51 protein-coding genes and 2 pseudogenes are annotated in these 52,451 nt (G+C 50.4%); 15 read left to right on the top strand and 38 right to left on the bottom strand.

The window, feature by feature from the left end; genetic code table 11:
• The 5 genes from ACESNI_RS19380 to ACESNI_RS19360 all read right to left on the bottom strand — a co-directional run.
• Positions 1–1,114 (bottom strand): putative 2-aminoethylphosphonate ABC transporter ATP-binding protein (locus ACESNI_RS19380; protein WP_373090135.1); only part of this gene is annotated, 1,114 nt, incomplete at its 3' end.
• A gap of 89 nt (positions 1,115–1,203) precedes the next feature.
• Positions 1,204–2,223 (bottom strand): putative 2-aminoethylphosphonate ABC transporter substrate-binding protein, encoded by a 1,020-nt coding sequence (locus tag ACESNI_RS19375; RefSeq protein WP_373090133.1) that lies wholly within the window; start codon positions 2,221–2,223, stop codon positions 1,204–1,206.
• A gap of 221 nt (positions 2,224–2,444) precedes the next feature.
• Positions 2,445–3,896 (bottom strand): phosphonoacetaldehyde dehydrogenase, encoded by a 1,452-nt coding sequence (gene phnY, locus ACESNI_RS19370; RefSeq protein WP_373090145.1) that lies wholly within the window; start codon positions 3,894–3,896, stop codon positions 2,445–2,447.
• A 35-nt stretch (positions 3,897–3,931) separates the two neighbouring features.
• Positions 3,932–5,185, bottom strand: coding sequence for a phosphonoacetate hydrolase (gene phnA, locus ACESNI_RS19365; RefSeq protein WP_373090131.1), 1,254 nt, complete (start codon positions 5,183–5,185; stop codon positions 3,932–3,934).
• A 24-nt stretch (positions 5,186–5,209) separates the two neighbouring features.
• Entirely contained in the window at positions 5,210–6,412 is a 1,203-nt protein-coding gene (locus ACESNI_RS19360) for a 2-aminoethylphosphonate--pyruvate transaminase (protein ID WP_373090129.1), read from the bottom strand.
• Between the two features lie 200 nt (positions 6,413–6,612).
• Here ACESNI_RS19360 and ACESNI_RS19355 point away from each other — a divergent pair, with 200 nt between their 5' ends.
• Positions 6,613–7,503: a LysR substrate-binding domain-containing protein gene (locus ACESNI_RS19355; protein WP_373090143.1), complete on the top strand. Its 891-nt coding sequence runs from the start codon at positions 6,613–6,615 to the stop codon at positions 7,501–7,503.
• Positions 7,504–7,521: 18 nt separating this feature from the next.
• Here the strand turns inward: ACESNI_RS19355 and ACESNI_RS19350 are convergent, their stop codons facing one another.
• Positions 7,522–8,115 (bottom strand): HD domain-containing protein, encoded by a 594-nt coding sequence (locus tag ACESNI_RS19350; RefSeq protein ID WP_373090127.1) that lies wholly within the window; start codon positions 8,113–8,115, stop codon positions 7,522–7,524.
• Positions 8,116–8,409: 294 nt separating this feature from the next.
• On the opposite strand from ACESNI_RS19350, the gene ACESNI_RS19345 reads away from it, so the two are divergent.
• Positions 8,410–9,120: a Crp/Fnr family transcriptional regulator gene (locus ACESNI_RS19345; RefSeq protein WP_373090125.1), complete on the top strand. Its 711-nt coding sequence runs from the start codon at positions 8,410–8,412 to the stop codon at positions 9,118–9,120.
• Positions 9,121–9,167: 47 nt separating this feature from the next.
• On the opposite strand, the gene ccoS is transcribed toward ACESNI_RS19345, so the two are convergent.
• From ccoS to ACESNI_RS19230, 23 genes are all read right to left on the bottom strand, one after another.
• Positions 9,168–9,344: a cbb3-type cytochrome oxidase assembly protein CcoS gene (gene ccoS / locus ACESNI_RS19340; protein WP_373090123.1), complete on the bottom strand. Its 177-nt coding sequence runs from the start codon at positions 9,342–9,344 to the stop codon at positions 9,168–9,170.
• A complete protein-coding gene (locus ACESNI_RS19335) occupies positions 9,341–11,647 on the bottom strand; it encodes a cation-translocating P-type ATPase (protein WP_373090121.1) in 2,307 nt (768 codons plus the stop codon). Before ACESNI_RS19335 ends, ccoS begins: the two co-directional genes overlap by 4 nt.
• Positions 11,647–12,429, bottom strand: a complete 783-nt coding sequence (locus ACESNI_RS19330) for a DUF2189 domain-containing protein (RefSeq protein ID WP_373090119.1) — start codon at positions 12,427–12,429, stop codon at positions 11,647–11,649. The genes ACESNI_RS19335 and ACESNI_RS19330 overlap by 1 nt, the downstream gene beginning before the upstream one ends.
• Before the next feature lie 45 nt (positions 12,430–12,474).
• Entirely contained in the window at positions 12,475–12,663 is a 189-nt protein-coding gene (locus ACESNI_RS19325; RefSeq protein WP_373090117.1) for a hypothetical protein, read from the bottom strand.
• A 1-nt stretch (position 12,664) separates the two neighbouring features.
• Positions 12,665–13,576 carry a cytochrome-c oxidase, cbb3-type subunit III gene (gene ccoP, locus ACESNI_RS19320; RefSeq protein ID WP_373090114.1) on the bottom strand — a complete coding sequence of 304 codons (912 nt, stop codon included), beginning with the start codon at positions 13,574–13,576 and terminating at the stop codon, positions 12,665–12,667.
• Positions 13,567–13,737, bottom strand: coding sequence for a cbb3-type cytochrome c oxidase subunit 3 (locus tag ACESNI_RS19315; RefSeq protein ID WP_373090112.1), 171 nt, complete (start codon positions 13,735–13,737; stop codon positions 13,567–13,569). Before ACESNI_RS19315 ends, ccoP begins: the two co-directional genes overlap by 10 nt.
• On the bottom strand, positions 13,734–14,477 hold the full coding sequence (gene ccoO, locus ACESNI_RS19310) for a cytochrome-c oxidase, cbb3-type subunit II (RefSeq protein ID WP_373090110.1): 744 nt from the start codon (positions 14,475–14,477) through the stop codon (positions 13,734–13,736). Before ccoO ends, ACESNI_RS19315 begins: the two co-directional genes overlap by 4 nt.
• A gap of 6 nt (positions 14,478–14,483) precedes the next feature.
• Positions 14,484–16,130 carry a cytochrome-c oxidase, cbb3-type subunit I gene (gene ccoN / locus ACESNI_RS19305; RefSeq protein ID WP_373090107.1) on the bottom strand — a complete coding sequence of 549 codons (1,647 nt, stop codon included), beginning with the start codon at positions 16,128–16,130 and terminating at the stop codon, positions 14,484–14,486.
• 234 nt (positions 16,131–16,364) lie between these two features.
• A complete protein-coding gene (locus tag ACESNI_RS19300) occupies positions 16,365–17,546 on the bottom strand; it encodes an NnrS family protein (protein WP_373090105.1) in 1,182 nt (393 codons plus the stop codon).
• A gap of 252 nt (positions 17,547–17,798) precedes the next feature.
• A complete protein-coding gene (locus ACESNI_RS19295; RefSeq protein WP_373090102.1) occupies positions 17,799–18,137 on the bottom strand; it encodes a DUF6522 family protein in 339 nt (112 codons plus the stop codon).
• Entirely contained in the window at positions 18,138–18,560 is a 423-nt protein-coding gene (locus ACESNI_RS19290) for an Rrf2 family transcriptional regulator (RefSeq protein WP_373090100.1), read from the bottom strand.
• A 39-nt stretch (positions 18,561–18,599) separates the two neighbouring features.
• Positions 18,600–19,304: an iron-sulfur cluster repair di-iron protein gene (ric, locus tag ACESNI_RS19285; RefSeq protein ID WP_373090098.1), complete on the bottom strand. Its 705-nt coding sequence runs from the start codon at positions 19,302–19,304 to the stop codon at positions 18,600–18,602.
• A gap of 382 nt (positions 19,305–19,686) precedes the next feature.
• Positions 19,687–20,433, bottom strand: coding sequence for a sulfite exporter TauE/SafE family protein (locus ACESNI_RS19280; protein WP_373090096.1), 747 nt, complete (start codon positions 20,431–20,433; stop codon positions 19,687–19,689).
• 356 nt (positions 20,434–20,789) lie between these two features.
• Positions 20,790–21,422: a pseudoazurin gene (locus tag ACESNI_RS19275; RefSeq protein ID WP_373090093.1), complete on the bottom strand. Its 633-nt coding sequence runs from the start codon at positions 21,420–21,422 to the stop codon at positions 20,790–20,792.
• A 44-nt stretch (positions 21,423–21,466) separates the two neighbouring features.
• Positions 21,467–21,685, bottom strand: a complete 219-nt coding sequence (locus tag ACESNI_RS19270; protein ID WP_373090091.1) for a DUF1858 domain-containing protein — start codon at positions 21,683–21,685, stop codon at positions 21,467–21,469.
• A 176-nt stretch (positions 21,686–21,861) separates the two neighbouring features.
• Positions 21,862–22,851, bottom strand: coding sequence for an FAD:protein FMN transferase (locus ACESNI_RS19265; protein WP_373090089.1), 990 nt, complete (start codon positions 22,849–22,851; stop codon positions 21,862–21,864).
• A 46-nt stretch (positions 22,852–22,897) separates the two neighbouring features.
• Entirely contained in the window at positions 22,898–23,401 is a 504-nt protein-coding gene (locus ACESNI_RS19260) for a nitrous oxide reductase accessory protein NosL (protein ID WP_373090087.1), read from the bottom strand.
• Complete coding sequence (locus tag ACESNI_RS19255) at positions 23,398–24,192, bottom strand: ABC transporter permease subunit (RefSeq protein WP_373090084.1); 795 nt, start codon at positions 24,190–24,192, stop codon at positions 23,398–23,400. Before ACESNI_RS19255 ends, ACESNI_RS19260 begins: the two co-directional genes overlap by 4 nt.
• A 343-nt stretch (positions 24,193–24,535) precedes the next feature.
• The gene (locus tag ACESNI_RS19250; RefSeq protein ID WP_373090082.1) at positions 24,536–25,327 is read right to left on the bottom strand and encodes a metallophosphoesterase; all 792 of its coding nucleotides are present in this window, start codon (positions 25,325–25,327) and stop codon (positions 24,536–24,538) included.
• Positions 25,328–25,432: 105 nt separating this feature from the next.
• On the bottom strand, positions 25,433–25,768 hold the full coding sequence (locus ACESNI_RS19245) for a GTP cyclohydrolase I (protein ID WP_373090079.1): 336 nt from the start codon (positions 25,766–25,768) through the stop codon (positions 25,433–25,435).
• A gap of 43 nt (positions 25,769–25,811) precedes the next feature.
• Positions 25,812–26,267 (bottom strand): cytochrome c family protein, encoded by a 456-nt coding sequence (locus ACESNI_RS19240; protein WP_373090141.1) that lies wholly within the window; start codon positions 26,265–26,267, stop codon positions 25,812–25,814.
• A gap of 50 nt (positions 26,268–26,317) precedes the next feature.
• Positions 26,318–26,890, bottom strand: coding sequence for a ferritin-like domain-containing protein (locus ACESNI_RS19235; RefSeq protein WP_373090076.1), 573 nt, complete (start codon positions 26,888–26,890; stop codon positions 26,318–26,320).
• Between the two features lie 22 nt (positions 26,891–26,912).
• The gene (locus ACESNI_RS19230) at positions 26,913–27,599 is read right to left on the bottom strand and encodes an RNA polymerase sigma factor (RefSeq protein ID WP_373090074.1); all 687 of its coding nucleotides are present in this window, start codon (positions 27,597–27,599) and stop codon (positions 26,913–26,915) included.
• A 554-nt stretch (positions 27,600–28,153) separates the two neighbouring features.
• Between ACESNI_RS19230 and ACESNI_RS19225 the strand changes: the two genes are divergently transcribed.
• Positions 28,154–29,782 carry an MFS transporter gene (locus ACESNI_RS19225; protein ID WP_373090139.1) on the top strand — a complete coding sequence of 543 codons (1,629 nt, stop codon included), beginning with the start codon at positions 28,154–28,156 and terminating at the stop codon, positions 29,780–29,782.
• Positions 29,783–30,190: 408 nt separating this feature from the next.
• On the opposite strand, the gene ACESNI_RS19220 is transcribed toward ACESNI_RS19225, so the two are convergent.
• Positions 30,191–30,928 carry an enoyl-CoA hydratase/isomerase family protein gene (locus tag ACESNI_RS19220; RefSeq protein ID WP_373090072.1) on the bottom strand — a complete coding sequence of 246 codons (738 nt, stop codon included), beginning with the start codon at positions 30,926–30,928 and terminating at the stop codon, positions 30,191–30,193.
• Positions 30,929–31,364: 436 nt separating this feature from the next.
• Between ACESNI_RS19220 and ACESNI_RS19215 the strand changes: the two genes are divergently transcribed.
• From ACESNI_RS19215 to ACESNI_RS19200, 4 genes are all read left to right on the top strand, one after another.
• A complete protein-coding gene (locus ACESNI_RS19215; RefSeq protein ID WP_373090069.1) occupies positions 31,365–32,564 on the top strand; it encodes a CaiB/BaiF CoA transferase family protein in 1,200 nt (399 codons plus the stop codon).
• Between the two features lie 54 nt (positions 32,565–32,618).
• Positions 32,619–34,724, top strand: a complete 2,106-nt coding sequence (locus ACESNI_RS19210; RefSeq protein ID WP_373090066.1) for an acetate--CoA ligase family protein — start codon at positions 32,619–32,621, stop codon at positions 34,722–34,724.
• Between the two features lie 588 nt (positions 34,725–35,312).
• Positions 35,313–35,747 (top strand): nucleoside diphosphate kinase regulator, encoded by a 435-nt coding sequence (gene rnk, locus ACESNI_RS19205; RefSeq protein ID WP_373090063.1) that lies wholly within the window; start codon positions 35,313–35,315, stop codon positions 35,745–35,747.
• A 176-nt stretch (positions 35,748–35,923) separates the two neighbouring features.
• On the top strand, positions 35,924–36,835 hold the full coding sequence (locus ACESNI_RS19200; RefSeq protein WP_373090061.1) for a TauD/TfdA dioxygenase family protein: 912 nt from the start codon (positions 35,924–35,926) through the stop codon (positions 36,833–36,835).
• Between the two features lie 47 nt (positions 36,836–36,882).
• Here the strand turns inward: ACESNI_RS19200 and ACESNI_RS19195 are convergent, their stop codons facing one another.
• Both ACESNI_RS19195 and ACESNI_RS19190 read right to left on the bottom strand, forming a co-directional pair.
• The gene (locus ACESNI_RS19195) at positions 36,883–37,014 is read right to left on the bottom strand and encodes a DDE-type integrase/transposase/recombinase (protein WP_373090058.1); all 132 of its coding nucleotides are present in this window, start codon (positions 37,012–37,014) and stop codon (positions 36,883–36,885) included.
• The gene (locus ACESNI_RS19190; RefSeq protein WP_373090147.1) at positions 36,998–37,192 is read right to left on the bottom strand and encodes a hypothetical protein; all 195 of its coding nucleotides are present in this window, start codon (positions 37,190–37,192) and stop codon (positions 36,998–37,000) included. Before ACESNI_RS19190 ends, ACESNI_RS19195 begins: the two co-directional genes overlap by 17 nt.
• Positions 37,193–37,628: 436 nt before the next feature.
• On the opposite strand from ACESNI_RS19190, the pseudogene ACESNI_RS19185 reads away from it, so the two are divergent.
• The 4 genes and pseudogenes from ACESNI_RS19185 to ACESNI_RS19170 form a co-directional block, all read left to right on the top strand.
• Positions 37,629–38,792: pseudogene (locus ACESNI_RS19185) on the top strand (class I adenylate-forming enzyme family protein); the annotation flags it as partial.
• Positions 38,790–39,278 carry a class I adenylate-forming enzyme family protein gene (locus tag ACESNI_RS19180; RefSeq protein ID WP_373090137.1) on the top strand — a complete coding sequence of 163 codons (489 nt, stop codon included), beginning with the start codon at positions 38,790–38,792 and terminating at the stop codon, positions 39,276–39,278. The pseudogene ACESNI_RS19185 and the gene ACESNI_RS19180, both read left to right, overlap by 3 nt.
• Before the next feature lie 189 nt (positions 39,279–39,467).
• A complete protein-coding gene (locus tag ACESNI_RS19175; RefSeq protein ID WP_373090055.1) occupies positions 39,468–40,580 on the top strand; it encodes a C4-dicarboxylate TRAP transporter substrate-binding protein in 1,113 nt (370 codons plus the stop codon).
• 269 nt (positions 40,581–40,849) lie between these two features.
• Complete coding sequence (locus ACESNI_RS19170; protein WP_373090053.1) at positions 40,850–42,067, top strand: acyl-CoA dehydrogenase family protein; 1,218 nt, start codon at positions 40,850–40,852, stop codon at positions 42,065–42,067.
• Positions 42,068–42,313: 246 nt separating this feature from the next.
• On the opposite strand, the gene ACESNI_RS19165 is transcribed toward ACESNI_RS19170, so the two are convergent.
• The 3 genes from ACESNI_RS19165 to ACESNI_RS19155 all read right to left on the bottom strand — a co-directional run bounded on the left by ACESNI_RS19165 (position 42,314) and on the right by ACESNI_RS19155 (position 45,230).
• Positions 42,314–43,798: a tripartite tricarboxylate transporter permease gene (locus ACESNI_RS19165; protein ID WP_373090051.1), complete on the bottom strand. Its 1,485-nt coding sequence runs from the start codon at positions 43,796–43,798 to the stop codon at positions 42,314–42,316.
• Positions 43,789–44,223, bottom strand: coding sequence for a tripartite tricarboxylate transporter TctB family protein (locus ACESNI_RS19160; RefSeq protein WP_373090049.1), 435 nt, complete (start codon positions 44,221–44,223; stop codon positions 43,789–43,791). Before ACESNI_RS19160 ends, ACESNI_RS19165 begins: the two co-directional genes overlap by 10 nt.
• An 83-nt stretch (positions 44,224–44,306) precedes the next feature.
• The gene (locus tag ACESNI_RS19155; protein WP_373090047.1) at positions 44,307–45,230 is read right to left on the bottom strand and encodes a Bug family tripartite tricarboxylate transporter substrate binding protein; all 924 of its coding nucleotides are present in this window, start codon (positions 45,228–45,230) and stop codon (positions 44,307–44,309) included.
• 143 nt (positions 45,231–45,373) lie between these two features.
• On the opposite strand from ACESNI_RS19155, the gene hutC reads away from it, so the two are divergent.
• From hutC to ACESNI_RS19140, 3 genes are read left to right on the top strand one after another with little or no spacing between them, the layout of a single operon-like run.
• Positions 45,374–46,108, top strand: a complete 735-nt coding sequence (gene hutC / locus ACESNI_RS19150) for a histidine utilization repressor (protein ID WP_373090045.1) — start codon at positions 45,374–45,376, stop codon at positions 46,106–46,108.
• Positions 46,109–46,131: 23 nt separating this feature from the next.
• The gene (locus tag ACESNI_RS19145; RefSeq protein WP_373090043.1) at positions 46,132–47,136 is read left to right on the top strand and encodes an ornithine cyclodeaminase family protein; all 1,005 of its coding nucleotides are present in this window, start codon (positions 46,132–46,134) and stop codon (positions 47,134–47,136) included.
• 27 nt (positions 47,137–47,163) lie between these two features.
• Complete coding sequence (locus ACESNI_RS19140) at positions 47,164–47,976, top strand: phosphate/phosphite/phosphonate ABC transporter substrate-binding protein (protein WP_373090041.1); 813 nt, start codon at positions 47,164–47,166, stop codon at positions 47,974–47,976.
• A 20-nt stretch (positions 47,977–47,996) separates the two neighbouring features.
• Here the strand turns inward: ACESNI_RS19140 and ACESNI_RS19135 are convergent, their stop codons facing one another.
• From ACESNI_RS19135 to ACESNI_RS19125, 3 genes and pseudogenes are all read right to left on the bottom strand, one after another.
• On the bottom strand, positions 47,997–49,502 hold the full coding sequence (locus ACESNI_RS19135) for an aromatic amino acid lyase (RefSeq protein WP_373090039.1): 1,506 nt from the start codon (positions 49,500–49,502) through the stop codon (positions 47,997–47,999).
• Between the two features lie 192 nt (positions 49,503–49,694).
• Positions 49,695–49,793, bottom strand: a pseudogene (locus tag ACESNI_RS19130) (IS6 family transposase); the annotation flags it as partial.
• 233 nt (positions 49,794–50,026) lie between these two features.
• Entirely contained in the window at positions 50,027–50,323 is a 297-nt protein-coding gene (locus tag ACESNI_RS19125) for a hypothetical protein (RefSeq protein WP_373090037.1), read from the bottom strand.
• A gap of 267 nt (positions 50,324–50,590) precedes the next feature.
• Between ACESNI_RS19125 and ACESNI_RS19120 the strand changes: the two genes are divergently transcribed.
• Positions 50,591–51,748, top strand: a complete 1,158-nt coding sequence (locus ACESNI_RS19120) for a tellurite resistance/C4-dicarboxylate transporter family protein (protein WP_373090035.1) — start codon at positions 50,591–50,593, stop codon at positions 51,746–51,748.
• Positions 51,749–52,451: the final 703 nt, after the last annotated feature.

The following is a 52,451-nucleotide window of genomic DNA, read 5'->3' as shown; positions in this document are numbered from 1 at the left end:
TCAGGTCCATATGCACTGACATCTCCATCCGTCTTACGGCATTAATGGAGAAATCCGCAATCAGCTCGAGATCCCCCAGGGCATCGCTTGTCAACCTTGCACGCCAGAAAGAGCCAAGAAACTCCATTTCGTTGATCTTGCACTCGAACGCATTCTCAGGTTCCACGACTTCATCGAGAGCCCCCTCCGATCTTGCGCCCGGACCGTGAGGGACGATATCTTCCGGGCGGACCGCAGCAATGACGTTTGCTTTCGCCGGAAACTCATGCCCGGTGCAGACAAAGGTTTTAGCTCCGATCTTTACGGTCGATTTATTGTCTACCGTCTTATCGCCTATAAGTCCGGCGACCTGGTTCATTTCGCCGATAAAGTCGGCAACAAAAAGCGTTGCAGGTTTTCGGTAAATGTCGGTTGGCGTACCAATCTGCTCGATCACTCCATGGTTCATGACGACGATCCGATCGGCCATCGACAACGCCTCTTCCTGATCATGGGTCACCATCACCGTTGTGATTCCGAGCTTACGTTGCAATTCCTTGACTTCATGGCGCAAATGCACCCGCACTTTCGCATCCAGCGCCGATAATGGCTCATCCAGCAGCAACAATCCGGGGGACGTGGCGATAGCCCGCGCGAGGGCGATACGTTGTTGCTGACCGCCTGAAAGCTGCGCCGGGTATTTCTTCCCCTGCTCAGGCAGACCGACGAGATCGAGCAGCTCCGCTACACGGGCGGTAATCGCAGCTTTTGCCAAGCCGGTATTTTCAAGCCCGAAGGATATATTCTTTTCAATTGTCAGATTAGGAAACAGTGCGTAGGACTGGAAAACAATACCAAAATCGCGTTCGGCTGGCGGAAGGTTTGAAATATCGCGGCCCGCCTGCTCGACGGTGCCGGAAGTTTGCAGATCAAGTCCCGCAATAGCCCGAAGCAGCGTTGTTTTGCCGCATCCTGACGGCCCGAGAAAACACACAAACTCCCCTTCATTTATACTGAGGGAGATATCCTTCAAAGCAATAAAATCGCCAAAGGCCTTCCATAAACTATCAATCCGAAGATAGGTATCCTGCTGTTGTTCCTCAGCGTTTCTCTCAAGCGCAGCCCCCGTTGGCATTGTAACTCCTATAAAAAATCAGCGCCTATACGGTCATTATAAAAAGAAGGCACCGCAAGTGCGATGCCTTCATTTTTGGACCCCGGTAATCAGCTTTTGGGTTCGGATTTTGAATCGTACCGCTTCTGCCATTCTTCGAGTATGGTCTTGCGATTGTTTGCCGCGAACTCAAAATCGTTGTCGATCATTTTTTCCGTCAGATTTTCTGGAAAATATTTGACCGGCTTGGCAACACCCGGATAGGCAACAACGGCATAGCCCGTGTTGTACATCTGGTTGGCTTCCTTAGTAATTGTCCAGTCAACCAAGGTTTTTGCGTCTTCCAGATTATCCGTACCGGCAACGATAGCGGTTGCTTCCATATCCCAGCCGACACCTTCGGAGGGCACGATAATTTCAAGCGGTGCTCCATCCGCCTTTGATTTTGCGCCGCGGAACGCAAAGGAGACACCAATCGGAATTTCACCTGATGCCGCCAGTTTACAGGGTTTTGAGCCTGAATGGGTGTACCGGGCAATATTTTCATGCAGCGCATCCATATATGCCCAGCCCCCGTCTTCACCGAACATCTGAAGCCAGCTGGAAACATCAAGAAAGCCGGTGCCGGAGGAATTCGGGTTCGGCATGATAACATGACCCTTGTATTCCGGTTTCGTCAGGTCCTTCCAGGAGGTCGGCGCCGTCAGACCAAGCTTTTCACCCTCGACCGTATTAAAGCAAACTGCTGCGACCCAGGCATCCATTCCGGTCCAGGCAGGAGGAGTGCTTTTATCAACAAATTTTTTGTCCAGCGCTTCAACGCCCTTGGGAGCATAAGCCTCCAGCATGCCTTCGGATTTCATCAGCAACAGCGATGTCGCCGCAAGACCCCAGATTACGTCGGCTTGCGGGTTATTTTTCTCGGCCAGCAATTTCGCCGTCACAACACCCGTGGAATCGCGGACCCAGTTAATCTGGATATCCGGATGTGCCTTGTTAAATTCTTCTGCATAGCGCTTGAGGTCTTCAGCTTCAACCGCCGTGTAAACTGTCAGTTCGCCCGCCATCGCATGTGTTGCCAAACACAGGCTCGCGACGGTGGCCATTGCTATCTTTTTTGGTAGTGCCATATTTACTCTCCCTTGTTGAAATTTTCGTCATTTGCAATAAAGGTAACCACATCAAAACAAACGCGGCATTCTTTATCAAACAACAATTCAGTCCTTACCCACGTTAATACTGATGGAATGTTACAAATAGAAGAAATCTATTATTCTTATAAGCACATAATAATTACCTATACGGCGAATACCAGAATAATCGCAAAAAAGCAGAGCTCAGCCACTTAAATTCAGCCAACGGGCCAAGGCAGCGAGTAGGTTTTGACGTTCGTAAAGAATTTCATTGCCTCCAGAACGCCCTCTTTCACGCCATTTCCCGAATCCTTGATGCCGCCGAACGGGGACATTTCGATCCGGTAGCCCGGTTGTTCCCAGATATTGACTGTTCCGACATCAAGCCCATCAATAAAGCGCGTTATGCGCTCAAGCCGGTTGGTGCAAACGCCCGCAGACAGGCCAAATGGCGTCGAATTGGAGATTTTGATCAGCGCCTCATCATCATTAGGAACGCGGACTATCGGAATGATCGGCCCAAAGGTTTCCTCGAACACCAGTTCACTATCATGGGGGACATGATCAATGACGATCGGCGGCAGGAGCGCGCCCTGACGTCCCGGATTATACAGGATCTTGGCCCCCTGCTTTTCGGCGGCATAGACACGGTTTTCAAAAATTTCCGCCGCCTGCTCATGCACGACACAGCCAAGTTGTGTTTCCGGGTCCTGGGGGTCTCCAAACCTTATTTTCTTTGCATTTTCAAGGATATGGGGGACGATCTTATCTGCGATATTCTCCTGGACGAGAATACGCTTGACCGCCGTACAGCGCTGGCCGGAATTTCCCGTGGCCCCGGCCACCGCAATAGCCGCAGCCTTAACCAAGTCCGAATCGCTCAAATCATCGAGCACAATAAACGGATCATTGCCGCCCAGTTCTAGCGCCATCCGCTTGTATCCGGCCTTGCCGGCGATCATCTTACCCACCGCCACGCCACCGGTGAAAGTAATGATATCAATATGTTTATTGATAATCATCTCCTCGCCGATATCCTTCGGCCAGCCAGTGACGATCTGGAACATCTCCGGCGGCAAACCGGCCTCATAGAGAATATCCGCAAGCGTAATCGCCGTCAGCGGCGTCAATTCCGTCGGCTTGCAGACAACGCAGTTGTTAGTGGCAATGGCGGGTGCGATTTTATGCGCAACCATATTGAGCGGGTGATTAAAGGGTGTGATCGCCGAGATAACATTCACGGGTTCGCGTTTTGTGTAGATTTTCCGCTCCTTGCCATGAGGCGTGAGGTCGCAGGAGAAAATCTGCCCGTCATCCAGAATAGCAAGCTGACCGGCAAGCGTGAAAACGTCATAGGCTCGCCCCGTCTCGTAGAGCGCATGCTGCTTGCAAATCCCAAGTTCCAGCGTCAGTACGTCGGCAATCGCCTCGCGTCGCTGCTGAATAAGCGCCGCCGCGCGGAAAAGGATTTGCTGGCGCTCGTATCGCGACAGTTTCGGCTTGTATCGCGCGGCAATCTCAAAAGCTTCCCGTGCATGCTCCGCCGTTCCCGCGGGAACCGTACCAATCACCTCATTGGTATAGGGGTAGCGGACCTCCACGACCTCCTTGGTGGTTACTTTCCTGCCGCCGATCCGCATCGCCTCATTGCGGATGTGGCCTCTGGTCATTACGTCGGTCATAATTCCATTCCCGCCCAATCAGGCTAGATCGCCGCCGCGCGCGCGACATAATAAAAGGCATCAAAATTCCGAAGGTCCGGGGCGCTTGGCAAATCCGGCACCGCGCGGTTCATGATGAAGGGCACTGTCTGCTCACTCAGTCCCCCGTGAGAGCGGAGCGGCACATCGAGAGCCGTAAGGTCATGGCGGTCCTGACTGGTGCCCAGAACCTTGTTTTCGGTCGAAATGACGACAATATCCCCGATCCGATCCGGCGGCAGCTCAAAGCGGGAAGCTGCGCCCTTCTTATCGAGCACCACGTCAATTCCGTCGACTTTCGATAACCGGTCAATGACATCCCCGACGACGGCGTCCTTCGTCAGGTAAATGGTCGCAAAGGAGCCGAGCGCACCATGATGGACGACGTACGGATCGGTGATCGGCAGGATAACCCGGGCAATGCCTTTCCCGAGCTCGCTATCGAGCAGGTCCTGCAGGTAAATAACGTCCGGCGTACCGTCGGCCTTGTGTTTCGGCTTCATGCCGTGATCGCCAGTGATAATAATGGCGGCGCCTAAGGCATCAAGCTCCGTGAGATAGCGGTCAAACATTGCATAGAAGGCGTTGGCGTCCGCCTCCCCCGGAGGCGATTTATGCTGCACGTAATCCGTGGTCGTGAGGTACATGATGTCCGGCTTGAAGGATTTCATCAGTTTCACTCCGGCGTCAAAGACATATTCCGATAATTCTGCTGAATAGACATTCGGCACCGGAATATCCAACGTCTTGGAGGCGTTGTCGATACCATGCTCGGCGAGCGTCGTCGTGTCAGATTTCTCAGTCGAAAAACACATTGCCCGACCATCGTCGAATTTCAGGCCATGTCCGAGCAGCGCGCGGAGCTTGTCCTTGGCGGTAACAATGGCAACCCGGCATCCGGCATCGTAATAGGTCTTAAAAATTGTCGGAACGCGCAGGAACTTGGGGTCATTCATCATGACCTCCTCGCCCGTCTCCGGGTCGAGCAGGAAGTTGCCGCAAATGCCGTGGACCGCAGGCGGCCGGCCAGTTGCGATCGACATGTTGTTGGGGTTTGTGAAACTCGGAATGACGCAATGGGCCATATGGATCGTGCCGGTCTCGCGAATGCGTTTCATAGTTGGCATCACCCCCGCCTCAATCGCGGCATCGATATAGGCAGGTTCACAGCCATCGAGGCAGATCGCGACCGCCGTTGTCTTCGGAAAGGGATAATCCCGGTCATTCACGGTGATACCGGTCGGGGACATCTTGTTCATGGTCTAAACTCCAGTTTCAATAATTTACGCGGCCAAACGGGCGCGTTCTTTAAGGGCGGCTTCCGGAGGACGGGCATCATCCACCTTCATATCATCAAGGGACTCCCGGGCGGCTGTGACGACACGGCGCATCACCTGTTCATCCATACGTCCGATGCAACCGACCCGGAAGCTGTCCACGATGGTCAATTTGCCCGGATAGATAATAAAACCGCGGGATTTCATCAGCTCATAAAATCGCTCGAAGCTGAAATTCGGATGCGCGGGGTTAAAAAACGTGACGATAATCGGTGACAACCAGCGGTCTTTCAGCAATGTCTCGAACCCCAATTCGCGCATGCCGCCAACCATCACGTCGCGGTTTCTGCAATAGCGGGCAAGTCGGCCTGGCGCGCCGCCCTCCGCTTCATGCAGGCGCAAAGCCTCAAGAAAGGCCGCAACCACATGGGTTGGCGGGGTGAAGCGCCATTGCCCTGTTTTCTTGAAGTTCGCCCATTGCTGATAGACGTCAAGACTGAGGGAATGGCTGTTGCCTTTTGCCGCTTCAAGCGCCGATTTCCTGGCAATGATAAAGCCGAACCCCGGCACCCCCTCGATACATTTATTGGCGGAGGATACCATGGCCTCGAATTGTGTTTTATTCACATCCAGTGGCAGGGCGCCGAAGGCACTCATGGAATCGATCAGGAGTTTGCGCCCCGCCTTGGCAACGATCTCCGAGATTTCCTGCACCGGGTTGAGGATGCCGGAACTGGTCTCGCAATGAACCAGGACAACATGGCTGATGGCAGGATCTGACTTCAGCGTGGCATCCACTTCGTCGCCCCGCGGCGGCATGTAATCGCCCTTGTCGATGACGACATGCGCGCGGCCGAGGTACTGCAGGGTGTCGACAATCCGTTTGCCATAGGCGCCGTTCACGAGAACCAATGTCTTGCTGTCCTTTGGCAGGAAGGATCCCAGCATCGCCTCGGCCGAAAAAGTCCCGCTCCCCTGCATCGGAACGCAGTCGAACTCGTCCTTGGCGTCATTGGCAATCCGCAGCAACCGGGCGCAGATTTTCGCAGTCATTTCGCGAAAATCAGCATCCCAGGACCCCCAGTCCCTCAGCATCGCATGCTTGACTTCCGCAGCCGTCGTCAGCGGCCCCGGCGTCAACAAATAAGGCTCGCCCATTTCCGGCGCAGGAAAGCTTGCGGAGGGCATATTCACATGATCAGTCGACATCACCGAATTCCTATCTGTAGTCATAATGCTCACGGTTTCCTGAAAGGTAGGGGCAAGCTTACTATTTGTGAAATCGTTATTTTATATTGTTTGATAATTTAAACCTATGACCCGCGCCCCGCAAATGGTACCTTTATTAAAATCGTCGATTAGTCTGATTGTATAGATTTACTCAATACTCTTCAGGAAAGATGACAAAAATGAGATATGTCCAGCTTCGGGCTTTTCACTATGTCGCCGTTCACGGCGGGTTTTCACGTGCGGCTGACGCCCTCTGCCTGACCCAGCCCGCGATCTCCGATCAGGTCCGCAAGTTAGAGGAAGAGTATGACGTTTTATTGTTTAACCGACGGAAAAAGCAGGTAACCGTCACGGCCTTTGGCAAAAAGCTGCTGGAACTCACCCACCGCATGTTCGATATCGAGCATCAGGCCCATGAACTCCTTTCAGAATCCCGCGCCCTTGGATCCGGAATACTCCGTATCATGGCCGATTCCGCACAGCATCTTCATCCTATTCTCGGGCCCTTCCGCCTGAAATATCCCGGCGTCTTCATTTCCGTCGGAACCGGCAATACCCGGGAGATTGTCGACAAGCTATTCAGCTACGAGGCAGATGTTGGCGTACTCGGTGAAATTCCAACTGCGCGTGACTTTAACATTGTTAAGCTAAGCTCGACCCCGATTATCGCCTTCGCAGCGCGAGGGAATGAAATAACAAAGCTGAAATCCATATCGCTTGAGGACCTCGCGAAACAGTCGCTGGTGTTGCGGGAAAGAGGCTCCAAGACCCGCCAGAAGCTCGAGGAAATCGCGGCCGCAACTGGGATAACCTTTGAGCCCTCGATCGAGGCAGAGGGACGTGAGGCCATCCGGGAAATCGTTGCCAGCGGCGCCGGTATCGGCATCGTTTCAGAGGCTGAATTCGGCCATGACGGGCGCCTTGCCAAAATCCCAATCACCGGATGTGAGCCGCATATGGACGAGGCCCTTATCTGCCTGCGCGAACGCAGTAAGGGAAAACTTATCAGCGCCTTCATGAAAATGGCCGGCGAGTTGACTGAGGCACGGCTTCTGCAAGAATCCGCGTGACGGAAATTATTATCGTGATTAAGAACCCTTGCCGTACTTTTCGACGAGCCGTTCAAGCATTGGCGCATAATGGGCGAAATCTTTCGTTTTTTTGCCCGGGATCTTTGCCTCATCGTCCCACTTCCGGATCTGGACAATAGCGTCGGCATCGGCAATTTCAGCAAATTTAGCGGCGGCCTTTTCCGTCATCGGCCCGCCCTGCAATTTCAGGCTAAGCACCGACGCCTCCGATAAATTATCGAAATACCCTTGGTCGATGGCACAAAGGTAGCGCTTGGCCGAAACATGATGACGCACGCAATCAGTTACGATTTTCGGGAAATACGGCGCCACGATAGCGGCCCCTGCCCGGTCGTGATGACTGTCAATCCCCAGTTCGGCCGCATTATCGGGAAATTCATTGGTGAAATGTCCAATGTCATGCAAGAGCGCCGCAACAATCATCTCCTCGCTCGCCCCCGCCTCTTCGGCAAGCTGTGCGGATTGATACATATGCGCCGAGATCGTCACCGGCTCGCCCAGATAGGCCTCCGCCCCCCGGCGGGCAAAAATATCTGCAATGAAGGCAACAATATTGCTTTTCGTCACATGTGAAAAGTCGGGTTTAGGCATTTAATCCTTCTCCGGGGTCTAAATTTCAAAGCGGGCACACCTCAATATTAAACTCGTCTTTATCAGGATAATACTTCCAAAGCCAGCAGGTTCCTGCAGGACTTCGGGTTCCCCTGGCCACTTTATCCAGCTTCCAGCAGTAACGATGTCGTCCAGCGGAACCATTCATTCCCGCCGCATTTTGACAGTGTCCTTGACTCACATCATATCCATAAATATCGTTTTCCATAAAAGATGGGTACCGCCAACCGGGGAATTTGAATTTGTGTTGCAACAAACTAAAGAGGCTTTTTTGTGCCCTCACTTGATATTTCCCTGATCGCTGATTTACCCCCGTTCATTGGCATGGAGAAGCGTGATCTATCAGATTTTCTATCGAAGGCACGCTCTGCGCGTTACCCCAAGGAGAGCCAGATATTCGGTCAGGCTGAAAAAGCAGAAGCGTTCTTCTTTTTACTGGATGGCTATATCAGAGTAGTTCGGATTACACCCCACGGTGACCAGGTCATTGCCCGCTATATTTCAAGCGGGGAACTGTTTGGAATTGCTCAGGCAATCGGACGCGATACATATCCTGCCAATGCCATTGCGGCAGTGGACTGCGTGACGCTCTCCTGGCCCGGAAGTTTATGGCAGGAAATAGTTACAAAATACCCAACCTTCGCTACCAATGCCAGCAGTGTTATCGGCGGGCGACTGCAGGATGCCCAAGACAGATTGGTCGAACTGGCAACTGAGCGGGTAGAGCAGCGTGTTGCCAACGCAATTTTGAAGTTGGCAAACCAGGCCGGGAAAAGAACCGCCGACGGCATTCTGATAGATTTCCCGATCTCCCGGCAGGATATTTCCGAAATGACAGGCACAACTCTCCATACTGTCTCAAGACTATTGAGTTCATGGGAGCAGGACGGACTGGTAAAGAGTGGCCGGAAGAAAATTACAATAACCGAAGGACATCGTTTATTGCTTATTGCAGAAGGAATGCAAAAAAATAGAGACGGTTAGGCCTCAATCCGTCTTTTTTTCAATCACCTTCGTTAAGTCTGCCAATTTTAGGACTCTGGATTATGCCGATCCGGCAGCGGTTCGTCTTCATCAAAGACGATCCGCTCATTGGCGCCGCGCAAATCATCATACTGCCCATCTTTCAGCGACCATAAGAATGCGGCAAGCCCAACTCCCCCCAAACAAAGAGAGATCGGGATTAGGTAAAGGAGAATATTATTCATAGGACGCCTTCCCTCTTCATTGCGAGGGCGTTACTGTTTTTCACCGATGTAGAACTCACAATATGACCTGACGCCGCCTTCCTGCCCAGCCTCAGGGCATTGGCGACCACTAAAATTGAGGAAGCTGACATCGCGACTGCCGCGACAAGAGGGGTTACAATTCCAAAAAATGCAAATGGTAAGGCAACGACATTATAGACAATCGCAAAGCCGAAATTTTGCTGTATGAGGCTATTGGCCCTATGGGATATATTGAGAATATGGGACACCGCCTCCAAACTCTTATCCAGAAACACAATATCTGCGGCATCGCGGCCGATATCCGCAGCATTCCCCGGAACCATCGAGACGTGCGCTGTTGCCAATGCCGGGACATCGTTAAGGCCGTCCCCCACCATCAGAACCTTGCGCCCGCGCGCAGTCATGGCATTTAAGAAATCAACCTTGTCTTTGGGATGCATATTGGCCTCGAACCGACTAACATTCAACTCTGTCGCAAGTTTTTCAACCGCGCCATAATCATCGCCGGAGAGGATGCAAATTTCCAGGCCGCTCCTCGTCAGCTTACGAATTAATTCCCGGACGCCGGGGCGGATAACTTCTGAAAACCGGAACACATCCAACAGAACGCCGTTTTTTGTGAGGATTGTTTTTGACCCCGCCCCTATTTCATCTAACCCATCTTCCTTACCAAGCGCCCATTCTGTACGGCCCAGCCTGAATATATCGTCGCCGGAAGTTGCCTCCAGTCCAAATCCGGCAATTTCAGTAAAAGCGGTAAAGGCTATCGCATCTTCACCTTGGCTATCGTTAGCCGCGACTATGGCCTGCGCAAAGGGATGACGGGAATATTTCGCCATAGCCGCCGCAACGGAAAGATGCAAAGGTTTGACATCATATTTATTGCTCAGTTCTGGCTTGCCAAGCGTTAACGTTCCCGTTTTATCGAAAACAATGCTGTCTATGTCGCAAAGCTTCTCCAGTACCGAACCATCCTTGATCAGGATCATTTTCTCAAACAAACGTCGTGCCGCGACAATCTGCACCATTGGAACCGCCAGTCCCAGCGCGCACGGACAGGTAATGATCAATACCGCCACGGCGATCGTAAGCGATTGGTGGAAATCCCCCGTCACAAATAGCCAAACCAGAAACCCTAAAAATGCGGCCGTATGAACGAATGGCGCATAAAGGGAAGCTGCCCGGTCCGCGATCCGGCGATATCCTGACCGGCCCATTTCCGCAGCCTCCAGTAGACGCGTCATTTGCGCCAGAAACGACTGGTCTTCAGTTGCTGTTGCCCGAATAACGACCGGTGATGTCAAATTGAGGGTTCCTGCCTGTAACAACGCGCCAACCAGTTTGGGTTGCGGGACGCTCTCCCCCGTCACCAGAGAACAGTCGAAGTCTGACTGGCCTTCATCAACGATGCCATCAACAGGAACCCGCTCACCAACAGCAAGCCCTATTCGCATATTTTTCTGGATTTTCGAAACCGAAACATACTCATGGCTACCGTCGTCATGTAAAACTTGTGCGCTTCGCGCCGCCAGCCGCATCAGGTTTTTAACGGCAACCCGAGCTCTCTCCCGCATCATATGATCGAGGGTTCTCCCAATAAGCAGAAAAAACAGAAGCATGACGGCGGCGTCAAAATAGGCATGTTCCGTTCCCTTGATTGTATCAAAAAAACTCAGGCCAAAAGCCAGCAGAACGCCGATTGATATCGGGACGTCCATGTTGGTTTTTCCATGCTTCAATACCCCCCAGGCCGAGCGGAAGAATACGCGCCCGGAATAGGCAAGGACAGGCAAGGCAATCAAGGCCGATATCCAATGGAACAAATCACGCATGGCCGGTTCTGCACCCGACCATATGGAGACGGAAAGGAGCATTATATTACTGGCACCAAAGCCGGCAACAGCAAGGGCCCGAACCAGCTCTGTCATTGTCCTGTTCTTGGCCCCTGTCTCCGGCGCAACAAGGCTCGCGTTAAATCCAAGGTCCCGCAATGTTTCGAGCAGCGGCAGGGGCCGGTCTGATTTCTTCCATTTGACGATAGCCCGCTTTGTTGAAAGATTTACCCGGGCGCCCTCGACCCCATCAAGCGCACCAAGACCCCGTTCAACTTTCTGAATGCAACCGCCACAATGCATGTCAGGAATGAATATCGTTGTTTGCAGCAACCCTTCAGAAAGGCTTTGACTGGAAAGGATAAGCTCTTCAGCAGAAATACCCCCATCAGCGAATGAAGGCACGGGAACCTCCGGCTGACCGTCCCGTTTTGGCAAAGGTTTGCCCATTATCTAAGCTCTTTATACGCATGCCAGGTTGCATGTCCTAGAAGCGGAAAAATGATGACGAGTCCCAACAGACCCGTTACCAGGCAAAACAGAAACAGGGCGTAGATTATTGCCCCCCAGGTGAGCACGACCGAAAGATTGTTCCAAACAATAGCCATACTGAGCCCCATTGCGGTCAAGGCATCGGTGCGTTCGTTCAACAGCATAGGCACGGAAAAGACACTGATAGAAAATGAAAAAGCAGCAAAAATTCCGCCAACCAGGCTTCCGACTATGAGCAAGGATATACCTTCCGGCGTCATCACTAGCATTTGGGCAATATGGTCAAGTCCGGGAAACGGTACGAGGCCAAAGAAAAGCGCATATATCAATACGGCTGCGCGCATCCACAAGAGCATTAAAAGACATAGCATAACGCCGATAAACAGAATTTGACCGCCGGACTGTGGCTTGACAAACACCATATTGAATAGCGACGTCTTTTTCCCTTCGGCAAGACGCCTGCTCTTCTCGTAAAGTCCAATGGCGAGTGCCGGACCAATGACCATGAAACCCGCGAGCGCCGGAAATAGGATATAGTCGAGTGAAAATGCGAATAACGTTGCGACTACAACCAGCGATACAATGAAAACAGCAACCCCGTAGATCAAACTCGTAGCCGGGTCTTTCATCATATCCTTCCACCCTGCGCGCATCCAGCCAAAGGCAGCTGAAGGGCTCAGGTGCCGGTTTAATATAATTTCAGGCTGTAACGGCGGAACCGTTTTCGGGATCCTAATCATTAAAATGTCTCCTTGCGGACAAATTGGACGATTGGTACGGGCATATCAACAACTCGGTTTGGCGGGTTTGTATGTTTTTTCGACACCATGGGTTTCAGATTTCACATAAACGCAGTCCGGCTCAGACGTCACGGCCACATACACCAGATGCGCATTTGCCGACAGAAAGGCAACTATTCCAACGGAAACCAGAACCCAAACCAGAACAACCTGTTTGTTACGCTCCTTTTTCATTTCAATTCCGAGAAGCTCCACTTTTACTTTTTTCGGCGTCTGATGTGCCAAGATCGAGTAAATATAAAGTCAGGATTTTTTGATCAACCGCGGAGAGCCGGCCCTGCCACGATGGCATTTGACCCATTCGACCCTTCCAGACAGTCGTGAAAATTGCCTGACGTGTCCCGCCGTAAATCCAGTGATCGTCTGTAAGATTAGGAGCCCCCACCTCTATACTTCCCTCAGCGTTCTCGCCGTGACACGAGGCACAGTTCTCCAGAAAAACTGTTTTCCCAGATGCAATCGATGCCTCCCCCACGTCATGTTGTGCGGCGGACTTATTAAGGGACAGCACATAATTAATTACGTCATCGATCTGGTTGCGGGTTAGCATCTGATCGTGCCCGAAAGCCAGCATCTGGCTCATTCTTGTATCGTCATTCGATGCATTTATTCCGACGCGGATAGTTTCAGAAATTGCTTCCGGCGTACCACCCCAAAGCCAGGCCTTGTCTCTCAGTGACGGGAAGCCGGGCCCGCCATTTGCAGTACGGCCATGACAGGCAGCGCAATTATCGAGGAAAAGTGTTTGGCCAGTCTCCCTGACAATTTTCATCAGATTTGGATCATCCTGAATCTGGCCATAATCGAGACTTATAATCTTATCCGTCCAGACAGCCCGGCTATCTATCGCCCGCTCAACATCCTTATCGACCCTAATATGCTGGTTTGTTTCAAGTAGTCCTTTGGTGTAGGTAACACCCAGAGGCCAAGCCGGATACAGTATCCAACAGATAATGGCAAATACAAACGCCAACGAAAGTGTAATCCAGATAACCCGTGGAACCCGTGTATTCAGTTCCTTGATACCGTTCCACTCATGACCGGTGGTCATATGGCCCGTATATTTATCGCGCTCTTCTACTCCCATGGCCGGTCCTCGTCATCGATAATACTATTGGCGGCGCGATCGAAAGGTTTCTTGTTTGACGGCCAAAACGTATAGATCAACACAGCAATCGACAGACCAATCAGATAAAAAAGTCCATATGACTTGGCGATAGCCACTAAAGTTTCATGATCGAAACTCATTCTGACCCTCCCATTTTTTTCAATATCGGGTTCTTGTATGCGGCCTCGGTGAGCCGTCCAAGTATCTGGAGATAGGCTACAAGTGCGTCAAGCTCAGTAACCTCTGCCGGATTACCATCGAAATCGCGAATATGGGTTGCCTCCCCGTACCGCTTCAAAATGCCGTCCGCGTCTTCACTCTCTGGGTTTGCTTGCCCATAAGCATCTTTCACCGCATCTTCCACCATTTCATCAGTGTAGGGCACCCCTAATCGCTGCTGTGCCCGCAAATGCAGATTTAGATCGTTTCCCTCCAGTTCCGTCCGGCCCAGCCAGGCATATGATGGCATAACTGATTCCGGGACGACATCACGGGGATTGTTTAAATGCTCGACATGCCAGTAGTCTGAATATTTTCCTCCAATCCGCGCAAGGTCCGGTCCGGTCCGTTTCGACCCCCAAAGCATTGGATGGTCATACTGAGATTCAACAGCCAGCGAGTACGGTCCATAGCGTTCAACCTCATCACGCAACGTGCGGATCATCTGCGAATGACAGGCGTAACAGCCTTCGCGGATATAAATATTTCGACCGGCAAGTTCGAGTGGCGTGTAAACCCTCATATCCGGCGCATCTTCAACAGTTTCGTCAATTGTGAAGAGCGGAGCAATCTCCACAAGTCCGCCAATTCCGGAAACAATAACTATCGCAACTGCGAACCAGATTGAACGACGTTCCAGTCTGTAATGAAAATTAAACATTACCGATTACTCTCCTGCTTCAATCTGTTGGCCGGGAACGGGCGTCTCTATTGCTTCGTTGCTTCTCGCCATACCTTTGGAACGTATTGTCATCCAGATATTATAGCTGCCGACAACGGCGCCGGTCAGGAAGAAAAGCCCCCCGATCGCGCGGGCGATATAATAGGGATGCATCGCAATCATGGAATCCACGAAGGAATAGGCTAATGTCCCGCTTTCATTATAAGTTCGCCACATAAGTCCTTGAATAATACCGGAATTCCACATCGCGAAGACGTAAATAAGCGTTCCCGCCAAGGCAAGCCAAAAATGAACCTCCACCAGTTTTGGCGAATACATTGCGCCCCGTTTCCAGAGCCAGGGAACGAGCGAATATATTGCACCAAACGTAATAAAGGCGACCCAGCCCATTGTCCCCGCATGAACATGACCAATCGTCCAGTCTGTATAATGAGAGAGAGCATTTACTGGCCTGATTGCCATGAACGACCCTTCAAAAGTTGCCAGGCCGTAAAAAACTGCAGCGACCATCATAAACCGCAGCGTTGCATCATCCCGCACCTTGTGCCATGCCCCGTTAAGCGTCATCAAAGCGTTACCCGCAGCAATCCATGACGGCACAAGAAGCATCACAGAAAAGCTCATCCCCAGCGTCTGCACCCAGGTTGGCAGCGCCGTATAATGGAGATGGTGAGAACCAACCCACATATAGAAAAAAGTAATTCCCCAAAAGCCGACAATTGACATACGGTACGAATAAATAGGCCGTCCGGCGCGCTTTGGTAAGAAATAGTACAGCATCCCAAGAAACCCGGCCGTCAAGAAAAAGGCAACGGCGTTATGACCATACCACCACTGTGTCATGGCATCCTGAACACCGGAAAATGCCGAGTAGCTTTTGAAATGGTTGAACGCAATTGGAATGGCCAGATTATTGACAATATGCAGAACCGCGACAACAAGAATGAAGGCCATAAAGTACCAGTTTGCAACATAGATATGTGGCTCTTTCCGGCGAGCCAGTACGCGCATGTAAAGAACAAAATAGGTTACCCAGACAATAACCAGTAAAATATCCGCATACCATTCCGGTTCCGCATATTCTTTAGACTGTGTTATGCCCATGAAATAGCCGGATACGGCAAGCAGACAAAACAGATTATAGCCAAATAATATAAACCACGGAGTAAGCTGATCCGGCATCCGCGCCCGACTCGTCCGTTGAACAACATGAAAGGATGTTGCAATAAGCGCGTTACCACCAAACCCAAAAATAACACTCGTCGTATGAACGGGTCGTAACCGGCCAAAACTGGACCAAGCCGCGTCGAATGTCATTTCGGGATAGGCGAGAAGCCAGGCAACCCAATCGCTGATAAACATGCCGAATACTGCCCAGATCATGGCCAGAACGATCCCTGCCTTGATTGGGTCGTCATAGTAATGCTTGAGACGTTCCTTTCCCGGTTCCGGATGATAATAACCGGACAGCACTATAAATATCCCCCCAAAACCAGCCGCCAGAACCAGGAAACCATGCAACCTGAACAAATCATCAGCCGCAGAAACAGCCATTGCCAAACCACAGAGCATCAATAATGTTAACATTACTAACGCAAGTTGCCGTTCTTTTACTGTCAGTTGCGAAACCATTTATCTTTTCCTTAAAGAAGTCAGCAATTGTGCCGTATCCATCTCAGTTAAAGCTCATAATGTCAGAAATCACATTGACATAGCGCAAACATATTTGTTCCAGCGCGCTTTCAGAAGTATATCAGTTATGTCCATAATTTTCACTATCTAGCGCTTATAGGCAATATATCGTCGCACAGATTTACCCCTCTTTTTACAGATCGTATTCCAATCTGAGAAAGCCTCTTCGGGCTATCAGCTCCGTTTTCGCGTAAAAAACAAATTTGCAAAGCCAGCGCTGAAACCTATGAACGCCAGCACCCATGTAGTTGCGGCAATTTCGAGCAGTATTTCCGTCCCGGCCGGGTACAGGGCTGCGGCAATTCGGAAAACCGCCGATGTCCATATCATGATGAGGATCAGTTTGGTCTTAAAGTCCGCTTTAAGCGGCTGCCCTGTATGCCCCAAAGTTGCGCGAATCATAACAGAGAACGTCATTGACCCAACTGCGCCGACGCCGAACGCATGCATTCCAGCAACCGGAGAAATATCGCCCGGCCAGAAGCCAGAGAGGGCAACCAGGATAAAACCCGTAGGAATGAAAAGATAACTGATATGCAGAATGGCAACAAGAAAGTCACCGCTCGCCCGATCGCCCGCCCAGCGCGCAAGCCGTACAAGCTGCACAAGGCCGGCGAGCCCCATAAATCCCGCAACAACCGGGCCTTCGATCAGGACTACCCAAATGGCCAGCGCAACAATACCGATAGCGAGAGACACGGCATCGAACCGGTCGAAAGGCGTAGGTAAACGGCCCGGATTCTCGCGAACAAGAAAATTGCGGGTAAAACTTGGAATAACACGCCCGCCGATCAACATAATCAGGATAATCGCCGCAGCCATGGCGAGCCGTCGGCTGTAATCACTCGTTCCAAAAAAATGAGCCTCAAGATGAAATCCGACGTTCGCCGCCAAAAAAACAGATATGGGGAGAAGAACCTTCAGGTTGCGCCAGTTTTTTCCGGAAATGACCTCATTGCCAATGACAAAAACAATGGCCGTCAGGAAGGAAAGGTCAATAGCCATGGTGAGCATCCAGCCGAAATAGACGGAGAATGTCATGGCAATACGCCCAACACTCCAGATCAACACAAGCAATAGCAACGGGCTTCCCTGTATAGGCATGCGCCCTGTCCAGTTTGGAACAGCTGTGAAGAGAAACCCGGAGATAACTGCTGCCAAATATCCGAAAAAGATTTCGTGGATATGCCAATCAATGGGGTTAAATAGGCTCGATAACTCCAGACTTCCGTAGAATACCGGCAACCATGCCATCATCACAAGCCCGGCAAAGAGAGAGCCAAAAAAGAAAAGCGGCCGGAATCCGTAACTCAAAATTGCTGGACCCCGATAATCTCGCAACCTAGGAATTGCCATTGTCTAACCCTCGAAAAAACAACAAAGAACGCGTAATCAAACAAGGCGGATGTTTGCTTGCATTGATACTTTTATCGCGCGTCCATATATGCGTGCCGGGCGGCGTCCGTTAAAACTATAAGCCCGCTAACAAGGCTCCCGGCGATCAACAAAAGGATGCCCTATCAAGCGTTTCGAAGATACTTCCGGCAGTAAGGCTGGAACTATTCTCAGAATCATCACCTTCTATCCTCAAGCCAGTCGCTTAAGTTGTCAGCGGGCAGTCATGTGGGATAGCTTCGAATTTGCTCTGTCACCAAAGTTAATCACCGAACTTTGAATAACCGTGCCCTTTTCATCCACGACCAACCGGTATTGGCAATTATTCGAGAAAAACGTCAGTCGGAATTGACCCTCGTCCTTTTCTATCCCTTGCTCACAGAGAGAGGTTATACTGCCGTTTCGCATGCCTGCCTGAAGGCTAGCAACGTCAATTTTCAGGCCTTTGGCAACGACTCCAGCGTCAATCTCAATGTCTCCATCAAGACTATCTATCCGGACCATTTCCTCCAAAATATCACGTCCTTCCGTCCTTCTAGAATATGCGTTCATTTAGACTTCTCGTGTAGTGGCGCCGGAATAAGCACAATCCGCGATAGATGTAGCATCAAGGGAGTGAAAAAAGGCCTCCCGCGCCTCAAACAACCGCGCTTTCAATCTACAGCTTGGCGTCAACAGGCAATTCCCGCCATCCTGGCGAAAACATTCGACAAGAGCATGCCTCTGCTCAAGGTAACGTATCACCTCGCCCAACGTAACCTTATGGGGCGGGTTTGCGAGGCTAATACCCCCACCTGCCCCATGCTTGGTTTGCAAATATCCGCCGCGAACAAGATCTTGAACAACCTTGGCCAGATGGTGATACGAAATTTGAAACTCTTCCGCTATTTCACGGGTCGTGAGTATTGTTTCTGGCTTGTCCGCCAAACGCATCATCACCCGTAATCCAAAATCGGTAAAAGCAGCAAGTCGCATTGATCGTCCTTACTCTCAGCAAAAAATTAAGTATAAAGTTTATAAACCAGCACCGGAAATACCTTTATACCGCCCGGTTTCAAAGCGCGGGAAAAGGACATTGTTCTCTAAATGTATATGTTCCACCAGATCATTCGTAAGTTTGACGAGACCAATGTATAGGGCTTGCCATGATCGGCACGCTTCTTTTGGCAGGTTAAAATTATCTGTCAGTTCTTTTAGGCGTTCCAAAAATACCCCCTGATCATTGTGATCGTGACGCATCTGGGAAATCGGGGCATCCAGTGTTGTATCAGTCCATCGCATGGCCGGGAACAAAATAAGTTCTTCCTTCTTCATATGAACTTCAAGCTCTCCCTCTATTGCACGCAACAGCAAGGCAACACCGGCTGGAGCATCGGGGTGATCCTTGTGAACAGCCTCTACTTTGCGCGAAAGCATAATCAACTCGGGAATTTCGCGGCGATGCGTTTCGTGATAACGGCTTTGGATATACTCCGTCAACTCACCAGAAGACAACTTTGTAGAAGCCGGCAGATCTTCAACGTCCAATGCGCAAAGAGCTTGTTCGACAAAGGACACGTCAAGACCTTGATCCTTCGCAGCTATATCCAGGGTAACATCCCCATGGCAGCAGAAATTAATATTTAATTTTCTGAATATTGCGGCCGCTCCTGGCCGCATCGCTGCAATTTCGCCAACAGTCTGATTGTACAGCGAAGGCTTGGTAGCATGAATTGTCATTGTGAACCTCCATCATAATCATTTAGTACCGCGCCCCGACAACTAACCACTTTCAGAATTCCATTTAGGGTAACCCGAATACGGGACTCCATCTTAATTGGTATCTATAATACTAGTTATAAATTTTATTTATGGTATTGTAAATACTAAATTAAAAAAATATTACGAACTCACGCACAACAAACGCTCAAAATAATAAGTGTTGAAACAATCAGGCTATATCTACCGGCATCTATAAAGCTTCGGCCATTGCCGTATTAATGAAAATTTCATTGAGTGCTGTAGACGGCCTTAGATAACGGTATCATCGGCTAATCCCTAATAAAGGAACTGGTCTAAACCCAGATTTATAACTAGTAGTGAGGCAAAACAGAAAGTGAGATTAGGCAATTAACCGCCAAAAGAAGATTGCACTCATGGAAAATCCAACAATTGCAATTATAACCCGGATAACGGGCCTGGGAAGAGCTCTGGCGATGGGGGCTCCTGCATATCCACCGACGGTGGAAGCCGCCATCATAATGATTGCCTGATACCACTCAACCAAACCACCAACAGCAAAAATTGCGACAGAAATAGCCGACAACGCAAACGAGAGGCCGCTTTTCAAGCCATTCATTTCCAGAAGGTCTGACATCCCCCAAAATGTAAAAATAGCGAGCAAAACAATCCCAAGACCCCCGTTGAAATAACCACCATAGACGCTAACGAAAAACAGACCCGTTGCACCGAAAGGAGTCACAAAGCGGCTTCGCCGTGCCGCCCAAACTCTAAATCTGTCCCCAAATAGAAAAGCCAGCGTTGCTCCCAAGAGTAAAAAGGGAACAACAGCCGAAAATGCTTTGTTTGATGAAACTGTTAAAAGCAACGATCCCAAAAGACCGCCGGCCAATGTAACCAGGATAAGGCGCACCAAAATTGCCTGGTCAAAATTTTTCAACTCTTTGCGAAAACCAACTGCCCCACCAAGATACCCGGGAAATACTGCAACGGCACTTGTTGCATTCGCGACCACTGGCGGAATGCCGATAAAAACCAGCGCAGGGAAAGTCAAAAATGTCCCGCCCCCAGCAATCGTATTTAATACACCCGCACCAAATGCGGCCAGTAGTATCAATGCCGTTTCCAACTCATGCACCTTCGAAATAGGATGATTTCTGTGACTACCTTGTCAAGTTGGTCGCCTTCCAGACACTGTCATGTATGGACGCCTCCTGAAATGCAAGAGATTTCTGATTTGGCAGTTGGACGGGTTTGCAGTCATCAACCCGGCGTTTTCCTGCGATATATTAACTGCTGGGCGGATGATTTCAGGCGATGCCTTGAAATGGCGGAAAAGGGTTGTAATATTTCATTTAGAAATACCGCGATCTCAGTGGGCCTTCGAAAAAGTAATTTAATCTGACAATGCCGTTCAAAGTTCCTAGGCATAACGGTATCCAACTGCCTGGCTAAAGGGGCGCCATCCAGACATGTCGCCGCTGGTTATTTCATTGCATCATATTCAGCGAAAATATCTGTGAACCTCTCCTGCGCCTTTTCAGGGTTTTTAGCTGCTTTAACGGCGTCTTCATTCTCAGGATTGCCGACCACGATCAGGGCCACCATACCCATCGTATAATGAGGAAGGCATTTAACTCCATACATGCCCTTCTCTGTCACCGTTAAAACAAATTCTTTATTGAACTTGCCTTTAAATTTATCAACACCGTCCGGCAGCATGCTTTTGATAGATTCTACGTTATGCCCCTTGGTCGTCGGGAGAAAGGTCACAGTATCACCCGGTGCAGCTATGACAAGATCGGGCTGAAATACCATTCTTCCCTTGTCGCCCTTGTTTAACATTTGAACATCGATATTTTTCGCATCGACGTTACCGGCGGCGAGTCCGATCGCCATAAGAGTTAAAATTATCAGTAGCTTGCGCATGATATAGCCCTTCAACAAATTATCGTTTTCTATAACAGAGGGATACCATCGACCGAGGAATTTGAATTTGTGCTTCAGCAAACTAAAGAGGCCTTTTTGTGCCCTCGCCTGATATTTCCCTGAGCGCTGACTTGCCGCCGTCCATTGGCATGGAAAAGCGTGATCTATCAGACTTTCTGTCGAAGACACGCTCTGCGCGTTACCCCAGAAAGAGCCGAATATTCGGTCAGCCCTCAATCCGTCTTTTTTTCAATCGCCTTCGCTAGTTCTACCAGAAATTCGCTAACATCAAGCCCATGCTCATGGGCTGCGTCGATCGCATTGTGAAAGGTTGACAGCAAACATCCTACGCAATGCATCCTGAAACGTATAAGAACAGAAATAGTTTGTGGCCATTCCTGCATAATCTCGTTTATCGACATTTCAGGGCTGTATTTCTTTCTTCGGGCCAAATCAGTCTCCCGCAAAAGTACTAAAGTAAAGAAAACGGCCGGCGACATGTTGTGCTTGTGCAAATTACCGTCACTTTACTTCCTCTCATTTTGCTTACGAATAAGCAGCTATAAATGTACATAACCGTGCACGATATGCATGTGCCGCTAGCTCCTGCTAAAAAATGCTAGGCGCCTTAAGTTTCATATATCACACGATCGATAAACGGTAATCTGGAGGCCAATTCCCTGCCCTGATCTGTTGGAAGCATAGAAAGCGCGGTCGACGCCATATCCGCTTGCGTTGCAGAATTTGATATTACAGTCACGGAACGCTCAAACTCCGCGCAGCCGCCTGTTAAAGGGTTCAGAAGATGATTTGCCCTGGAATTAGGCGAAAACGGGCTGCCGTATCCGCCGGACGTCGCGAGTGCCTTGTTCATCAGATCTACTTTTGTCGTAATGGTACTGCCATCTTTTGGCGAGACAATGCCGACGCGCCAGGGCGTCCCGTCTGGCTTACCGCCCAAAGCATGGTTTTCTCCCAAAGAAACCAGCACATTGGTAAATCCGGCCGCTCTCAGAAGTGCCGCAACCCGATCCGTTATGTAGCCCTGTGCAATACCATTGAAGGTCGCCGCCATGCCGGGCTTTTGAAAGGCAATCCGCCTCGGCGTTATATGATTATGCTGTGATCCAACATATTTTAGGGCATCTGTGATTTCTTCATGGGCGGGACCCGCGGGATTGGCATTTCCCTTTGAAAAATGATCGACATATAGTTTCCACAAAGGCTGCACCGTCACATCAAATAACCCGTCTGATTGCTGTGTGAATGACATTGCGAGGGACATTAATTCCAGAAACTCGATATCGGGGTCATCCAGATAACCTTGTGCGTTTAGCCGGGATATCGCAGAATTCGGCTTATATAGGCTGAAAAGCCTTTCAAGGCGGATAATTTCACTCTGGCACCTGTTCAGCTGTTGCTTGGCCCATTCAGGATCGTCATGATAGAGCTGAATAGAAGCTTCCGCCCCGAGCGCAGATCCGGTCCAAGTGATAGGTCGTAGTACGGCTTTGGTTGCGGCGGCGGATCCCGTCAAAACAGCCATGGTGCCGACTACGCCGGCGGAAACGATAAAGCGACGGCGGGAAATTCCTGATTTAGGTATCTGCTTCATCATTTTTACAATTCCTTTTTTAACAATTTACCTGCGGTATCTTGGAGTTTTATTTTTCTGACAGCAGGAAGGTCGATGGTATCTCGTTAAATTTCACCGCCTGCCCACCGTGCTGCTCTGAAAAATTGCGAGCGGCTTCAATCGAACCAAAGGGAATAGTTTCCTGCATTCCCATACCGCCGCGCTTATTGCTCCCCAGGACATAATAAGCCGTCTCGGCGGCAATCCAGATACCGTCTGCTTGCGGCTTTTCCCAACTGTCAGCGCGCGCCATATCATGAACATAAAATGCGACAATGTCCTGCGCTTCGCCGGGTAATCTCGTGTAGGCAATCGCGTCCCGAACCGACGCAAACCAAAGAGGATCAGCGCGCGCCTTTTCAAATATCTGTCCCTTTGGTCCGATATGCTCTGACAGGATCATCCCGCAGTAAACCCCAACTGCGTCATCGGTAATCGCCTGGGGTACAGGAACGCTGTCAGCGTCATTGTCACAGCTTCCAAGCACAGCAAGGGATATCAGGCAAAGGCTAATTTTAGCGATGGCTTTCATGATGATCTCCGTTGAAACAGGACACATGACATCATGAGCGGAGCAACGATCCAGACGACCAGGAGGACGATAAGGGTGGAGGCGGTGACGGCCTGATCCGCCCTTAGTCCTGACATCCCCGACAGCAGGGCTGTCTCGGAATTGGTTGACAGATTATACATGCGATAGGCGTCAGATGGGCTTGCCATCATGATCCATTTGACTGCATCGTCATTGATCAGGCCGGAAACGTCTGATGCGAGAATACCCAGCAGCGCCATATCGAACAGCACAACAAAAACCAGCCAAATTACAATTGCACCGGCCGCTGCCGTTCCGCGGTCTCGTGTCAACACGCTGAGGAGAAGCCCCAAGGAAAGAAAAACACCCCCCAGCAAGATGGAGGAGAAAAGGAGCTTGAAGAAAATGTCCCATGCCTGACCCGCGAGAGGGATATCGCTGGTTGTGGCGATCGCCAGTGTCGCGGCGCCATATCCGACAATAATCGCAAAAGACAGGATGCTGAAATGTCCGAGAAACTTGCCAAGCGCAATCGCCGACTTGGAAATCGGATAGGCAAGCAGCAAGGTAAGGGTCCCCCGCTCCTCTTCGCCGACAATGCTGTCATAAGAAAGCAGTAGCGCAATGAGCGGTATGAAGAAGATGCCAAGTGAGGACAGACTGACCACGGTGACGGCCAGAGGTGTGATATTGGTAGTGCCGACCGGCGCGCTACCGAGAAGGGCAAGAATAAGCGCGAAGGCCGCCGTAACGACGGTTACCTGCGAAGGACCTCGATTTTCGAAGATCATTGCAGATAATATTTTAGGAACAGCATGAATATATTCGAAAACGCACGACGGCTATTTGATCCAGTGCAAGCTCAAGGAAGGAAGTTTCGCTCGTTCATGTATCCGTTTTATTGGTAATATCTGACGAATGCGGTCTCGTAGTCGACGGCCCGTCCGAGGTTATGAGCTTCTCCGTTGATCTTCACAAATATTTTGCCCAAGTGTCATAGCCAGGCGGGTGATATCTTGGAATAGAAAAACGGATTACAATTATTGAAAGAGCAGGGAAATAAATGTTGAAAACAGGTTATATGATCGCCTAAATAATTTAGCTGAAAAATATTTTCAATCTATTACGCCGGATTTACGTTTCGACGACACCCCATTTAAAAGGGCCTAACTCGCCAGGATATCCACCTTGTCGGGATCTAATGCGCGTTGTTCCCAATGATTTTTCTTCCATATGATGAGTATGCCCTGAAATCCAGATGTCCGGCGTTAGAATGCCATTCGTTATATCATCAGCCCAATTGTTGTTGAAATAAGGCGTCAGCGGGCTTTCCGCAAACTCCGGTGCGATCATAGGAACCGGCGGAAAGTGAGAGACGACAACCGTCTGGCCATCAAAAGATTCCGCAAGGCTTTTTTCCAGAAACTGTCGGCTATTCGCATTCCATTTGCGAGTGTCATCGGGGACAAGATCCCTCATTTCGCCGTTCGGTTCAGCCAATTTAACGCGCTTATAATCATAGATTATTTGCTGTGCCAGCTCCATGGCAGGCTCTGGGTTGCCCATCATTTGGAAGTCCGACCACAAAGTGCATCCAAGGAAGCGATGGCCGTTCAAAATCAGTGTTTCATTTTCCAGAAAATGTAAATTCTGTGTTGCTGCTGAAAAATTTTGACAGTCGTTCCAAAACCGATATGCCTCCTCACCGTATAACTCATGGTTCCCGCATACGACAATGACCGGTATCGCCAATTCTTTTATGCATTGCTGAGAATATTCCATAATTTTAGGCCGACCGGAAATCTCGTTCCGCCCTTTATAAATATCGCCAGCAAGTATCAGGATATCTGCCCCCCGAATACTGTCCAGTTCCGGCTCTGCAATACCAAGTTCCAGATGGAGGTCACTTCCATAGGCAATCTTCATGATTTCTCCGAATACGAAATGTCCAGCTAGCGAACGCTTCGTTGATATATCCCCTCTCCGGGTGTCAAGTCGAGGTTGTTTTAAATGTCGTTACTCTACTGCTAATCACGCCATCGCCAATTGCAAAAACTGTTGATGTTCACAGCAACTTTCGAAGCGGATTCCACGTAGCATAACGGGTTCCCTATAGTTTTCTACCTCTTGGAATGTCTTGGCCAAAACTTCCGCTGGATCTTGACGGTAGCCCGAAAACCATTCTGCAAATGCCTTCGTAACGCGGCCGCGTGTTTCAAGCAGCCCTTCTCGCGATGGATCATCCCCAAGCCAGCTGATCAGCGTTCTTACCGCGTCCTCAGCTTCGGGTTTACTAACATTATTGCCAATTGGACTAGTTCTATCTGCTTCGCAGGATTGCGGCTGCCTAAGTTTAATCGTTGACACAGTCAATCCTTTACTATTTCAAAAAGTTAAAAATAATTTCCGGTTATTCGCTATGCGAGCTTGTGCGGGGATGGGCGGAAAGTGATTTCAGATATTGAATTATGGCATGCCGTTCAGCTGCTTTTGGCAATCTAAACCCCATCGATGTGCCCTTTACATAGGCCGTCGGGTTTGCCAGCCATTTTTCCAATGTGTCATCCCGCCAGACGGCATCAAGGTTTCGCAAGGCTTTGCTATATTTATAATCCGGCACCGTTCCAGCTTTACGCCCATAAACGCCGCGATGGCGCGGACCAATACGATTACTATCGAGAGAATGGCATCCTCCGCAACGTCGTTTGTATAGTTTTTCACCTTCGATAATAGCGGATTCGGAGACAGCGTCAGGGGAAGCGCTGTCTCCGTTTGATATCATTTGCGTGCTAACTAAGACTAAAGACGTAGTAGCATCTTTTGCAGCTACACTATTCGATACCAGAATAGCACTGGCACACAACATGATATACAAATTGCATCTCATTTTCGATACTCGCAACACGGAGTTAAAGGCTAACCGAACATCATTGCGTTTTTGGGAATTGGCTCGCCAAGAGCGTTGGCAAGAATAGCCGCATGAAACGCCTCGTCTCCCGCCATTTGCGCGGCAACCTGATGAAAATCAGGACCGAGCGCCGGAATCAGGCCAAGATAAGCGTTGGCCGCACCACGTTCCAGCCCAAGCGCCAGCTGCAGCACATCTGTCTGATTTTTGAGTGTGGAAGCCTTTAGGTCCTTCGCGTATTCGCCTAGGGATTTCTCCTCAGCTGGTGTTCCGCCAAGCGTTTTTACCGCTTTCACCAGTATGTCCCGGTGACCTTTGTGGTGTCCCTGAAACGTTACGCCGATATCAACGACAGCGGGTTGCAGAAGACCACTTGTTGCCGCAATCTGATAGGCAGCAATCCCTTCATGTTCCAGAGCAATTGCGGCATTTAAAATTTGAACATCTTGCGATGCATCTGCGGCAGAAGCCGTCTTTATTTTGCTTCCTATTACAAGCGCGACAGCGGCTGCAGAGAGCGTTTTTCCAGTCGCACTCAGCAATGCGCGGCGAGAAGGCAGAATCAGGGTGTTATCTAACATCAAATTACTCCTTTAAAAGTGGTTAGGGTTGAATTTCCAGGGCAGCCAAAACACGATTGGTCATGGCATCACAGTCCGCACCTGCGAATGCGATCGTGTCTGTAAAGACTGTTTCGAATTTCAGTTCCAGATCTTTACGTAGATCACGGCGGGCCCTGAAAAGCCGCGATTTGACGGTTGCTTCCTTGATTTGCAAGGCCTCGGCAGTCTCGGTAACAGACATGCCCTCGATATCTCTCAGGACGAATACGGACCGAAAGTCGTCTGGCAACCGTGCAATCACAGATTTTAGAAATTCCGAGAATTGTTTGCGAATAAGTTCGGCTTCCGGTGACATGGGCATAGATTCAGGTGAGTATCGGGAGTGATGTTCATCGAGAATGGCAACATCCTGTTGCTGAAGCCCAGCGTGGCGGCGTTTTAGTGATCGATGCCGATCAATTGCCGCGTTGTAAACAATACGCGTAAGCCAGGTCGACAAACTGGATTGTCCACCGTATGTTTCCAACGAGTTGAATGCTTTCAAATAAGCCTCCTGAACAACCTCTTCCGCATCCGCATGATTGCGCAATACACTCCATGCTGTGCGAAACAGACGTTGATTGTTAAGGGTGGTAATTGTCCGGATCGCGAGCGCTTCCCGGCGAACCGCGCGCCGTACAAGTTCGGCATCATCCATCATTTCAAAATTAATACGTCTCTGAGGCATCTTGTTTATTCCTTTTGCTCGGTTAGACGACAAGCTGCCGGAAAGGTTCCCGTTTTCAACAACAATAATAATTGCGTCCCTGGTCCGTCTGATAAAAATCACTCCAGTCGAGGCTGTCAGACAGATGCACTCTCGTCTCTCTATGGCGCGAATATGCTTCTTCATGTCGCGTTAGTGGAATAGATCTGACGTACATCATTACAGCTGGGCGAAAGACTTCAAATGAGGTTTTAAAATGGGGAAATGAGTTCTATGTTGTCATGCTAAGAAACTAGGCGCCGAGAAAATGCTCATCAATGCATATCTGCAAATAATAATAGTTCAACACTTTCTAGCTAAGTTATAAAGAATCCTCACTGTAAGGAAAATATCTTACTCGGTCTTCTCAGAGCAATCCGTTTTAAAATGATATTGGCCAAATTTAGCCAAGTATTTTTATACTTGAGCAATAAACCGAATTTGACAACTCTAAATTATTCTGTGATTCTCAAATGCGCAAATCGCTGATTTTGATGATTGTTGTTGGTAGTTCCATTCTGAAAGTTTTTTGCGAAATGTCGCAACGTATATCCCCCTTTTCACCTTTTCGATACCTGACGTTTCGCTCTCTTTGGATCGCAACCTCGGCATCCAATTTGGGAGGACTGATACAGACGGTTGGCGCCGGGTGGATGATGACCAAAATTTCAGATTCATCTCAAATGGTTGCGTTGGTGCAGGCTTCTTCCACATTACCTATCATGATGTTTTCATTGGTTGCAGGAGCACTCGCAGATAGTATTGATCGTCGTCAAATCATGCTTACAGCTCAAACATTTATGTTGGCCATATCTTCCGGCTTAGCTGTTCTAGCATTTGCGGGCTTTTTAACACCCTGGTTGCTTTTGTTTTTCACATTTTTGATTGGCTGCGGCACAGCCTTGAACAATCCATCGTGGCAAGCATCTATCGGTGATATAGTTCCAAAGGAAGAGCTTCCCAATGCGGTTGCGCTTAACAGTATGGGTTATAATCTCATGCGGAGTGTCGGCCCCGCAATCGGTGGAGCTATTGTGGCATTTGCAGGTGCAGCTGCGGCTTTCGCGATTAATGCAGTCAGTTACTCAGCTTTGCTAATAGCGCTTTCGAAGTGGAAGCCGGACAGCGCTCCCCTAACTTTACCACGCGAACGGATTGGCCGGGCATTATCGGTTGGATTGCGTTATGTTACGATGTCTCCCAACCTAATGAAGGTGATGATGCGCGGGTTCTTATTTGGACTTGGTGCGATTTCCGTGCTTGCTTTATTACCTCTTGTCGCCCGCGATATTGTACAGGGTGGCGCACTGACTTATGGCGTTATGCTGGGATTCTTTGGTCTTGGAGCAATCTGCGGCGCTTTTCTAAATTCGCATCTCCGCGCATATTTCAAGAATGAGGCAATTGTTTGCTTTTCATTCCTGTTTTCTGCTCTTGGCACGGCAATCATTGGCTTGAGTAGTGATATTAGGATCAGTTGTCTTGCTCTTATTATTTCCGGTGCCAGCTGGGTGCTCGTTCTATCTTTGCTTAACGTAACGGTGCAATTATCTGCACCGCGTTGGGTTGCCGGCAGAGCACTTGCTTTTTACCAAACGGTTACATTTGGTGGAATGGCGGCAGGGAGTTGGGTTTGGGGAGCCATAGCTGAATCATATGGTCCCGAGAATGCATTAATCATAGCGGGTGCTGTTCTGGTGTTTGGTTCATTGGTCGGACTCTTGATTTCGTTACCTGAATTCGGTCTTTTAAATCTCGATCCGCATGATCGGCTTTCTGAACCGATAATCCAACTCGATCTTACATCGCGAAGCGGTCCTATAATGATAATGGTGGACTATGAGATCTCACAACAGGATATACCGGATTTTCTTTCTGCTATGGCTGAGTGGCGGCGAATTAGAATACGGGACGGTGTTCAGCAGTGGGTTTTACTTCGTGATCTTGAGAACCCGGACATCTGGATCGAAAGCTATCACGTTCCTACATGGGTAGAATATGTAAGATACAACAAGCGCCGCACCAAAGCAGATAGTGAGATATTTGATCGGGTGATAGCATTCCATCGCGGTCCTAAAAGACCATCCGTGCATAGAATGATTGAACGACAGACAGTGGCATTGCACGATGACACGCCACTCAAACCGCATCCTGAAATTCATTGATCTAAGTTATTAACCTGTCGGCATAACCCAAACCAGTTTCATAGGGATGCGATAGACTTCATAATATACGTGAAATCTTGTATTAAGTGCTTTTCATGAGGGACCGTATGGCGCGGTTACTCGCAAGACATTTGATATGGTCGTGTCCTTCACGAGCATTAGGAAATAACGGTTTGGGCAATTCTACTAACTACGCCCCGCTTCTCCCTAGTGCTCCTGGCAACGCGCGATGATTTTCTCAAGCAGACAAGCTTCCGCTGCCGCGCTATCACAGAGCATAGGATCGGGAACGAAGAGAGCCAAAGCTTCTTCTATCCCATCGATACCGCGTAAGACAGCTTCAACTTCACGCGAGAATACGTTTACTCCCGCACGCCGCCGCTTGTTTACTTCGCGTAAGGCTCGCGGTCAGTGACCGACGAATTTCGGTTTTCGCTTTTCGAAAAATGCGCGTTTACCCTCCTCAACATCCGCACTTCCGGCGATCTGATCAGTCACGATCATGGCCCGCATCATCTCCTCGGCTGGGGATTTAGGCAGCATGTGATTGTTCACCACGTCCTTGAGGTATTGAACAACAAGAGGTGCCATGTCGACGAGCTCGCGAGCCATCTCCATGGCTGTTTCAAGACTCTTTCCAGGCGCAACGCATTCTGTCACCAGACCCATTTCATAGGCACGACGCCCGGTAAAGGTCCGCCCCAGCAACATGATATCCATCGCGGCTTTATGCGGAATACGCGCTGCGATGCCTGCGACCATGCCGCCGGTTACGCCGACCTTGCCTTCGGGATAGCTAAACTTGGTGTCCTCGGTGGCCACACAGATATCTGCGAAAGCTGCCAGGACGAGGCCGCCACCGATGCATATCCCCTCGACCGCAGCGATGATCGGCTTGTTGGTCTCGACACCCACGGTCGGAACGACGCGCCAGAACTCAGGAAACTCCGCTAGGTCAGCACCCGCGCAAAAGGCGCGATCCCCTGCTCCGGTCAGCACCAGCACTCTCTGGTCGGATGCGTCGAACTCCTTCATGGCCTGCTGCAGTTCGCGCGACATTGTCAGATTAATCGCGTTTAGTTTGTCCGGGCGATTGAGCGTAATGATAGTAATTTTCTCATCTTGCTCTACCTTGATCGTTTCCAACTTGAATCTCCTCTTATTTTTCTTGCGCAGTTTTGCGCTTGGGTTTTTGTTTTCGACCAGGTCTTTGCTACGGTGGGTCGTGGATGGAACGGCCCGACCCTGCGAGAGTTCAGAGCTTCTGTCAAGCCATCCTCTTGCCGATTTCAAATCTGAGCCAATATCGGACGATGGCTTCGGCTCGTCCGGACGTCCTTGAATAGTCCTACCGCCCACTACATCAACCCCCGTTCTGCAGCACTTGACGCAACGGCCACCTCAACGCTATCCAGAATGGAGCACGCCCGATCTCGTACAACCGATTTAGAGCTAAACTCAGCTATAGAGCTTTTTTATCAGCCACTTGCGTCGCAACGTTTTCTATTCCTGTGCTTGACAAGTCGACGTCCTACCGTATTTTGGAAATAACAATCCATACTACAATATGCAGGAGGATAGCATGACGGATCGGGCCGATAACGGACCGGATCAGGACGACGTTTCGCGTGGACCGCTGACGGGTGTGCGCGTGCTGGAATTCTGTCAGGTGGCCGCGGGGCCGTTCTGTGGTCTGCTGTTTGCAGACCTTGGTGCCGACGTGATCAAGATCGAAGGAAAGAACGGCGACAGCATGCGCCAATGGCCTCCCTTCAACGAGGGCTACAGCGAGAACTTCGCATCTCTCAATAGATCAAAGCGCTCGATCATGCTGGACCTGAAGCAGGAGGAAGATCGGAACGTCGCAGTCGAACTGGCAAGAACCTCTGACATTCTCATTGAGAACAACCGACCAGGGGTTATGGAACGACTGGGACTGGATTACAAGACGCTGGCCGAGATCAACCCCAGCCTCGTCTACTGTTCGATATCGGCTTTCGGCCAAACCGGACCACGGGCGTCGGAGGGAGGGTTTGACCTCACCATTCAGGCTATCGCTGGCGTCATGGGGGTAACCGGCGAAATCGGGCAACCGCCGGTGAAATGCGGCGTTCCTATCTCGGATTTCACCGCTGGCCTCTATGCCGCCTACTCCGCCCTCGCTAGCGTCTTTGAGGCCCGCCGAACCGGTCGCGGCACACACGTGGACGTCCCCATGATGGGCGTGACCCTTGGCGTCAGCGCCTTGCAGACTAGCCAGTATTTTGGAACGGGGGAAGATCCCCTCCCGCTCGGCTCGGCTCATCCTCGCAATGCGCCCTACCAAGCCTTTGCTGCCAAGGACGGCTATTTCGTCATGGCAGCTGGAAACGAGAAACTCTGGGCCAGTGTTTGCAGTATCGTGAACCGGCCCGATCTCCTAAGTGACCCGCGCTTCATCAAGCAGATCGACCGCGCCGCGAACCAGGTTGAGCTGAAGGATATCCTAGAACAGGAATTCATCGCCGAGCCCGTAGCGGTCTGGCTTGAACGGTTTTCCAAGGCTGGCGTCCCCAACGGTCCCATCAATTCGATTTCCGAAGCATTGAACGATCCGCAGGCTCAGCACCTAGGTTGGGTGGAACCCCTCGACCTGCCGGGAGGCGGCACAACCAAAACCTTCGGGCCCCCGGTCCGGTTTTCGGGCCAGCCTCGACCCGTCCTGAAAAGCCCCCCGGCGCTTGACGAACATGGTGCCGAGATCCGGGCATCCCTTGCGTCAACGAAGGAGCGCACTCTCTGATCAGCAAACCGCGGGATTTCATCACCAGCGTGAATAATTTATTGGGAGTTTAGAATGAATTCGGTGACATCCGACATCCGGGGGGACAGCGATATCAGCGTGCTGTTGAACCCAAAGTCCATCGCAATTGTCGGTGCCTCCGAGGACATCAAAAAGTTTGGTGGACGCATTGTACATTACCTGCTGAAGCACAGATTTCCCGGCGAAATCTATCTGATCAACCCGAAAAGCAGTGAGATATTTGGCCGTAAAACCTACCCCTCCCTCGATGCCGTGTCCGGGTCACCTGAGGTCGTATTGATCGCCGCCTCCAAGCCACACGTGCTGGCGGCTGTTGAGAGTGCGGGCAAGCTGGGTGCCAAGGTGCTTGTAATCGTGTCGAACGGATATGCCGACGCCGGCGATCGCGAGGCCGAAGAGACGCTCGTCACCGTTGCCCATTCCTACGGAATGCGGATCGTCGGTCCGAACGTCATGGGCTATTCCAGCCCTGCAAACGGGCTGGCCATGATGGCCTCGCACGTGATGAATGTCGATAAGCTACAGGATGGCAACGTCGGCATCATTAGCCAGAGCGGCGGGGTATTGAGCGCCCTGATGGACTTTTTCGTCCAGCATGGCTGCGGCATGTCCCATACCTTCCCGACCGGCAACCAGGCCGATCTCGATTTCTGCGACTTTGCTAACATGATGATCGATGATCCTGCGACCCAGGTCATCTGCACCTATGTCGAAGGCATCAAATCTCCAGAACGGTTCAACCAAGTGGCGCGGCGAGTGCAAGCCGCCGGCAAGCCTTGGCTAATGATGAAATCTGGCCGCACTGAAGCCGGCATGGAAGCCGCCTTCTCCCATACTGCTAGCTTGGCAAGTAGCCACGCCGCGTTTGCCAACATCTGCCGCGACAATGGGATCGTCTTGCTCGAAGATTTCGAGGCACTGGTCACCGCTACCCTGCTCATGTCCCGGCATCCCAAGGCTAAAGTTGACAAACTGGCGGTCCTCTCACCCTCCGGTGGAAGCTGCGTCATGACGGCGGACCTGTTCAGCGATTATGACCTGCCACTAGTCGAATTCAGTGCCTCGACCCATAAGAAATTGGCGGGGTATTTTCCGGCGGGCGTCGTCAACCCGATCGACACCGGCATCGCGATCAAGGATCCGATCGTAGGGTCCTGCGGCCCGTCCGCTGAAGTAGTGAGTAAGGACCCGAACGTCGATCTCCTGCTGGGCGTGATCAGCACCTGCCCCGATGTACGGCTCGTTACTCAGCTTATTGCCGACGGGGCGGGCAACAAGCCCTGCCTGCTAGTTATCCAGCCCGCCGCTATGGCCGATTCGGCGCGGGCATACCTACGCGACAACGCTATTCCTTATACCGACAGCCTTCATACTGCGATCCGTGTCATCAAGGCCCTGCGCGATGCGAACCTCGCCACCGGGCGCGACGAGGCCGTACGGCCCGAGGGGTGCAGTCTGCCGTCGTCGCTGCCGCAGGGTGTGATGGACGAGCAGACCACCAAGGCCCTTTTGAAAGCTTACGGCATCCGGACCAACGCCGGCCTTCTCTCCACCAACGCCGACGAGGCGCAGAAGAGTGCCGCCAACCTGATTTGCCCGCTGGTGCTCAAGGTGGCGTCGCCGGACATCGTGCATAAAGCGGATGTCGGGGGCGTGATGCTTAATATTTCCAGCCCCGAAGCGATGGGTGAAGCGGTCCGTAAAATGCAAGCGACCTTGGCTCGCACTGCTCCCAACGCCCGGATTGAGGGCTTCCTGGTCCAGGAACAGGTTTCGGGCCTCGCAGAGGTGATGATCGGAGTCCAGCAGGACGCCCTCTTCGGCCCGATGGTCATGGTCGGTGCAGGCGGCAGCCTTGTCGAACTGCTGGCCGACGTGGCCACGGCGACCGCACCCATTTCGCTGGCAGATGCCGAGAGAATGCTGAACACACTTAAGATCTCGACCATTCTTCACGGAACGCGTGGCCAGCCACCACTGGATATCGGCACCGTAGCTGACGTGATTTGCCGTGTGAGTTGGCTGGCCCACGACCTAAGCGGTCAGCTGCTCGAACTCGATATCAATCCGCTCTTCGTTGCCGAAGACGGCAAAGGTGCCGTTGCCGTGGATGCCCGAGCCCTCATGGTGTCTGACTGAGCGATACAGAAAAAGTGATAACCTGCCATCCGGTTTGCTAATGGTTTGCAGAAAGAGAATGTTCAGACAATCAATTTTGGGATCAGACCAAAATGACCGAACTATTCAAACCACTTTTCGAGCCGAACTTGCGCCGTAGATAGAGACAACCAAATCCGGACATCATCGTCATTGACTATCTGGAGCAGTGAGCTTATCTATCGAATTATGAGAATGCATGCAGATCATTTCCGGTTTCTTATACTGAACCGCCCCTTTCCCCGGGCGGTCTAGGCGCTTTCGCGTCTGCCATACCTCTCGGGGCATCCCCATACAATCAAATTAACTTCGCGAGCGGGCTCTTTCCGGTAGAAGGCATGACGACAGTTTGTCGTCATGTATGTCAGCAAACTACAGGTGGCTATTAACGCGAACCACCGAGCGTGACACGCTGCGCTGAAGATCTTTACGCTTGCACCAGATATCTGGAATTTTCTTAAGGTTCAAAATTTAGGTGCAGAACAAGCGGCAGACCGTCTTCAACTGTCGTCGCGGACGCCCAAACTAATTTTCACGTTCCTTCACACACTTAAAATTGCGGAGACTACCATGACAACCATTTCATCCCCCCTACCGATCTCAACACGCCGCCCAAAAATCGTGATCAGCGAGGCGTCATTAGGCCGACTGGAAGCGCTGGCGGAAAGAACGCTGGCGCGTGATCCTGCTTTGGCCGGCCGTCTTCTGGACGAACTGGGCCGGGCGCGTATCGTTGATGAGCGTAAGATGCCTGTAAATGTTGTGGCGATTGGAAATGCCGTAACCTATCGGGACGAAACAACCGGACAGGAACGAACCGTGACGCTTGTCTTCCCTGCCGATGCGGATATCGCGCTTCAGAAAATATCAATCATGACACCCATTGGCGTCGCCTTGTTAGGTCTGAAAGAAGGTGCCAGCTTTTATTGGGACACACGTGATGGTGAACGCCGGATGTTGACGATTGTCAGCGTTATGTCGGCTACCTCTGTTACGGCGAGCTAACCCTCGCCGTTCTGGCGCGGGGTCATTTTACAATTGTTAAAGTAATATAGAGAAACATTGCAAAAATTTTGACGCGGTAACATCGCAGCCTATACAGCGGTAGTTGACTGTTTGGATTTAACTTATATACAATAGGAATAATATATAAATACGAAAATATGATGTTGGAGGACACTATGTTTCAAGCAATTAACAAGGATGTTAAGGGTGCCTCCACGTCTGTGCATGTTCCCGGCAGCGAGATTAAAGTTGGGTATGAGATTAAGGGTGTGGATATCTCGAAACCCCTTAGTGACTCGGAATTTCAGGAAAATATTTTTCTCCCAATTGTCCAAAATTCCGTCGTAGCAGTTCGTGGCCAAAACCTGACCGTCGAGCAGTTCATTGATTTTGGCCGTCGATTTGGGAAGCTGGAAAAACACGTTATTAGCCCAAATGTGCTAGACGGTCATCCGGAAGTAATGCATTTGTCAAATATCAAGAAAAATAATAAAAATATCGGCCGCCCTAACCCAGGTGCATTTTGGCACACCGATCTCACTTTTACGAATACACCAAACGATTATTCTCTGTTATATTCCATAGAAATTCCTCATGACAAGAACGGCATGCCGCGTGGCGATACCTGCTTCCGCAGCACCATCTCGGCATACGAGACTTTACCCAAAACGCTAAAGCGCAAGCTGACGGGGATATCTGCCAAACATTTTCACTTGTGGATTCGCCGTCGTTATGGCGACGAAGAAGGAATCGAATTGAGTGAGGTTCAGCGCGCCCGTATGATCGATGTGCTACATCCCGTAATCTGTCAGCAACCAGAAACCGGACGCAAATATTTATTTGTCAATAGTGCTCATACGGTCGGCATCCAGGGTATGAGCGAAGAGGAAAGCGATGCTCTGCTGAATGATGTTTATGAACATATCGCCAGCCAGGAAACCTATACCCATAAGTGGAGAGTTGGCGATATCGTCATCTGGGACAACAAGGCAACCCAGCATTACGCGACGAAAGACTATGAATATCCTATGCGCCGACATCTTTGGCGCCTCACAGTAGAAGGGGGTGCGCCCCATGCTGCAGACTGACCTGGACCCTGATGGGATGTTTTCAGACGAATGCGAATTGGTCTCAGTTAAGCATGGTATCTCATTCTTCTTTTAAGAAAAACCGTTACTGCTTTGCGGTCGCATCGCTTTGAAACCAGAACTTCCAGAACTTCTTTTTCGTTGTCAACGGCACACCACAGGTCAATGTGTCTCGCCATTGATCTTCACAAAGACCTCATCAAGATAGGATTTCCAGTTTGAATAATTTTGAGACGGATAGATCCGTTTCTTTCGGATTTCCTTGGCAAACATTGGACCGAATTGGGTTCTCCAGTAGCGAACAGATTCATGACGAATGCCGTCCTCACGCATGGAGGTGGTCGTCGATGTTGTCAAGGAACAAGGGAAATCTGACGTACATCATCGCAGCCACACAGATGGCTTCTGGTGATGTTTCAACATAACGAAATGGGTTCAATCTGGTCAATCTAAGCCAAGGAAATCATCGGCAAGTGAGCAAAGACGGGATAGTTGCGTCTGGACCATATAGATTAGCAAGAAATGGTATTCAGAACGCCGTTAAATCGTCAAAATCAGAAATGCCAGAAGATTAGAGAAAATAATGCTAGGGGAAACAGTACAATTTTGTATAATTGTGCCTATTGTGAAAATTACTGGGAAAATATTGTCTTATATAGAACGAGTCAATATTTCGGCTGTGCAAAGGGTGTATTGAATTGTGCGTGTCCGATGCCGTGGGAATATCCCGAGAATGGCCGTCGACCGTCATACAAAATCGGCAATGGCTTATCGGAAGCTTTAGGAGGAATAAATGGCAGCGGTAAATCCTTTTATTGGGAAAACTTATGGTGAGACGATCTCTGCCATAGTCGACAAGTACCGTGACGGCATCGCCCTGACGTTCGAGGGTCGTGACTATACCTTTGGCGAAGCCAAACAACATATCGATGACGCCTCCAGGCGCTTGGCACAACTTGGCATCCGTTCCGGCGACAACATCGGCATATGGATGCCAAACCGTCCCGAGTATGTGTGGTTATGGCTTGGTGCCGCGCAAATGGGTGCGGTGCCAGTGCTGATTAATACACGGTTACGCAAACTGGAGTTCGAGTATCAGATTAATCAGTCGAAAAGCATCGCCATTTTTGTACCGGGTCCTGGCGGCTATCGTGATTTTCTCAGCGAGTTGGCGGAATCCAGCCCTGCTGTGCGCGACGGTACGTTGCCCGATGCCGTCTTTCCAAATCTCACCAAGGTCGTCTCCGTTGATCCATTAGGCGCAGAATGGTCGGAAGTCGTTGATTGGACGCAACTCGATGGCAAGGTCGAAACACCTCCCTACGCCACGGATCCTGACGCCCCCTCGCTCATTATCTACAGTTCCGGAACGACGTAATTGACCAAAGGCGTGATGCTTTCACATTGCATCTGCCGTAAGGCACACGATATTTCCACCTACCATGATCTTTCGTCGGCGGACAGTATCTATCTTGCAGTCCCGCTGTTTGGGGTCTTCGGGTGCCTGAACGGTGTTCTCGTACACTGGATGCAAGGTGCCCGTGTGATTCTCACCGACCGCTTCGAACCCGGCACTTTTATCGACACTGTTCGTGACGAAGGATGCAAGTTCGCTCAGATGCTCCCGACGATGGTTGATCAGATCGCGGCTCACCCATCCTACAGTAAAGAGGCCTTGAAAACGTTGCGTGGCGGTACACTCATCAGCAATCGGCCGGAGGAGTTGCTGCGAGCGATCGAGATTCTCGATGCACCTGGTTACTCGACGGCCTTTGGCATGACGGAGACCACGGGACCTGTCGCTAGATATCGATGGGACGATCCGCTTGAGGAAAAACTCGCACGTCAAGGCAAACCGCTACCGGGTTGTCAAATACGGATCGTTGACGTCGAGACGGGCGTAGATGTGCCGATCGGCGAGAAAGGTGAAATCATCCTTGGTGGATATGCGATCATGCTAGGCTATTTCGATAAGCCTCAGGAAACATCGGATACCATACTTCCGTCGGGCTGGCTGCGGTCCGGTGATCTGGGGTGCCTGAATCCGGATGGATCCCTAACGTTCTTCAGCAGAATTAAAGATAGTTACAAGCATAAGGGCTTCAACGTTTCCACGCCGGAAGTCGAAGGCAGCATTCGAAAAATAGCCGGAATCAAAGACGTCGCCGTCGTCGGCGTGCCAGACCCCGATCACGGTGAATGTGGCGTCGCCTTCGTCGTAGCTGAAGATGATCAGTCGGTGAGCGAGGAGACAATCCTGGAAAATCTAGTCGGGAATATTTCGTCGTTTAAAGTTCCAGAGGCTGTGATCATCATCAGCGAATTACCTCGGACCGCCGGGACAGGCAAAGTGCAGAGCGGTGAGTTGAAGAAAATTGCCATCGAGCACCTACAAACACGTGTCAAACAGTCTCCCTCTCAAAAGGAGGCGGGGCGGAAATAATAATTATAATAAATGTGGGCGTAGCAGCTTGTGGCGCAATGAACGAGCTGATGCAACCATTTTTGCGTGTGAGAAAATATAAGTCACGACTAACGCTTATGCGGTTTTGGCTCAAAATATAGTGCCAAAGCACCGACCGTTTGTTTTGAAAGTTAAGGAACTATAACTGTCCAATTTTAGGAGAAAACCATGAGACTATCTGCTGTTTTAATGATGATCATAACTGCGGTTGGCCTATGCGCCGGTACAGCATTGGCGGAGACAAAAATTGTATATGCCAACTATCTTGGATTGAAGCATACAACCAACCCTGCTCTGGAAAGATTTTTCGCACGTGTGACCGAAGAGACGAACGGGAACGTTGTTTGGGAACCACATTTCGCCGGATCCTTGTTGGGCGGCAAAGATATTCCCTCAGGCGTCCGTGATGGTATTGCGGACGGTGGATATATGGTGGGCGTTTTCGTACCTTCTGAAATGCCGGTCGACAATTTCCTGACTGACTTCTCAGTCCTGAACGATGATGCTTTGGCGTTGACCGGTGCGATTAACGAGTTGGTGCTGCTTGAATGTAAAGAGTGCGACGATGAGTATCGAGAAGAATTTAAGGTCCAACATTTAGGAACTTATGCTCTGACGGACTATTTGTTCCAATGTACGTCCGAAATTCGCTCTTTGAAGGATTTCAAGAACAAGAAAGTTGCAGCTTATGCGGCGTGGGCCGAAATGGCCAAAGGCATGGACGCGATTCCTGTAAACGTACCGTCAGCCGAGTATTATGAAGCTCTCGATCGTGGTGTTATCGATTGCGCGATTCAATCGATTACCAACCAGCGGACCCGTTCGATGGGCGAGGTTGCGCATAACGTCATTCTGAACTCCCTGGGCGGCTATGTCGGCGGATCGCTAATGAACGTGCGCCTGGACAAATGGAATGAACTGAGCGCAAGCGAGAAAACGGCGGTCTTGAAGAATGTGCCAGAACTCATCTCCGATAGCATATTTAATTATATAAATCTTGATATAGAAGTCCGCGCGGAAATGGAAGCGAAGGGCAATAAGTTCTACGAGGTCGATGAAGATCTTGCCAGCTACATCAAGAACTTCCGGGAAAACTATGTGAAAACTGATGCCCCGGCTAAAGGTAAAGAGCGCGGCGTTGAAAGTGCGGATGAGATCGGCAAGACAATTGTCGAGCTTCGTGCAAAATGGATCGCCCTGCTGGACGAACGCGGCCGCGATCCGAAAACCTTTCAAAAGCTGTTGTGGGAAGAAATTTACAGCAAAGTCCCTACCAGCTGATACGGTTATCAATCTTGAAGCGACCGGCGGCGGCGTTTGACTGCCCCGGTCGCTTCGGCAACTAACGATGATGCTGCCCCAATTTCGCCATTCTTAAGATTTGGGTTAGGCCATTTAGTGATAGTTGCCGGCGAAATAGTGAATAACGATATGATAGTCGTATGAATATTATTTTGCACATACAGAGTATGTAGAAAATTATACCATTAATTTGGTTAATTACACTTCAATTGACCTAAGTCTAAAATAGAACAAATGAAAGTAACGTCATGGGAGACAAGAAATCGAATCTTATAGTATCTAAAGAACAGCTGGATAGCGTTCTGGATACTGTTGTCGAGAAGCTGGCTGCAATGGGGCCGGATATCGATAAAAAAGGTAGCTATCCGTATGAAGGCGTAGAACTGCTTAAAGAGTCCGGTATCATAAATGCGTTCTTGCCCAAAGAATACGGTGGCCTCGGTCTCGGCGTCGACGGTGATTATTGTACATATTTTCACACAATAGAGCGGGTTAGTTCTGGCTGCAGTAACGTTGGGCAGTTGTTGCTCGTCCAGGCAGCGTCAATGAACAGCATTTATGATTTGGGAAGTAAGAAACAGATCAAGTTCTTTTCGGAGGAGATTCGCGAGAAAGGCTCGATGTTTTGTTATTTAGGCAGCGAGCCGGCGGATCGTTTTACAAGCGATAACAAGCGGGCCCGAATGGATTCAAGCGTCACCCGTGTCGATGGAGGTTGGTCAATCAACGCCAAAAAGGCCTTCGCGACCGGCTCCGTCGGCAGCACCTATTCGCTGATATTCTGCATGGAAGATGGGGAGCAAGATCCTTCGAAGATGGTCGTTGTCGGGATACCAACATCTGACCCTTCGGTTACTGTCATCGACAGTTGGGACAACATGGGACAGCGGGCAACGACCAGTGGAATGTTGGAAATTAAAGACGGCTTTATTTCCGATGATTTCACTTTTGGGCCGCCGGGCACATTTTCAAAATCAAATGTTCTTGCACCTATATTCCAGTTGAGTTTTGCTGCTGCGCTGACGGGAATTGCACAGGGCGCCATGAATTTCGTTTTGGATTTCTCCGCCAATCATCAAAAACCGACCGTCGGTTTTGAACGTGTTGCGGATGAGCCAACCATTCAAAATCATGTGGGAGAGATGGCAACGGATATCATGGCGGCACGCGCGCTTGTCAATCGGGCAGCCCGCATGCTTGAAGAAGTCGGCCAAGGCGGTGGCAACATCCCTGAAATGATGGTAGCGGTCTATATGGCAAAAACATTTACGCACAGAATGTCCGTCAATGTGTGCACGAAAATATTCCAGTTGACCGGCGCGCGCTCGACGACGGCAAGATTTGGCGCTGATCGTTTCTGGCGCAATGCCCGTACGTTGTCATTGCATGATAACTTGGATAAGCAACAAGGTACGATCGGCCGATATGTACTTGGCGTCGAAATTCCAAAGATGTCTACGCGTTAACAGATATAAACATGCATAGGAAAAGCACTGGAGATCGTCGATCTTTCCAGTGCTTTTTTATACCGAAAGTTAAAGTGCGCCGAACAATCCGAACTATACAAGCATTACGTCTTATCTCTTTCTCGTCAGTGCTCATCAAACAATTTTTTTCTGACAAAACCCTCTCACGGGTTTGACTACTTTCCTCTGACAATGCCTCAAAGTGGAATAGTGACGCCCACGCCATTAGTACTACATTGTGAACAGTCAGCGCAGGGAACGCCGGGCAGACCATGCCAGAGTAACAACGATAGCGATGAGTAATACGGCACTGATCGGTCGGGTAATAAAAACCGTCGGGTCCATATCGTTGGCAACGAGGCTATTCCGCAGGTTAATCTCAATAATTGGGCCAAGCACAAGCCCGATCACGATCGGCGCCATCGGGAAGCCGAAGCGCGCCAGAATATACCCGGCAATGCCGAGAACCGCGATAATTCCGACTTCAAATGGAATACTGTGAATTGCGAAGCCGCCGGCGACGCAGAGGACACCGATAACGGGGAGCAGTATTCGAGCGGGAATAGTCAAAATCTTCGGCAGGATCCGGCGCGCACCCAGTCCCAGAACTAATGTCATCACAGCAGCGATCAGCAGGATTATCAGGATTTGAGCAAATAGATCGCCATGCTCGATAATAAAAAATGGCCCGGGATCGATGCCCTGGATCAAAAGTGCGCCGATGAGGACGGCAGTTACTGTATCTCCCGGAATGCCCAGTGTCAGCAACGGCACCAACGCGCCACCGGTCACTGCATTATTCGCGGACTCAGCTGCAATAACTCCCCGCACTGCCGCAATTTCCTCGCCTTCTGCTTCTTCTGCCTTACGGCGGCCGGACTGCCCATAGGCAATCCAGGCGGCAATCGTCGGGCCGGTTCCGGGCAGGATGCCAATGAAGGTGCCGATCAACGAACTTTTCAATAGCAGCCAGCTGTGCGAGATCATCAATCCAGGCAGTCGCAAAATCCTGTGTATTTGCTGCTTTGGCAAAAGTGAGGCATCTAGATGGGAAGATGCCTGCAATAGCATTTCAGCAACAGCAAAAAAGGCAATCAACGTTGGAATAAGCGGAACCCCACCCTGCAATTCGGGCATCCCGAAGGTGAAGCGCATGGTTCCGCCAACCTCATCAATACCGATGGTGCCCAGAAACATTCCGATGGCGGCCCCGGTTATCCCCTTGGCCAATGATCCACCGGAGACTGCAGACACACAGATTAGCCCGAATAGCCCAAGCGAAAAATACTCAACGGAAGTGAATTTCAGGGCAAAGTTTGACAGGACCGGCGCAGCGAACATCAAAACTACTATGGAAAAAACACCCCCAATGACGGAAGCGACCACAGCAAGGCTTATGGCCAGATCGGCTTTCCCCATGCGGGCGAGCCGATACCCGTCAAGGGCCGTTGCCGCATTTCCAGGCGCGCCGGGGGTGTTGATCAGAATAGCGGGAATGGATCCGGCGAAATATCCCGCGGAGTAAATACCGAGCAGAAGCGCCATGGCAACTTCGAAACTGGCGCCAAACGTCAGGGGCGTGGCGATTGCAACCCCGGTGGTCGCCGTTAATCCAGGGGCTGCGCCAAAGACAAACCCGATAAGGACGCCAATCAATATCCAGAAGAGGATATTCAGTTGCAGGACTGCGGCGGCCGCATCAATAATCGTACCAAGCGAAATCACGTCCATGTCGGCAACAATACAATAAATCCATACCGGAACAGCAAATAGAGAATGGCCGAAACGGCAATGGGCAGAATCAGCAATTCACTCCATTTCCGGGAGCCAAGAATCCACATGGTGACGACGAGAAAAAGCCATGTTCCAAACCGGAAGTCTACAAAGCGGAATGACAAGGCATAGACAAGGAATGCTACGGCAAGAGTGACACCGCGATAGGCCAGCAATTTACCGATCACCGTGCCGAGCAAGGCATCGCCGGGCTTGAGAGCCAGAGCCAGTCCGCTCAGCATCAGAATCAAGGCGAGCACATAGGGAAAAAATCGCGCTGAAAGTGTCGGCTGACTGGCAAGGATATCAATCTGTGACGTCGCAACCATCAGGCCCAAACCGGCAATCAGGGTGAGGCCGCCTGCCATCCTATCGGCTTTCATGGAGTTGTCTTTCTACCAATTCCAGATGAGGTGGAATTACGCATTGAGAGCGGAGGTCAATGCGTAATTTCCAGATTAGAAGATCAGTTAATCAGCCCGATCTCTTTCAATACCACCGAATGTTTGGTGACATTTTCATCGATGCGCTTCTGGAACGCGGCTCCATCAAGAAAAGCCTCATTCAAGTTGAACTTTTTGTAAAGCGCGCGCGTCTGTGGCGTATTCGCAATTTCGGCAACGGTTGTGCGCAATTTTTCGACAACCTCATCGGGAGCCCCGCTATTTGTCAGGAGTCCGAACCAGACAGCCACATCAAAGTCATACCCCTGTTCCTTGAACGTCGGCACATCGGGCAGAAAGGCCAGCCTGTCCTCTGCGGCGACACCCAGGACATGTAGTTTTCCCGCTTTCGCCAGACTCGTATAGTTAGACGCACCAACGAAGACAAAATCAACTTCTCCCGACATCGCCTTCACAACGGCACCCTTGCCGCCGCGTCCGCCGATATGGGTCAGCTTGATACCCTGGTCCTTGGCAAATATCTCCATGTTGATATGTTGCGTGGAACCGGGACCGGGGGTCGCGTATTTAACGGAGCCGGGATCCTTTTTGGCGGCTTCGACAATGTCTTTCACAGACTTGAAAGGACTGTCTGCTGATACCGCGAGGCCAATCGGGGCCTCAACCAGTTGCGCAATCGGCACAAAGTCGCTTGTCTTATAGCCGGGATCTTTTATCAGCGGTCGTGCCGTCAATGCGCCGGTTGATCCCATCAGCAAGGTATATCCGTCATGGCTGGCCTTGTTTGCTTCTGCAGTCCCCTTGGCCCCGCCAGCCCCGGGGATATTCTTGACAATAACCGGAACACCGAACGATGCCTTAAGTCGGTCCGCTATGACCCGAGCGGTGCCATCCAGGGCATCCCCGGCGCCGAAGGGCACTATGATTTCTACTGGTTTTTCAGGATATTCAGCGGCAAAAACCTGCGCCGAAATTCCTGTTATCAAACAAGCACCAATTGCTAGTCATTGCGCCACTGATTTCAAAATTGACATGATAAAACTCCCCTGTCTGTGTCGTTGACCAAGGTATGTTATTGGACTATACACGTATATACAAGTCAATATTGATCGCCAATTGGACTAAATGAATGTTGCAGGATACTTGGCCGAAGCCGCTATATCAAACCATCAAGAATTATGTTCTTGATCATATCGACTCTGGAAAATGGAAATCCGGCGCCCGCATTCCATCTGAATCCGAGATTGTCAAGATTCTGGGGGCTTCTCGAATGACCGTCAACCGGGCAATTCGGGAATTGTCGGTTGAGGGCCGGGTGACACGTATTCAGGGTGTCGGGACATTCGTCGCCGAACCCAAGCCAAAGGCAACTCTTCTGGAAATACGCAGTATTGGCGAGGAAATTTCACAGCGCGGCGGCATCCATTCCTGCCGGGTTATCCTGCAGCGGTCAGAGCCGGCATCGAAATCTGTGGCGACGGCGCTGAATATGGCGCCAAATTCTCCGGTATTCCACGTCTATATGGTTCATCGCGAAAACGGCCGTCCCATGCAGATTGAAGACCGGTATGTAAATCCGGCTGTGGCACCAGAGTTCCTGGATCTGGATTTTACCCAGATCACGCCAAGTGACCACCTCCTCGACCTCCTGCCCGTCACCGAGATAGAGCATAAAATCAGTTCCCGGCTCGCCGATAAACAGGAGTGCGATCTCCTCCAGATTTCGCCTTCCGAGCCATGTCTGGAGCTTTGCCGGCGGTCATGGTCCGGAAACCGGACGGTCACCCATGTAAGGATGGTTAATCCCGGCTCGAAATATAATGTCGGCGGGCGTTTTCATGTCAGCGACATGACCCATAGCTAACTCTTTAATTGACGGAAATCGATATGCAAAACATCAATATCAAATATATCAACGGCCCCGATGTCGCGAAACTCGCCCTAACCGACGCAGAAATCCTTGCCGCGGTTGAAGAGGCATTACTTGCGCAAGGGAATGGTGGAACCGTCATCGAGCCCCGGGTTCATCTTGTCCCGGAGTCTTCAGAGAAGGGTCACTTCAACGTCCTGCGCGGCTATGTCAAGTCAATGGGCGTTGCCGGCGTAAAGATAGTTGGCGATTTCGTCGATAACTACAAACAGGACCTCCCCTCCGAAGTCGGGATGCTGAACCTGTTTGATCCCGAAACCGGTATCCCGAAGGCGATTATCGATGCCACCGCGATCACGGATATGCGCACCGGCGCGGTTACCGCGATCGGCGCAAAATTTCTAGCCCGCAAAGACAGTAAGATCCTTGGGCATATCGGCGCGCGCGGCACAGCTTACTGGAATGTCCGGTTACTGGATCACCTGTTCAATTTTGATGAAATCCGTGTCCATTCACGTCGACCGGAAAGCCGGGACGCTTTTAAAGAACGTCTTGAAAGGGATCTTGGGAAACCGGTCATCGTGACCGACAACTGGAAGGATTGCCTGGACAGCGCGGATATCATGGTTGAGGCGTCCCGCCTTCCCGAACCGAAACCCCTTTTCCTAACGGAATGGGTCAAAAAAGGCGCTTTCGTTGTCCCTTACGGAACGATGAGTGCAGTCGAGTTCTCGCTCACCGATATCATGGACAAAATCGTCGTTGATGATTGGGGTCAATGCAAACCGGGGCGTCCGTTCGGCTCCCTTCGCCGCCATGTCGATGAAGGCAAAGTAACAGAAGAGACCCTGCATGCTGAAATGGGCGAAATCGTCGCCGGGAAAAAGCCAGGACGAGAAAGTGAAGAGGAAACAAATCTTTTCTGGCATCGCGGTCTCAGCACGACGGACATTGCGCTCGGCTGGGCATTGATGGCCAAGGCAGAAAAAATGGGAATAGGCCAGACGCTGCGTTTCGCCTAAACAAGGTGCCGTTAGAGGACCAATAACATGGCCTTAATTGCCTGTTCGCGAATGTATAACGTTACCCCCGTCGCGCGGCAGGAATGGGCAGCCTTGTTTGCATGGGTCTCTGAAAGTTCTGGCATCAAGCTTGAAATCATTGACCATCCCGCCCCTGCCCCGCTAGAGGCGCTTTGGGTACGGCCGGATATGGGCTGTGTTTTCATGTGCGGCTGGCCGTTCAGCCGAGCGGAATTGCGCCCCACGATAATCGCGGCTCCCTGCCCGCTCGGACAGCGCTACGAAAATAGGCCGATCTACTTCACCGACCTGATTGTACGCCGGGATCGCGGGTATCGCACATTGGAGGATACTTTCGGTGGGCGTATCGCCTGGACGGTTGATGCCTCTCATTCGGGATTCAACGCACCGCGACACCATTTACTTAAGTACCGGACACCCGATCGGCCCCTGCTCTATCGGGAGAGCATCGGGCCTGTGCTGACGCCTTTACGGTCCCTAGCCTCAGTAGTTGAGGGAGATGCGGATATCGCACCGATGGATAGTTACGCGCTCGACTTGATACGTCTTCACCAGCCTGACCTCCTTCGCGACATTACCACGATAGCGTCCACCTCACCCGCACCGTTCCCGCCGCTGGTTGCCAGCAACGATATCGACCCCGCGGCATTGACAAGCCTGCGCCGGGCGTTTCTAGCGGCGGGCACCGATCCTGATATCACCCCTGTGTTGGCCACCCTCAGCATCAGCGGGTTTGCCACCGTCGAGCCGGAACAGTATGAGTTAGCAACGGCTTGGGAACAGGATGCATTGCGCGAAGGTTACTCCTATCCCGGATAATGAGATTATCGTGCCCCAGATTACAGGTTTGAAAATTTACCGTTCATAATCAAATCCGACAAAATTTCCAGCTCATTTGTCATCGATCTGTCGCTTGTTAGTTCAGGGGATATCTTCTCAATTGATCGTATGACAGGGCGAAGGGCAGAAGCCAGATTACTTTCATCGATATTACGCATCCGGATCGCCTGAACGGCGACAATCATTTCAAATGAAATCAGATTTGATAACCGGTGAACGATTTCGGTCAGGGCTTTTCCAGAGATGGCAATGTTGGTTATGGTATCCTCTACCCCGTCGCCGACCTGGGACGGATACACAATGGGCGGCGTCGCCAAATGGCTGATTTCGGCGAAAAGGGCCTCCGCCACTTTTGCAACGGGCGCCAGGCCCGCAACATCCGCTTCTTCAGAGAGAAGGCCGTTCGGTAGATCCGTAAATCGTGAGATCAATAATTTTGAACTGCGGGCATTTATTTGCGCCGCGAGGTGAACCAAAGAATGGTTCAGGCCAACAAGCGCAACCCCCAGATAGGGATTGAGAAAACTCCCGCCGGAGAGGACCTGCCTGCTCTCGGCAAGGACGACCGGGTTATCGGAAGAGCCATTGATTTCCCCTAGGAGTGTATCCTCCATAACCTGAAGGGCGGCAAAGACACTGCCATGAACCTGAGGGATATTGCGCAGGCTCAAGGGATCTTGGAGGCGCCGCGCGGCGCCCGGTTCATTAAGCGCTGAATTCTCGAGACGCCGGAGCAAATCCTCAGCGGCCTCCCGCTGGCCGGGCTGCGGTCTCATCGCAAGCAAAGAGGGCGTAAAGGGGGACAGGTTGCCACGAAACCCCTCAAGAGTAAGCGCTGCGGCGGTCTGTGCACTTTTCCAGATTATATGGGCGTAATAATGTCCCAGTGCTGCCAAGGCCGCAGAAAAGCTGGAATGGCTAACCAGCGCCAAACCGTCCCGCGGGCCCAGTTTCAAGGGCGATATTCCCGCATCCGATAGGTCCTTTGCGAAGTTTGCGCTATTTTCCTTACCCAGAAAGGCGCCTTCCCCAATCAAGGCAAGGCCCATGGAGCCGCCCCATAACAGATCGGCCGCGCCGGTTGAGGCGGTTTCGCCAATGACAGGCACCAAATCCGCGTTCAGACATGCTTCAATATGTCGGGCAACTCTCGGGCTCGCCCCCGATGCTCCAATGAGAAGCGTATTAAGCCTGATGGCCATTGCCGCCCGGACCACGGCGCGAGGCAATGGATTGCCAACAGAATGAGCCCGGCCGCGAATGGTTTTAAGGGCGAATTCTTCAATTTCGTCAGCCGCGAGAACCTGCTTCACTCTTGGCCCCAAACCCGTCGTAACCCCATAGATGGGTTTGCCCGCGGCGGCGAATTCCAGCAAGAGATTATTTGTCTTTGTCATAACGTCAACTGCGGACGTATCAATATCAACGGGGCGGCCAAAGGCAATTTCAGCAAGCACCTCTAATGAAAGACTTCTGCCATCAAGGCGCGCCTTCTCAATTGGCATGAATTTCCTCCAAAAACGTTTAAAAATAAGATGTTATAAATGGCGAAGAAGCCCTTTGGCCGCGACCCCCAGCATTACCTCAACAGAAAATCCAGGACGGAAACGATGTTTTAATCATACCTCCAATGCAAGGTATATCATGTCTGGTTGGCGCTGTCAGATGACCGTACGCTCGTCTCTGTATTGCGCAAAATGGCAGATATCGATGCCGCGTTCGTGGCATAGATCTTCAACATTACGATGCAAGGGGAAATCCGGTGAGATATTGAAATACCAGAAAGAATTTTTCATGAAATGAGTGTAATTACTGAAGCATCCAGGCTCAAGCTATTTTCCCATGACAATCCCACCCTATTCTTTAATTCTGCTTAGATCGAATGGTGACCTTGGAATAATCCACCATTTCTATACCGAAATGGTATTTGCTTAACGCCATTTTAAGCTGCGAATTGCAATTCACTACAATCGCCAAGAAATGACCAGCTGCGATTTGTCTGCGTAGAAATACTTATCAAACACTCTATTTATTGCGATTCTAGGTTACATGTCGTCGACTTGAGCTCTAGAGGAGCTGCAGGACCAACCCATCCGGATGGCCTTTGAATCACTTTTCTACCAAATATTGCTTCGCAGTCATCATCAAAATATACAATGAATTTTTTAAAATCTATTGATTTGAAAGTAGAGATTACCTTCTCATGACTTTTAATAAATTCAATTATTACATCAAAATCTTTCTCATTTTGATATTCTGGTGGTAATGCAGCAAGTGATTTTAATGGGAATAACACAATAAATAATATCACAGCGATTTTTCTCATATTTCCCTCGAAGTAAGATCTAATATTATGCTTGGCACCAGCAACAGGAGTGAGAAAGCGAAGCAGACAAATGAATTTCTCCTGGTTTCTTAGACACCCAGAGGCTTCCATTTTCCTGTTGTTCAACATCGATAGACGATATCATTCCGTGATATTATGATTTCTTTTTGGATTGTAAAGAATTCGATGTAATCAAATACAATGCCTGACGTAGAAAAACATAACGTATAGGTTCCAAATTTAACTCAGTACTAGTGATATCGAGTTATGGCACATATAAATTATCCGATCTTTAAGAGCGCGATCAGAAAGCTCCACCCGTCGTATTTCGCCTTGGTCATGGGAACGGGAATTGTATCTATTGCGTTTAATACCTTAGGGTATTCAATGCTTGCCTACGGCCTGTTCTATCTGAACATAGGATTGTATCTGATACTGTCCGGCATGGCATTTTCTCGGCTACTTTTCTTTCCGCAAGATTTCATAACAGATATCCGTGAACCTCGCCACAGCTGGCCATATCTGACATTCATCGTCGGCAATAATACCATAGGGGCTCAATTTCTGATATTCTGGCATGCAACTGACCTGACCTGGATCTTATGGGGTTTAGGCTTTTTTTTCTGGATAGCTTTTACTTACTTTATTCTATTCAGTCTTGTCATCCGGCGCCAAACGGACATCAAGGATACGATTGACGGAGCAATACTACTGGTGATAGTCAGCACCGCATCCGTTGCCTTACTCGGCGTTCCCCTAACCGATACACTTGTCGCAAATGCCCCCGCCTTCTTCTTTGGTATGTGGAGTTTCTGGGCTGTCTCCCTCGTTCTTTACCTCATTATTATCACCTGTGTTTTTTATCGAAAATTATCCCGCGACTTTGAGCCACAAGATTGGAATGGTTCCTACTGGATTTGCATGGGCGCGGTCGCCATTGTTTCCTTAACCGGAACAGAGCTTGTCCATTATATGGCAGACAAACCAGCATGGGAGCATTTCCGGGATCCAACTGTAATTTTAACCTGTATCGCATGGGCGATTGGGACCTGGTGGATCCCGTATCAGATTATCATGGATATTTGGAGCCTTACCCGCGTTAATCTAGACGTTCCAGCTACCGGCTGGATCCGTCTTTTTCCATGGTCTCGTCTGGCATTCGGCGTGAAAACTCACAGATATAAACCGTCCGATTGGGCGCGTGTCTTCCCTATGGGTATGTATACCGCCTGCACTCTAGGTATAGCTCATATGACAGGGCTAACATTTTTGGAGAAGATTCCTCAAATTTGGAGCTGGCTCGCTTTGCTGATTTGGGGTTTGACTTTTATCGGTCTGCTGCGGTCTGCGTATTCGGGCCTATTGCGCAATGATTTGAGTGATACCCGCTTTGTAATCGACACTAACTTTCCGGACCCTTCCTAACCCCGTTGTAGGTGTGAGATTTCAACGTCTCGCGCAACGGGGCTGTCAGACGCAGGCGACCTAGTTTCCGTATGGCACACGTGCCTCAACTATGTCGCACCAAGGTGTCGCCTCTCGGTAAGAGCAACGTCATTACAGCCCGGTAAATGAAATCAGGTGAGATCTTGAAAGAGCAAAACGGACTTTCCATGAGATGAGCGTATTTTTTCCACATCCGAGCTCAAGTTATTTCAGTCTGACAATGCCCTTCAACACATAGGTACATTTTTTCAAGATTGTCCCGAATAATATTGCGCTTTGAGTCACGCGTCTCTATGGTTTCGTCACTGAATGTGTCGACGGAGATGTTCGCGTTCGCAACTGACATGCCCTATATTCCACTAATAGGCAGGGGCATGGCATCGAATATTATCCGAAAAGAACACACAATGGAGGGAGGGCTGACATCATAGAGCAATATTGCACTTTTATTGCCACCAACAATTTTCCAAATTGTTTCGGTATTTATAGCGGCAATAGATGTCGTGCTCAAGACATTGGTTTGTGCTCAAGCATCTGGCACTGTGAACCGCCCCGGGATTGCCGGAGGCAATTTTGTTTAAGTTACGCTGCCATATCGGTTTCGTCCAGCATGGCGTAATAGTTTTTCTCGGCTTCTACAGGCGGGATGTTGCCGATGGGCTCAAGCAGTCTTTTGTTGTTG

Source organism: Sneathiella sp. (genome assembly GCF_041689005.1).
GTDB lineage: Bacteria > Pseudomonadota > Alphaproteobacteria > Sneathiellales > Sneathiellaceae > Sneathiella.
Note: the sequence above shows the minus strand (reverse complement) of the source record. Positions and strands in the feature narration are given on the sequence as shown.

Bases quoted from the DNA above. Each gene is read 5' to 3' on its own strand.
- ACESNI_RS19375 (WP_373090133.1), bottom strand. From the start codon at position 2,223: ATGGCACTACCAAAAAAGATAGCAATGGCCACCGTCGCGAGCCTGTGT.
- phnY (WP_373090145.1), bottom strand. From the start codon at position 3,896: ATGACCAGAGGCCACATCCGCAATGAGGCGATGCGGATCGGCGGCAGG.
- phnA (WP_373090131.1), bottom strand. From the start codon at position 5,185: ATGAACAAGATGTCCCCGACCGGTATCACCGTGAATGACCGGGATTAT.
- ACESNI_RS19360 (WP_373090129.1), bottom strand. From the start codon at position 6,412: ATGTCGACTGATCATGTGAATATGCCCTCCGCAAGCTTTCCTGCGCCG.
- ACESNI_RS19355 (WP_373090143.1), top strand. From the start codon at position 6,613: ATGAGATATGTCCAGCTTCGGGCTTTTCACTATGTCGCCGTTCACGGC.
- ACESNI_RS19350 (WP_373090127.1), bottom strand. From the start codon at position 8,115: ATGCCTAAACCCGACTTTTCACATGTGACGAAAAGCAATATTGTTGCC.
- ccoS (WP_373090123.1), bottom strand. From the start codon at position 9,344: ATGAATAATATTCTCCTTTACCTAATCCCGATCTCTCTTTGTTTGGGG.
- ACESNI_RS19335 (WP_373090121.1), bottom strand. From the start codon at position 11,647: ATGGGCAAACCTTTGCCAAAACGGGACGGTCAGCCGGAGGTTCCCGTG.
- ACESNI_RS19330 (WP_373090119.1), bottom strand. From the start codon at position 12,429: ATGATTAGGATCCCGAAAACGGTTCCGCCGTTACAGCCTGAAATTATA.
- ACESNI_RS19325 (WP_373090117.1), bottom strand. From the start codon at position 12,663: ATGAAAAAGGAGCGTAACAAACAGGTTGTTCTGGTTTGGGTTCTGGTT.
- ccoP (WP_373090114.1), bottom strand. From the start codon at position 13,576: ATGGGAGTAGAAGAGCGCGATAAATATACGGGCCATATGACCACCGGT.
- ACESNI_RS19315 (WP_373090112.1), bottom strand. From the start codon at position 13,737: ATGAGTTTCGATCATGAAACTTTAGTGGCTATCGCCAAGTCATATGGA.
- ccoO (WP_373090110.1), bottom strand. From the start codon at position 14,477: ATGTTTAATTTTCATTACAGACTGGAACGTCGTTCAATCTGGTTCGCA.
- ccoN (WP_373090107.1), bottom strand. From the start codon at position 16,130: ATGGTTTCGCAACTGACAGTAAAAGAACGGCAACTTGCGTTAGTAATG.
- ACESNI_RS19300 (WP_373090105.1), bottom strand. From the start codon at position 17,546: ATGGCAATTCCTAGGTTGCGAGATTATCGGGGTCCAGCAATTTTGAGT.
- ACESNI_RS19295 (WP_373090102.1), bottom strand. From the start codon at position 18,137: ATGAACGCATATTCTAGAAGGACGGAAGGACGTGATATTTTGGAGGAA.
- ACESNI_RS19290 (WP_373090100.1), bottom strand. From the start codon at position 18,560: ATGCGACTTGCTGCTTTTACCGATTTTGGATTACGGGTGATGATGCGT.
- ric (WP_373090098.1), bottom strand. From the start codon at position 19,304: ATGACAATTCATGCTACCAAGCCTTCGCTGTACAATCAGACTGTTGGC.
- ACESNI_RS19265 (WP_373090089.1), bottom strand. From the start codon at position 22,851: ATGATGAAGCAGATACCTAAATCAGGAATTTCCCGCCGTCGCTTTATC.
- ACESNI_RS19260 (WP_373090087.1), bottom strand. From the start codon at position 23,401: ATGAAAGCCATCGCTAAAATTAGCCTTTGCCTGATATCCCTTGCTGTG.
- ACESNI_RS19255 (WP_373090084.1), bottom strand. From the start codon at position 24,192: ATGATCTTCGAAAATCGAGGTCCTTCGCAGGTAACCGTCGTTACGGCG.
- ACESNI_RS19250 (WP_373090082.1), bottom strand. From the start codon at position 25,327: ATGAAGATTGCCTATGGAAGTGACCTCCATCTGGAACTTGGTATTGCA.
- ACESNI_RS19240 (WP_373090141.1), bottom strand. From the start codon at position 26,267: ATGTTGTGTGCCAGTGCTATTCTGGTATCGAATAGTGTAGCTGCAAAA.
- ACESNI_RS19235 (WP_373090076.1), bottom strand. From the start codon at position 26,890: ATGTTAGATAACACCCTGATTCTGCCTTCTCGCCGCGCATTGCTGAGT.
- ACESNI_RS19230 (WP_373090074.1), bottom strand. From the start codon at position 27,599: ATGCCTCAGAGACGTATTAATTTTGAAATGATGGATGATGCCGAACTT.
- ACESNI_RS19225 (WP_373090139.1), top strand. From the start codon at position 28,154: ATGTCGCAACGTATATCCCCCTTTTCACCTTTTCGATACCTGACGTTT.
- ACESNI_RS19215 (WP_373090069.1), top strand. From the start codon at position 31,365: ATGACGGATCGGGCCGATAACGGACCGGATCAGGACGACGTTTCGCGT.
- ACESNI_RS19210 (WP_373090066.1), top strand. From the start codon at position 32,619: ATGAATTCGGTGACATCCGACATCCGGGGGGACAGCGATATCAGCGTG.
- rnk (WP_373090063.1), top strand. From the start codon at position 35,313: ATGACAACCATTTCATCCCCCCTACCGATCTCAACACGCCGCCCAAAA.
- ACESNI_RS19200 (WP_373090061.1), top strand. From the start codon at position 35,924: ATGTTTCAAGCAATTAACAAGGATGTTAAGGGTGCCTCCACGTCTGTG.
- ACESNI_RS19195 (WP_373090058.1), bottom strand. From the start codon at position 37,014: ATGGCGAGACACATTGACCTGTGGTGTGCCGTTGACAACGAAAAAGAA.
- ACESNI_RS19180 (WP_373090137.1), top strand. From the start codon at position 38,790: ATGCTAGGCTATTTCGATAAGCCTCAGGAAACATCGGATACCATACTT.
- ACESNI_RS19175 (WP_373090055.1), top strand. From the start codon at position 39,468: ATGAGACTATCTGCTGTTTTAATGATGATCATAACTGCGGTTGGCCTA.
- ACESNI_RS19170 (WP_373090053.1), top strand. From the start codon at position 40,850: ATGGGAGACAAGAAATCGAATCTTATAGTATCTAAAGAACAGCTGGAT.
- ACESNI_RS19165 (WP_373090051.1), bottom strand. From the start codon at position 43,798: ATGGACGTGATTTCGCTTGGTACGATTATTGATGCGGCCGCCGCAGTC.
- ACESNI_RS19160 (WP_373090049.1), bottom strand. From the start codon at position 44,223: ATGAAAGCCGATAGGATGGCAGGCGGCCTCACCCTGATTGCCGGTTTG.
- hutC (WP_373090045.1), top strand. From the start codon at position 45,374: ATGTTGCAGGATACTTGGCCGAAGCCGCTATATCAAACCATCAAGAAT.
- ACESNI_RS19145 (WP_373090043.1), top strand. From the start codon at position 46,132: ATGCAAAACATCAATATCAAATATATCAACGGCCCCGATGTCGCGAAA.
- ACESNI_RS19140 (WP_373090041.1), top strand. From the start codon at position 47,164: ATGGCCTTAATTGCCTGTTCGCGAATGTATAACGTTACCCCCGTCGCG.
- ACESNI_RS19135 (WP_373090039.1), bottom strand. From the start codon at position 49,502: ATGCCAATTGAGAAGGCGCGCCTTGATGGCAGAAGTCTTTCATTAGAG.
- ACESNI_RS19125 (WP_373090037.1), bottom strand. From the start codon at position 50,323: ATGAGAAAAATCGCTGTGATATTATTTATTGTGTTATTCCCATTAAAA.
- ACESNI_RS19120 (WP_373090035.1), top strand. From the start codon at position 50,591: ATGGCACATATAAATTATCCGATCTTTAAGAGCGCGATCAGAAAGCTC.